Source organism: Flavobacterium qiangtangense, assembly GCF_042658345.1.
GTDB lineage: Bacteria > Bacteroidota > Bacteroidia > Flavobacteriales > Flavobacteriaceae > Flavobacterium > Flavobacterium qiangtangense.
Genome location: NZ_JBHSQB010000009.1, coordinates 1 through 57,671 on the forward strand (window position 1 = coordinate 1; position 57,671 = coordinate 57,671).

50 protein-coding genes (1 of these 50 running past the window's edge) are annotated in these 57,671 nt (G+C 36.3%); 20 read left to right on the top strand and 30 right to left on the bottom strand.

The window, feature by feature from the left end:
* The coding region (locus tag ACFPVY_RS11785; protein ID WP_379792257.1) for a fibronectin type III domain-containing protein at nucleotides 1-6,583 on the bottom strand (6,583 nt) is incomplete at its 3' end.
* A gap of 188 nt (nucleotides 6,584-6,771) precedes the next feature.
* On the opposite strand from ACFPVY_RS11785, the gene hflX reads away from it, so the two are divergent.
* Nucleotides 6,772-8,013 carry a GTPase HflX gene (hflX, locus tag ACFPVY_RS11790; protein WP_379792258.1) on the top strand — a complete coding sequence of 414 codons (1,242 nt, stop codon included), beginning with the start codon at nucleotides 6,772-6,774 and terminating at the stop codon, nucleotides 8,011-8,013.
* Between the two features lie 215 nt (nucleotides 8,014-8,228).
* Here the strand turns inward: hflX and ACFPVY_RS11795 are convergent, their stop codons facing one another.
* From ACFPVY_RS11795 to ACFPVY_RS11820, 6 genes are all read right to left on the bottom strand, one after another.
* Nucleotides 8,229-9,116 (bottom strand): DUF3078 domain-containing protein, encoded by an 888-nt coding sequence (locus ACFPVY_RS11795; protein WP_379792701.1) that lies wholly within the window; start codon nucleotides 9,114-9,116, stop codon nucleotides 8,229-8,231.
* A gap of 151 nt (nucleotides 9,117-9,267) precedes the next feature.
* Nucleotides 9,268-9,777 (bottom strand): DUF2480 family protein, encoded by a 510-nt coding sequence (locus ACFPVY_RS11800; RefSeq protein WP_379792259.1) that lies wholly within the window; start codon nucleotides 9,775-9,777, stop codon nucleotides 9,268-9,270.
* Nucleotides 9,778-9,846: 69 nt separating this feature from the next.
* A complete protein-coding gene (locus ACFPVY_RS11805; RefSeq protein ID WP_379792260.1) occupies nucleotides 9,847-10,170 on the bottom strand; it encodes a DUF59 domain-containing protein in 324 nt (107 codons plus the stop codon).
* Between the two features lie 9 nt (nucleotides 10,171-10,179).
* A complete protein-coding gene (locus ACFPVY_RS11810; RefSeq protein ID WP_379792261.1) occupies nucleotides 10,180-10,605 on the bottom strand; it encodes a SufE family protein in 426 nt (141 codons plus the stop codon).
* A 1-nt stretch (nucleotide 10,606) separates the two neighbouring features.
* Nucleotides 10,607-11,044: a hypothetical protein gene (locus tag ACFPVY_RS11815; protein WP_379792263.1), complete on the bottom strand. Its 438-nt coding sequence runs from the start codon at nucleotides 11,042-11,044 to the stop codon at nucleotides 10,607-10,609.
* Between the two features lie 39 nt (nucleotides 11,045-11,083).
* Nucleotides 11,084-12,304, bottom strand: a complete 1,221-nt coding sequence (locus ACFPVY_RS11820) for an aminotransferase class V-fold PLP-dependent enzyme (protein WP_379792265.1) — start codon at nucleotides 12,302-12,304, stop codon at nucleotides 11,084-11,086.
* A 169-nt stretch (nucleotides 12,305-12,473) separates the two neighbouring features.
* Between ACFPVY_RS11820 and ACFPVY_RS11825 the strand changes: the two genes are divergently transcribed.
* The 4 genes from ACFPVY_RS11825 to ACFPVY_RS11840 all read left to right on the top strand — a co-directional run bounded on the left by ACFPVY_RS11825 (nucleotide 12,474) and on the right by ACFPVY_RS11840 (nucleotide 16,342).
* Entirely contained in the window at nucleotides 12,474-13,346 is an 873-nt protein-coding gene (locus ACFPVY_RS11825; RefSeq protein WP_379792266.1) for a heme/hemin ABC transporter substrate-binding protein, read from the top strand.
* Nucleotides 13,347-13,473: 127 nt separating this feature from the next.
* The gene (locus ACFPVY_RS11830; RefSeq protein WP_379792267.1) at nucleotides 13,474-14,508 is read left to right on the top strand and encodes a FecCD family ABC transporter permease; all 1,035 of its coding nucleotides are present in this window, start codon (nucleotides 13,474-13,476) and stop codon (nucleotides 14,506-14,508) included.
* A gap of 1 nt (nucleotide 14,509) precedes the next feature.
* On the top strand, nucleotides 14,510-15,286 hold the full coding sequence (locus ACFPVY_RS11835) for a heme ABC transporter ATP-binding protein (protein WP_379792268.1): 777 nt from the start codon (nucleotides 14,510-14,512) through the stop codon (nucleotides 15,284-15,286).
* An 18-nt stretch (nucleotides 15,287-15,304) separates the two neighbouring features.
* On the top strand, nucleotides 15,305-16,342 hold the full coding sequence (locus ACFPVY_RS11840; RefSeq protein ID WP_379792269.1) for a hemin-degrading factor: 1,038 nt from the start codon (nucleotides 15,305-15,307) through the stop codon (nucleotides 16,340-16,342).
* A gap of 61 nt (nucleotides 16,343-16,403) precedes the next feature.
* On the opposite strand, the gene ACFPVY_RS11845 is transcribed toward ACFPVY_RS11840, so the two are convergent.
* The 5 genes from ACFPVY_RS11845 to ACFPVY_RS11865 form a co-directional block, all read right to left on the bottom strand.
* Nucleotides 16,404-17,222, bottom strand: a complete 819-nt coding sequence (locus ACFPVY_RS11845; RefSeq protein WP_379792270.1) for an OmpA family protein — start codon at nucleotides 17,220-17,222, stop codon at nucleotides 16,404-16,406.
* Nucleotides 17,222-18,859 (bottom strand): S41 family peptidase, encoded by a 1,638-nt coding sequence (locus tag ACFPVY_RS11850; RefSeq protein ID WP_379792271.1) that lies wholly within the window; start codon nucleotides 18,857-18,859, stop codon nucleotides 17,222-17,224. The genes ACFPVY_RS11845 and ACFPVY_RS11850 overlap by 1 nt, the downstream gene beginning before the upstream one ends.
* A gap of 200 nt (nucleotides 18,860-19,059) precedes the next feature.
* Nucleotides 19,060-19,578 (bottom strand): hypothetical protein, encoded by a 519-nt coding sequence (locus ACFPVY_RS11855; protein WP_379792273.1) that lies wholly within the window; start codon nucleotides 19,576-19,578, stop codon nucleotides 19,060-19,062.
* Between the two features lie 23 nt (nucleotides 19,579-19,601).
* Nucleotides 19,602-20,000: a ribonuclease P protein component gene (gene rnpA / locus ACFPVY_RS11860; protein WP_379792275.1), complete on the bottom strand. Its 399-nt coding sequence runs from the start codon at nucleotides 19,998-20,000 to the stop codon at nucleotides 19,602-19,604.
* Between the two features lie 5 nt (nucleotides 20,001-20,005).
* Nucleotides 20,006-20,413 carry a hypothetical protein gene (locus tag ACFPVY_RS11865; protein ID WP_379792277.1) on the bottom strand — a complete coding sequence of 136 codons (408 nt, stop codon included), beginning with the start codon at nucleotides 20,411-20,413 and terminating at the stop codon, nucleotides 20,006-20,008.
* Between the two features lie 367 nt (nucleotides 20,414-20,780).
* Here ACFPVY_RS11865 and ACFPVY_RS11870 point away from each other — a divergent pair, with 367 nt between their 5' ends.
* Nucleotides 20,781-21,068: a hypothetical protein gene (locus ACFPVY_RS11870; protein WP_379792279.1), complete on the top strand. Its 288-nt coding sequence runs from the start codon at nucleotides 20,781-20,783 to the stop codon at nucleotides 21,066-21,068.
* A gap of 63 nt (nucleotides 21,069-21,131) precedes the next feature.
* Here ACFPVY_RS11870 and ACFPVY_RS11875 read toward each other — a convergent pair whose 3' ends face one another.
* From ACFPVY_RS11875 to ACFPVY_RS11915, 9 genes are all read right to left on the bottom strand, one after another.
* A complete protein-coding gene (locus ACFPVY_RS11875; RefSeq protein ID WP_379792280.1) occupies nucleotides 21,132-22,169 on the bottom strand; it encodes a patatin-like phospholipase family protein in 1,038 nt (345 codons plus the stop codon).
* Nucleotides 22,170-22,215: 46 nt separating this feature from the next.
* Complete coding sequence (locus ACFPVY_RS11880; protein WP_379792281.1) at nucleotides 22,216-22,536, bottom strand: hypothetical protein; 321 nt, start codon at nucleotides 22,534-22,536, stop codon at nucleotides 22,216-22,218.
* Nucleotides 22,537-22,539: 3 nt separating this feature from the next.
* Nucleotides 22,540-23,007, bottom strand: coding sequence for a hypothetical protein (locus ACFPVY_RS11885; RefSeq protein ID WP_379792283.1), 468 nt, complete (start codon nucleotides 23,005-23,007; stop codon nucleotides 22,540-22,542).
* Nucleotides 22,988-23,494: a M15 family metallopeptidase gene (locus ACFPVY_RS11890; RefSeq protein WP_379792285.1), complete on the bottom strand. Its 507-nt coding sequence runs from the start codon at nucleotides 23,492-23,494 to the stop codon at nucleotides 22,988-22,990. Before ACFPVY_RS11890 ends, ACFPVY_RS11885 begins: the two co-directional genes overlap by 20 nt.
* 431 nt (nucleotides 23,495-23,925) lie before the next feature.
* On the bottom strand, nucleotides 23,926-24,282 hold the full coding sequence (locus ACFPVY_RS11895) for a hypothetical protein (protein ID WP_379792286.1): 357 nt from the start codon (nucleotides 24,280-24,282) through the stop codon (nucleotides 23,926-23,928).
* An 11-nt stretch (nucleotides 24,283-24,293) separates the two neighbouring features.
* Nucleotides 24,294-24,584 carry an EndoU domain-containing protein gene (locus ACFPVY_RS11900; protein ID WP_379792287.1) on the bottom strand — a complete coding sequence of 97 codons (291 nt, stop codon included), beginning with the start codon at nucleotides 24,582-24,584 and terminating at the stop codon, nucleotides 24,294-24,296.
* Between the two features lie 438 nt (nucleotides 24,585-25,022).
* A complete protein-coding gene (locus ACFPVY_RS11905; RefSeq protein ID WP_379792288.1) occupies nucleotides 25,023-25,397 on the bottom strand; it encodes a hypothetical protein in 375 nt (124 codons plus the stop codon).
* A 24-nt stretch (nucleotides 25,398-25,421) separates the two neighbouring features.
* Entirely contained in the window at nucleotides 25,422-27,758 is a 2,337-nt protein-coding gene (locus ACFPVY_RS11910) for an EndoU domain-containing protein (RefSeq protein ID WP_379792289.1), read from the bottom strand.
* Between the two features lie 55 nt (nucleotides 27,759-27,813).
* Nucleotides 27,814-31,524, bottom strand: coding sequence for a hypothetical protein (locus ACFPVY_RS11915; protein ID WP_379792291.1), 3,711 nt, complete (start codon nucleotides 31,522-31,524; stop codon nucleotides 27,814-27,816).
* A gap of 399 nt (nucleotides 31,525-31,923) precedes the next feature.
* On the opposite strand from ACFPVY_RS11915, the gene ACFPVY_RS11920 reads away from it, so the two are divergent.
* Complete coding sequence (locus ACFPVY_RS11920; protein ID WP_379792292.1) at nucleotides 31,924-32,619, top strand: S24 family peptidase; 696 nt, start codon at nucleotides 31,924-31,926, stop codon at nucleotides 32,617-32,619.
* 57 nt (nucleotides 32,620-32,676) lie between these two features.
* Here ACFPVY_RS11920 and ACFPVY_RS11925 read toward each other — a convergent pair whose 3' ends face one another.
* The 3 genes from ACFPVY_RS11925 to ACFPVY_RS11935 form a co-directional block, all read right to left on the bottom strand.
* A complete protein-coding gene (locus ACFPVY_RS11925; RefSeq protein ID WP_379792294.1) occupies nucleotides 32,677-34,578 on the bottom strand; it encodes a M1 family metallopeptidase in 1,902 nt (633 codons plus the stop codon).
* Between the two features lie 63 nt (nucleotides 34,579-34,641).
* Nucleotides 34,642-36,240, bottom strand: coding sequence for a S8 family peptidase (locus tag ACFPVY_RS11930; RefSeq protein ID WP_379792295.1), 1,599 nt, complete (start codon nucleotides 36,238-36,240; stop codon nucleotides 34,642-34,644).
* A 129-nt stretch (nucleotides 36,241-36,369) separates the two neighbouring features.
* Nucleotides 36,370-37,227 carry an MBL fold metallo-hydrolase gene (locus ACFPVY_RS11935; RefSeq protein WP_379792297.1) on the bottom strand — a complete coding sequence of 286 codons (858 nt, stop codon included), beginning with the start codon at nucleotides 37,225-37,227 and terminating at the stop codon, nucleotides 36,370-36,372.
* Between the two features lie 202 nt (nucleotides 37,228-37,429).
* Between ACFPVY_RS11935 and ACFPVY_RS11940 the strand changes: the two genes are divergently transcribed.
* The 11 genes from ACFPVY_RS11940 (at nucleotide 37,430) to ACFPVY_RS11990 (ending at nucleotide 48,006) form a co-directional block, all read left to right on the top strand.
* Nucleotides 37,430-38,221 carry a glucose 1-dehydrogenase gene (locus ACFPVY_RS11940; RefSeq protein ID WP_379792298.1) on the top strand — a complete coding sequence of 264 codons (792 nt, stop codon included), beginning with the start codon at nucleotides 37,430-37,432 and terminating at the stop codon, nucleotides 38,219-38,221.
* Nucleotides 38,222-38,396: 175 nt separating this feature from the next.
* Nucleotides 38,397-38,726 carry a HesB/IscA family protein gene (locus ACFPVY_RS11945; protein WP_026703853.1) on the top strand — a complete coding sequence of 110 codons (330 nt, stop codon included), beginning with the start codon at nucleotides 38,397-38,399 and terminating at the stop codon, nucleotides 38,724-38,726.
* A gap of 63 nt (nucleotides 38,727-38,789) precedes the next feature.
* Nucleotides 38,790-40,238, top strand: a complete 1,449-nt coding sequence (gene sufB / locus ACFPVY_RS11950; protein ID WP_379792299.1) for a Fe-S cluster assembly protein SufB — start codon at nucleotides 38,790-38,792, stop codon at nucleotides 40,236-40,238.
* Between the two features lie 18 nt (nucleotides 40,239-40,256).
* Complete coding sequence (locus ACFPVY_RS11955) at nucleotides 40,257-40,463, top strand: DUF2683 family protein (protein WP_379792301.1); 207 nt, start codon at nucleotides 40,257-40,259, stop codon at nucleotides 40,461-40,463.
* Nucleotides 40,454-40,726: a Txe/YoeB family addiction module toxin gene (locus ACFPVY_RS11960; protein WP_379792303.1), complete on the top strand. Its 273-nt coding sequence runs from the start codon at nucleotides 40,454-40,456 to the stop codon at nucleotides 40,724-40,726. The genes ACFPVY_RS11955 and ACFPVY_RS11960 overlap by 10 nt, the downstream gene beginning before the upstream one ends.
* A 14-nt stretch (nucleotides 40,727-40,740) precedes the next feature.
* Nucleotides 40,741-41,487, top strand: a complete 747-nt coding sequence (sufC, locus tag ACFPVY_RS11965; protein ID WP_379792305.1) for a Fe-S cluster assembly ATPase SufC — start codon at nucleotides 40,741-40,743, stop codon at nucleotides 41,485-41,487.
* Nucleotides 41,488-41,562: 75 nt separating this feature from the next.
* Nucleotides 41,563-41,931 (top strand): four helix bundle protein, encoded by a 369-nt coding sequence (locus ACFPVY_RS11970; RefSeq protein WP_379792307.1) that lies wholly within the window; start codon nucleotides 41,563-41,565, stop codon nucleotides 41,929-41,931.
* A 123-nt stretch (nucleotides 41,932-42,054) separates the two neighbouring features.
* Nucleotides 42,055-43,368 (top strand): Fe-S cluster assembly protein SufD, encoded by a 1,314-nt coding sequence (sufD, locus tag ACFPVY_RS11975; RefSeq protein WP_379792309.1) that lies wholly within the window; start codon nucleotides 42,055-42,057, stop codon nucleotides 43,366-43,368.
* A gap of 75 nt (nucleotides 43,369-43,443) precedes the next feature.
* On the top strand, nucleotides 43,444-44,640 hold the full coding sequence (locus tag ACFPVY_RS11980; RefSeq protein ID WP_379792311.1) for a hypothetical protein: 1,197 nt from the start codon (nucleotides 43,444-43,446) through the stop codon (nucleotides 44,638-44,640).
* A 134-nt stretch (nucleotides 44,641-44,774) separates the two neighbouring features.
* Nucleotides 44,775-46,892 carry a TonB-dependent receptor plug domain-containing protein gene (locus tag ACFPVY_RS11985; protein ID WP_379792313.1) on the top strand — a complete coding sequence of 706 codons (2,118 nt, stop codon included), beginning with the start codon at nucleotides 44,775-44,777 and terminating at the stop codon, nucleotides 46,890-46,892.
* A 16-nt stretch (nucleotides 46,893-46,908) separates the two neighbouring features.
* Nucleotides 46,909-48,006, top strand: a complete 1,098-nt coding sequence (locus ACFPVY_RS11990; protein ID WP_379792315.1) for an HmuY family protein — start codon at nucleotides 46,909-46,911, stop codon at nucleotides 48,004-48,006.
* A 63-nt stretch (nucleotides 48,007-48,069) separates the two neighbouring features.
* On the opposite strand, the gene ACFPVY_RS11995 is transcribed toward ACFPVY_RS11990, so the two are convergent.
* The 4 genes from ACFPVY_RS11995 to ACFPVY_RS12010 form a co-directional block, all read right to left on the bottom strand.
* Nucleotides 48,070-48,513 (bottom strand): GNAT family N-acetyltransferase, encoded by a 444-nt coding sequence (locus ACFPVY_RS11995; protein ID WP_379792318.1) that lies wholly within the window; start codon nucleotides 48,511-48,513, stop codon nucleotides 48,070-48,072.
* A 3-nt stretch (nucleotides 48,514-48,516) separates the two neighbouring features.
* Nucleotides 48,517-49,488, bottom strand: coding sequence for a DUF4837 family protein (locus tag ACFPVY_RS12000; RefSeq protein ID WP_379792320.1), 972 nt, complete (start codon nucleotides 49,486-49,488; stop codon nucleotides 48,517-48,519).
* A 42-nt stretch (nucleotides 49,489-49,530) separates the two neighbouring features.
* On the bottom strand, nucleotides 49,531-51,426 hold the full coding sequence (locus ACFPVY_RS12005) for a LysM peptidoglycan-binding domain-containing protein (RefSeq protein WP_379792321.1): 1,896 nt from the start codon (nucleotides 51,424-51,426) through the stop codon (nucleotides 49,531-49,533).
* A 103-nt stretch (nucleotides 51,427-51,529) separates the two neighbouring features.
* A complete protein-coding gene (locus ACFPVY_RS12010) occupies nucleotides 51,530-52,717 on the bottom strand; it encodes a phosphoglycerate kinase (RefSeq protein ID WP_379792322.1) in 1,188 nt (395 codons plus the stop codon).
* Nucleotides 52,718-52,972: 255 nt separating this feature from the next.
* On the opposite strand from ACFPVY_RS12010, the gene ACFPVY_RS12015 reads away from it, so the two are divergent.
* Together ACFPVY_RS12015 and ACFPVY_RS12020 are read left to right on the top strand one after the other, a co-directional pair.
* Complete coding sequence (locus ACFPVY_RS12015; RefSeq protein ID WP_379792324.1) at nucleotides 52,973-54,121, top strand: DNA polymerase III subunit; 1,149 nt, start codon at nucleotides 52,973-52,975, stop codon at nucleotides 54,119-54,121.
* A 5-nt stretch (nucleotides 54,122-54,126) separates the two neighbouring features.
* The gene (locus tag ACFPVY_RS12020) at nucleotides 54,127-54,510 is read left to right on the top strand and encodes a DoxX family protein (protein ID WP_379792325.1); all 384 of its coding nucleotides are present in this window, start codon (nucleotides 54,127-54,129) and stop codon (nucleotides 54,508-54,510) included.
* 119 nt (nucleotides 54,511-54,629) lie between these two features.
* On the opposite strand, the gene ACFPVY_RS12025 is transcribed toward ACFPVY_RS12020, so the two are convergent.
* Entirely contained in the window at nucleotides 54,630-56,915 is a 2,286-nt protein-coding gene (locus ACFPVY_RS12025) for a helix-turn-helix domain-containing protein (protein ID WP_379792326.1), read from the bottom strand.
* Nucleotides 56,916-57,217: 302 nt separating this feature from the next.
* Nucleotides 57,218-57,671: the 3' portion of an OmpH/Skp family outer membrane protein gene (locus tag ACFPVY_RS12030; protein ID WP_379792328.1), read on the bottom strand. It continues 131 nt past the right edge of the window; 454 of the gene's 585 nt are visible here — the last part of the coding sequence; its start codon lies beyond the right edge, outside the window; the stop codon is at nucleotides 57,218-57,220.

Sequence of the window (57,671 nt, forward strand, 5' to 3'; positions counted from 1 at the left end):
GGTTGGTATAGTTTGAAAACTCATACACTATCTTACCGTAGCGGTTGAAGATGCTGATCTTTCTTACCTGAAGACCTGAAAGGTCGAAGTTGTCGTTCTTACCGTCTCCGTTTGGTGAGATACCTTTAGGGATAAGACACGTTGTTCCGTTTGCTTCAAATAATTCGTCCACTCCACAATTAACAGTTGATACAACTTTTGGTACTACGGTAACAAGGTAGTTTCCTGAAGTTGTAACTGTTACTGATGAAGCATTTCCAACGACTGTACCATCTGAATCAGTCCAAGTAAATGTGAAGTCATCTTCTGATAAATTTTCATTTATAATGGTTGCTTCGATAATATAGTTAGATCCTTGGCAAGCTCCTGTTACAGAAACTACTGGGCTTTCGATAATCGAAACTTGGAACTGACTTTCATCTGAACATGTTCCTCCTGTTGAAGCAAAAACATAAACAGTTTGTGTCGTGTTAAGTACCGTTCCTGCTGGAAGCGCTTGACCTCCACCGTTTGGCTGTGTAAAATAACCATTATTTGCAGTTAACGGTAACAATGTAAACGAATCACACATTTCAACATCTGCAATTACATCAGCAACGGGCAATGCATTAACAGTAATTTGAGTTGTAAAACTTCCACCTGTATTACATCCTGAAGGAGCTATCGTGTAAGTTACATCGTGTGTTCCAACAGTTGCTGAAGACAAATCAACTTGTCCTGTTACTGGATCAACAGTAACCGTACTTGATGCGTATGAACCACCTGTCGTAAATCCAGAAGCTGGAATTGGCAGTGGGTTTGATGTTTCTGCAATACAAACTGCTGTATAAGAGAAGTTTGTTACAACCGGTGTGCTCTGGTTAATTGTTACAAGAAACTGACTTTGATCTGAACAAGATGTTCCAGATGAAGTATAGATGTAAACAGTTTGTGTTGTATTAAGTACTGTTCCTACTGGAAGTGCTTGACCACCACCGTTTGGTTCTGTAAAATATCCATTATTTGCACTTAAAGGCAATAATGTATAAGAATCACAAACAGTAACGTCTGTCATTACATCAGCAACTGGAAGAGCATTAATTGTAATTTGAGCTGTAAAGCTTCCTCCTTCATTACATCCTGTTGGAAGTAATGTGTAAGTAACATCGTGTGTTCCAGAAGTAGCAGTAGACAAGTCAATTTCACCTGTTGTTGGATTCACAGTTACATCAGTTGATGCAAAAGTACCTCCTGCTGAGAATCCTGTTACTGGTATTGGCAAAGGATTTGTAGCGTCTGTACAAACTGGTGTTGCATAAGAGAAAGTGGTAACAGATGGTGTACTGCTTCCTAATTGCAATTGGAAAGTCTTAACGAAGAAACAGTTTGATCCTGGATAAGATATTCTAACAAAAATAGTTTGTCCTGGCGTTCCTGCATAAGCTTCTGGAGTTGGAATTGCCGCTGAGCTGTCTCCTAAATCTGCCGCTTCCTGCGTTAAATAATATTCGATAATGATATCTGTTGCTGGATTTGAACCAATGATTGTTGCTGTGTTTGGCGTTAAATCAAAGATTGGGTTTCCAGTTGTAGAACATGATACGATATCAACAGGATCATTAGTTGGTAATGGTTCTGTAGTTCTGATTGTAACTTGACTTTCAACGGTAACAACTTGACCACCACATGTTTCATATGTTGCTTGAGCTACCATTTCAGTTAACTCAGTTACACAAACTTGGATATCTTGTGAATTACTGAAGAATTCTCCGTTTTTAAGCCATTGGAAATCTACGTTAGATGCACCTGTTGGAGAAAAACGATATGCTTCTTCAACTGCAGACCAGTTTCCTGTATTTCTGCCTGCTGGAGAATATGCTAAAGTTCCTGCAGTGTTTTGAATACCTATAACACCTTGACCTCCGTTAGCACCAGTTGGCCAACCGTTACAAGGCTCTCTTCTTTGTACATAAACTTCAATGATGTTTGAAATTTCATAAATTACAATTTGAGAAGTTTGCGGTCCAGTTGCAGCGCCACATTGAAACTGTAGCACGTTAGAGAAATTAACCACCAAAGCTCTACATGGATATGTTCCTAAAACTTGGTAATTGATACTAACTGGTGCAGTTGTATTTGGTGTCGCTGGATTCAAATCTTGGTAAACTCCATAGATTGCATTTTTAATTGGGAATGCAGTATTTGGGATTGTTTGACCGTTAAACTGCCATGGACAAAATCCTGGTGCAGCTTGAGGAGTAAACGTTACCAATCCGTTTGAACCAACTTGCGCAGTGCTATAGTTTTCTCCGAAGAAACAGAAATTGAACGGTAAATTAATAACCGGTGACCAAATATCATCCGTAGAAATATTCATCGGCGTTCCTCCTGTGAAAGGAAATGGCGGATTGTATGCAATTGGTGCAACATCATAAGATGTTGTAGCTCCAATTCCAAAATAGTTAGCAGATAAGTCAACACAATTGTCTTCTTCTGCACATAAAATAATTTCTTGATCAACGATATCAACTCCAACTCCGATAAGATCTACTGAAGCACATCCTGGAGGTGAATAAACTGAAAATGCTGATGGACCTGCCCAGAAGCTAGAATCTGTTGGAGAACAAATTGCTCTAACATAGAATTCATAGAAAACTCCGGTTTGTGGTGTAAACGTGTAACTAGGAGTTCCGTTAACAGTTGCTGTTGGCGTTACTGGAGCGCCTGAACCTGCAACCTGAACTACTACTTCCCATTGTGTTTCAGTACCTACTGGTGTCCAAGTAAGTTCTAAGTTTGAGTTATTCGTGTTACTTGAAGCCAATAAGTTTATTGGAGCAGGACATGTTAGCTGAGAAAGATTAATGTTGTCAACTGCAGCTGGTGGTTGCGCTCCTCCACTTCCGTCATTTCTCCATTCAAAAACAAGTCTCATTGTTTGACCTGCGAATCCTGTAGCTGGGAAAATAAAGTTTGGAGAAAGCCATGGAGCAGAGTTATTAAAGTTAGCTCCAATTTGAACTCTTCCTGGGCCCGCAGTAATTTGTGTTCCTGGTACTGGATTAAAAGTTGTTGGGACAGCCCATACTCTCATATAATCATAGAAAGTTGTAGTAAATCCTTCACCCACTGCTTTCCAATCAAATGAAAGGCTCAAATCACCAACTACTGCCGGCATTTGAATATCTCTATAAGCGTGAACTACTGAAGTTGAACCAAGAGTATAAGCATTTGCAGCATTATTATTAGAAATATATAATGATTGCGTTCCGCCATTGCTGGTTGCAGTTCCCACTATCCATTTGTTAACTTGAGTTCCGTTATTTAATGTCCAAGTGTTTGGACCTTCGAAACCTTCAATAAAGTTTAATTGTGCTGGAATTTGAGTTGTAATCACTTGAACAGGTCCTGTCCAAGTACTTGTTCCGTCAACACCACAATTACTTCTTACCCAAACATAATAAGTTGTCGAAGGCGATAAACCTTGCAAAGTAGCATTTGGAGTAGTCACGTTTACAACTGTTGAAGTTGTCGTTGGTGGTACATTGGTAGTTGAAACATAGTAGTCATATGAAGCTGCTCCGCCTGTTGGAGGAGTCCATGAAATTCCTGCAGTAGTTTGTCCTGCTGTATTTACAATTAATGCTGATGGAGCCGAACATGTAATTACGTTAATGTTTACATTATCAATCGCACCAGGTGGTTGAGTTCCTCCACTTGCGTCATTTCTCCATTCAAAAACAAGTCTCATTGTTTGACCTGCAAATCCTGTAGTTGGAAGTACATAATTTGCTGTTGCGTAAGTCGCAGATGCATTTAGGTTTCCGCCTAATTGAACTCTACCAGCTCCTGCAGCAATTTGTGTTCCTGGAGTTGGGACAAAAGATGTTGGCACAGCCCAAACTCTAATATAATCGAAAGTGCTTTCTCCAACTGCTCTCCAGTCAAATGCTACGTTTAATTCATTAGCTGTAGCTGGTATAGTTAAATCTCTATAAGCATGTACAGTTGATGTTGAAGGCAATGCATAAGCATTTGTAGTTCCGTTAGTATTAGAAATGTATAATGATTGAGTGCCCCCATTGCTGGTTGCAGTACCAATTACCCATTTATTAATCTGATTTCCGTTTAGAATAGTCCAAGCCGGAGTTCCTTCAAAACCGTCAGTATAAGTAAGTGTTCCTGGTATTTGTGTTGTAGATATTGACAACGGACCAGTCCAAGTACTTGTACCATTTGCTCCACAGTCAGTTCTTACCCAAAAATAGTAAGTTGTTGACGGAGTCAATTCTGTTAATGGTGCACTTGTTGTTGCAGCAGTCCCTGTTGGGGCAGTTGTTGCAACTGGTGCCGTATTTGTTGTAGAATAATAATATTGATATGAACCTCCTCCATTTGCAGGTGCAGTCCATCCCACTGTTGCATTATCTTGTCCCACTGTTTGAACAACCGGAGCCGATGGCGCAGAACAAGTAATTACGGTAAGATTAATATTATCGATTGCAGCTGGTGGTTGAGTTCCGCCACTACCGTCATTTCTCCACTCAAAAACAAGTCTCATTGTTTGACCTGCAAAAGTAGTTGCTGGAACTACGAAGTTAACATTCGTGTAATTAGCGCTTGCGTTAAGATTTGCTCCAATTTGAATTCTTCCAGCACCAGCGGTAATTTGTGTACCAATTACTGGAGTAAAACTAGCTGGAACCGCCCAAACTCTAATGTAATCAAAAGTGCTTTCTCCAACGGCTTTCCAGTCAAATGATAAGTTTAATTCTCCTGTTCCTGCCGGAATAGCGATATCTCTATATGCCTGAGCTGTAACCGCAGTAGTTAAAGTATAAGCATTTGCAACACCATTATTGTTTGAAATGTATAATGCTTTTGTACCACCGTTATTTGTGGCAGTTCCAACTGCCCATTTATTTACCTGATTACCATTGTTGAGTGCAAAAGTATTTGTTCCTTCAAAACCTTCAACAAATGGAACAGTCGCAGGAACCTGTAATGTATTGAACAAGAATGGTCCCGCCCAAGCACTATATGTTCCATCCGGACATTGTGCTCTTACATAATATTGATAAGCGTGTGAATCTAATAATACCCCAGGTTGATATGCAGTATTTGTAGTAACATCAACGCCTGCTCCAGTCGGTATTGGAGCACCAGCATCTTGCAACGCAACTTGCCAAACAGATGCTAAATTTCCTGGGTTATCCCAAGTTAAAGTTGCAGCAGTTTGCGTAACGTTTATTGCATTTAAATTTGTTGGTGGCGTACAGTTTACTTTTTGGATTACTAAAGTATATGCAGCTGTTTGCGGAGCAGCATTTGTAGAAATAACAATGATATAAGTCTGTCCAGCAGTTACAGCCAAAGCAGGAATTTCTCTAATTCCAACTGCCGCATTCGCAACACCAGCAATACAGCTTACTCCAACGTTAGAACATCCGTTATAAACAAAAAGTCCTGTAAAAGTTGAAGCTGCATTTCCTGGCGTCATAGAAATATTAATAACTCCAGTTTCAGTTGCAGTATAAGAATAAAACACATCGTTTCCTGTCATGTAATTCGTCGCAGAACCACAGTTTGTACCTTGATTTACATCTGTCGTATCACCATAATTTGTAGTATTGTCAGTTGTACTGTATGGCAAGCCTGTTACCGAAATCGCCGAACTACATGTAAAACCAGGAGCTCCGGTTGTAAATGTAAATGGCCCGACCCATGCACTTGAGGTTCCAGAACCGGTACATAATGCCCTAACGTAATATTTATACTCTGTATTAGGAGTAAAAGCTGTCTGTGTCAATGGACTTCCATAAGCGGTAGTTGTAGCCGCATAAGGAAGTAATCCGTTGTAAGTAATCCCACTGTGAGTAGTTGGAACAGCAGCTGTTCCTGGAAGAATTTCAATTTCCCAAGATGTTGCACCACTAGGGTTTAACCATCCTAAATTAGCTGAATTCTGAGTTACACCGTTTGCATAAAGTCCAGTTGGGTCAAGACATTGCTCCACGATATTTACAGTATCAATTAACCATCTTTCTGAAGAAGGAGAAGGTGTTACCTGCGTGTTTTTTAATACAAATGCAACATAAACTGTTGTTCCTGCTGTTAAACCTAAAGAAACTGTTTTCTCTTCATATTGGTTATAAACAGCATTCAAATCTAGCTCATTCCAAGTCTTTATGGTTGTGAACGATGATGCATTTGTTTGAGAGGTAGTTGAAACTCTGATCTCAAAAATAGACCCTTGGTTACCCGCAGTCTGAAGTCTAGTGAAAAATTTCAGCTGACCGTTGTTAGGAACAACAACTGCTGGCGTTACAAGCCAGTCTTCTGAAGTATTTCCTATTCCAAGGTTATCAACTGTTCCGTTCATTTGAACGGCTCGAGTTCCTTGATGAACTAATGCCGGCGATGTCGTTGGCGCCCAAGATACTTGAGTTCCAACACCATTGTCAAAAATAGCCCACGAACCCGATGTCAATGCCCATGTGCCACCCGATGGGTTGACTGTGCTATTATCAAAACCTTCAGAGAGCTGTGAATAGCCCAAAAAGGATGAAAAACACATTAAAAGCAATAATGTAATTTTTTTCATAAATGAAAATTTTAGGTTGTTTGATAAATATTGTAGGTTTTTAGAACTCCAAATTTAACTAAATTTAAGAATATCATAGCATAAAAATAACTTTTAACTAAATTGTTTCTAAAGTTTAGGCAGTTTCGTAAAGCGTCATCAAAGATTTCCTGCTAAAAAGTGGTAGATTTGTACTATATTTATATTCTATGCTAGAAAAAGAAACTATAAAATTTGAAAAGACGGTTATCGTTGGAATCGTGACGCAAAATCAAAATGAGGAAAAATTAACCGAATATCTTGATGAGCTTGAATTTCTGACGTTTACCGCCGGAGGTGAAGTCGTTAAACGATTTTCACAAAAAATGGAACGTCCGAACCCGAAGACTTTTTTGGGAACCGGAAAAATGGACGAGATCAGTCATTATGTAAAAGAACACGATATAACAACGGTAATTTTTGATGACGAGCTTTCGCCATCGCAGCAAAAAAATATTTCGAAGATTTTAGTGGAGTGCAAAGTCTTAGACAGAACGAACCTCATCCTTGATATTTTTGCGCAAAGAGCCGAAACTTCTTATGCAAGAACGCAGGTGGAATTGGCACAATGTCAATATTTGCTTCCGAGACTTTCTGGAATGTGGACGCACTTGGAACGCCAAAAAGGTGGTATTGGGATGCGTGGTCCTGGAGAAACTGAAATTGAAACAGATAGACGTATTGTTCGTGACCGAATCTCTTTATTGAAAGAAAAAATTAAGGTGATCGACAAACAAATGTCTGTTCAACGCGGAAACCGTGGCGCAATGGTTCGCGTCGCTCTGGTTGGATACACAAACGTTGGGAAATCAACCTTGATGAACGTAATTAGCAAAAGCGAAGTTTTTGTGGAGAACAAATTGTTTGCAACTTTAGATACTACGGTTCGAAAAGTGGTGATCAAAAACCTGCCTTTTTTGTTGTCTGACACTGTTGGATTTATCCGAAAACTACCGACGCAGTTGGTTGATTCGTTTAAAAGCACGCTTGATGAAGTTCGCGAAGCTGATTTACTTTTGCACGTTGTTGATATTTCGCATCCTGATTTTGAGGAACATATCGCTTCGGTAAACCAAATTTTGCAAGATATCAAAAGTGGTGACAAGCCAACGATTATGGTTTTCAATAAAATTGATGCTTACAAACATTTGACGATTGACCATGATGATTTAATTACCGAAAAAACCAGCAAACATTACACTTTAGAAGAATGGAAATCGACGTGGATGTCAAAAATGGGCGAAGATAAAGCGCTATTTATTTCTGCGGTTAACAAAGAAAATTTCGAGGAATTTAGAGAAAAAGTTTATGAAGCCGTAAGAGAAATTCACATTACAAGATTTCCTTATAATAAATTTTTATATCCGGATTATCACGAAGCTCCGGATGAAAAGGAAGTTTCAGAGGAATAAAGTTCTTTTTTGCAATATTGCGACAGGGATTGACGCGGAAAGCTTTTCTTTATTTTTTTTAGAGATGCCTGAGCGAGGAAGCGACCAGCGGAAGCTCCCACAGCCAGAGCAACTCTTAAAAAGTAAAGAAAACTTGTAGCAAAAAGCCCGGCCGTTCGCCATAAAAAAACCTTCATTAAAGCAATGAAGGTTTTTTTATAACTTATTTTCAGGAATTAAAATCCATAATTGGCTCCCACGCCAAATACCTGTCTGATCTGAAATCCTTGATAGGCGTTATCGTCATAAATGGTTTGGAACGAAAGATTTGTGGAAAGATATTTGTTGATCTTCATCACGATATTTAACTGGTAATCTAAATCTACGTTTTGCGGATCTTCTAAATAATTTGAGTATAAATTCAAGATATTTTCAAAAGTCACGTTCGCCATTATATCTAGTTTATAATAAGCTGAAGCATTGAAACCCAACTCATAACGCATTGATTTTCCCTCGTCAACACCAAAGTATTCGGCATCTGGAAGTGTAAAGTTTTTGTCTACAAAAGTGAATTTTGAAGTGGCCGGAGCAAAGTTGAATTTCAAGTTGTCATCACGTTTCCACATCACACCTGGACCAAAAGAGAGGTAAGCCGGCGACAGAAAATTGGTGTATTCTGTTCTGATTTCTACTCCGTCTAGGTCTTTTCCGTATTCATAACCTTTAGAAAATTGGGTTCTGAAATTTAAAAAACCAGAGTAATACCAACGGCTATCTGGCGCGAATTTTTTTCCTAAAAGGGAGTTTAATTCTAAACGGTCATCGGTTTTTTTGGCAAAAGAACTGGTTCTGGTTTTTACGACTCCATAAGACGCGATGACCTTGTTATCCCAGCTGATATCGTCTTTTTTATAGTTGAAATCATAGTTGACGCCGATGGTTCCAGAAATGTTGTTTTCTCCTCCTGCAAGCCAATTGTCAAAAGTGGATTGGTTGAAAAGCAACGAAGCGTTTCCTTTTGTTTTCCAATGTTTTACTGTGTCATTTACAACAGCAGTTGAATCTTGGGCATTTGCAGTAATCATTCCGAAAACGCTTAGCAGAACGGCGGTGATTTTCTTAATCATATTTAACAGTTTTTAACAAATATAATAAAATCACCGTTTTTATAGGTAGAAATCAGGCAAAAACTTTAGAAATTATGGCAAAAGAAAACCGCAGATTCACAGATTTTTTGATTTCATCTGCGAATCTGCGGTAGTATTTTATTTCTATTTATTTGCTCTTTTTATACAACGGAACGGCTGAACAAGCTTCGCCATACATGATGCTTCTTGCAAAAGGTTGCAATTTTTGGGAAGCTAAAACGTAAGCTGACATTGGCACCGGCTTTTTTGAACATCCTTTTATAATGACTGGTTTTCCTTCAAATTTTGAATAATCAACATTTGGTAGGATTTCTTCGTATAAAGAAGTTTCTAAATCTTCTAAAGTGCCGCTCACAATTTTTTTGGCAAATGGCGACAAATGAATGGTTACCAAAATCGAAGCCCAAGCCGGAACTATCGCATCTGTGCTACAAAAAACCGCAACATAAGCATCTTGGTATTGACTCCAGTCGTGGTTTTTTAAATGTTCTCTAAAGTCTTTTTCGCGCAATAAAAATCCTCCAAGAAGCCACTGCGAAATGTCTAATTCCACACGGTTTCCCTTTGGATAATAATCTTCCAAGTCAAAAATCTCGAGAACGCTATTTGCGACTTTATTTATAATTTCACCTTCCATATAATTGCAGATTTTAGATTTCAGATTTCAGTGTGCTTGCAACATAAAATCTGAAATCTGCCAACTTATTTACAGCATTCCTAATTCTAATTTTGCTTCTTCGCTCATCAAGTCTTTGCTCCACGGCGGATCGAATGTTATTTCAACTTCGGTTGCTTTTACATTGTCTAATTTATTGACTTTGTCTTCAACTTCTCTTGGAAGCGTTTCTGCCACAGGGCAGTTTGGCGATGTCAATGTCATCAAGATTTTTACTTCATAATCAGTATTTACCATTACGTCATAAATCAATCCTAATTCATAAATATCAACCGGAATTTCTGGATCATAAATTGTTTTTAAAACTTTTACAATGTCTTCTCCGAGTTGGTTTGTGTCTATTTCTTGTTCCATTTTTATTGTTTAATTTTTAGCATTAAAAGCCAAAGCATACATTTTAATCTGTTTAATCATCGAAACCAATCCGTTCGCGCGCGTTGGCGAAAGGTGTTCTTTCAAGCCAATTTCGTCAATGAATTTTGTGTCAGAATCCAATATATCTGAAGGTGTTTGGTTGGAAAATGTTCTGATTAAAATCGCAATAATTCCTTTGGTCAAAATAGCATCGCTATCGGCGGTAAAAACAATTTTTCCATCGTTTTGTTCGCCGTGGAGCCACACTTTTGACTGGCAACCTTTAATTATATTTTCTTCGACTTTATATTTTTCATCAATTAAGGGCAATGTTTTCCCAAGGTCGATGACATATTGGTAACGTTCGTCCCAATTTTCTTCGTCAAACATAGAAAACTCGTCCTTGATTTCTTCTTGTATTTCCTGAATCGTCATTTTATTTCTTGTCTAAAGCTGAAACTTCAATAATTTTATTAACCAAATCTTTAATTTCCGCTGGCGGATTTCCGTGGTCAAACGTTGAACTTTCGTATGTTTTGTCTTTGTAAATCACTTTTAATTCTGCCATCATCGCTCCGTCATAAGCGCGTTTGTCTGAAGGCGCTTTTAACTCACGAATTTTTGTAACGTCCACTTTTGAAAGTAAAGTCAACAAAGAATTCCAATCGCTTTTTGACAACGATCCTTGAACTGGCAAGCCACCGCGAGTTTTTATCGTAAAAATGGTATCTTGTTTCACAAGCGCTTTTTTATAGCTTCCGCGTGTATTTGCTTCATATTCAAAAGAAATCTTTTCGCTTTCCTTTTTAATCTCAGAGTTTGTGCATCCTTTTGCCATAAAAAGCATCAGAATAAATGTGGTTAAAATTTTCATAGTTTTTGGTTTTTAAGTTTACTGACAAATTACGAATAATTATGACAACATCGTTACTGCTTTTTTCACAGCTTCGACCAACGCATCAATTTCTTCTTTTGTATTATAAAACGAAAACGAAGCACGAATTGTTCCGGGAATACTGAAGAAATTCATAATTGGTTGCGCACAATGGTGTCCGGTTCTGACCGCAATTCCTAATTTGTCAACAATCGTTCCAATGTCATACGGATGAATATTTCCTACGTTGAAAGAAATCACCGAAGTTTTATTGTCCAAAGATTTTGGTCCGTAAATTTTCAAGCCTTCTATTTCAGAAAGTCGTTTTGTTCCGTATTCCAAAAGCTCATGTTCGTATTTTGTAATATTATCGAAACCAACTTCATTTAAATAATCAATGGCTGTTCCAAGAACGATTCCGCCGGCGATATTTGGCGTTCCTGCTTCAAATTTATGAGGAAGTTCTGCGTAAGTTGTTTTCTCAAAAGTCACTTCCTTAATCATTTCGCCACCACCTTGATACGGAGGCAATTTGTTCAACCATTCTTCTTTTCCGTATAAAATCCCGGTTCCGGTTGGCCCGCAGATTTTATGTCCAGAAAATACGTAGAAATCACAATCCAATTCTTGTACATCCGGCTTCACGTGTGGCGTTGCTTGTGCGCCATCGATTAAAACCGCAGTTCCAAATTGGTGCGCTTTTTCAATAATTTTTTTAATCGGATTTATGGTTCCTAAAGCATTTGAGATATGATTTACCGCAATGATTTTTGTTTTTCCCGAAAGCAATTTTTCAAATTCCGAGAAAATCAACTCGCCATTTTCATCCATCGGAATAATGGTCAATTTCGCACCCGTTCTCTCGCAAAGCATTTGCCAAGGAACAATATTCGAATGGTGTTCCAAAGCCGAAACCATCACCTCATCGCCTTCTTTCAACAACGAAGCAAATCCGTTTGAAACCAGATTGATTCCGTGTGTGGTTCCTGCCGTAAAAAGCACTTCATAATTGTGTTTGGCATTGATGTGATTCTGGATTTTCACGCGAGAAATTTCGTAAGCATCTGTTGCCAATTGGCTCAACTTGTGAACGCCACGGTGAATATTGGCATTAATTTCTTCATAATAAGAAGCAATCGCGTCAATAACCACTTTTGGTTTTTGTGAAGTCGCCGCATTATCAAAGTACACCAATGGTTTGCCGTTTACTTTTTGCGAAAGTATCGGAAACTGGGCACGAATTGTTTGAATATCTAACATTGTATAATAGGAAATTGATGCAAATTTACGGTATGTTTCTTTAATAGAAGAAGAATTAAGATAGAATTAAACTTCCCAAACATTTACCATTTTTAACTTTTGTAACTACAAAATTAATCATAGTTTTGCGGTTATTTAGATTTAATTAAAATAATAAACACACAAACCAATGAAAAAAATAAGCATTTTATTAGTTGCAATCGTTTCATTAGCAACGTTTTCTTGTAAAAAAGAAGAAACAAAAGTAGAAGAAACTTCTGTTGAAGCAAAAACGGAAGCACACAAAATCGTTTCTTTAAACGGAGCTGTAACTGAGATTGTTGCCGCTTTAGGCCATGAAAAAGAAATTATCGGAGTTGATGTAACTTCAACTTATCCAGAAAATATAAAAACTACGGCAAAAGATTTAGGCCACGTTCGTTCGATTTCTATCGAGTCAATTATCGCTTTGAAACCAACGGTAATCTTGGCTACAGAAAAAGATTTGAGTCCAGAATTAGCTGAAAAAATCAAAGGTGCTGGAATCGAAGCTCACATTTTTAAGCAAGATTTTACAACCGAAGGTTCAAAAAAATTAATCGCTGACGTTGCCGGGGTTTTAAAACACGCTGATTTCAAGGCTTTGACTGATAAAATCGATGCTGATTTGGCAAAAGTACAGCCAATTGCAAAAGCTCCAAAAGTATTGTTCATTTACGCTCGTGGAAATGTTTGCATGGTTGCCGGAACAAACACACCAATTGAAAAAACAATTGCTTTGGCAGGTGGTCAAAATGCAATTACTGAATTTGAAGATTACAAGCCAATGACTCCAGAATCATTAGTAAAAGCAAACCCTGATGTGTTTTTATTATTTACATCTGGTTTAGAAAGCCTTGGCGGTGTTGACGGATTGCTTAAAATTCAAGGTGTTTCTCAAACAAATGCCGGGAAAAACAAAAAAGTTATCGCTTTAGACGGAGCTTTAATTTCAGGTTTCGGACCAAGAGTTGGCGAAGGAGCTGCAGCTTTAAATGCTGAATTGGTTAAAGCTGTAAAATAATACTATCCTAACAGGTTTTAAAAACCGGGTTAGGTATCAACTTTTCATCAACCATAAAAGTCTGAAAATTAGTTGATTTTATAAATACCTAACAGGTTTTAGAAACCTGTTAGGATATACAAACAAAATGCAAAATAAATTACCGTTATACATTTTCTTAAGCCTTATTTTATTGATTTTACTTGCCGTAACTTCTTTATATATGGGAGTTTATGAATTTGAAAAACATTCTTTCTTTGAGATTTTTATGGCTTTGTGGAATGATGACAATAGCATTCCGGCGAGCGATAAATTTGTATTGATGAATTTAAGAATGCCGAGAATTGTGATGGCGATTTTAGTCGGAAGTGCTTTGGCGGTTTCAGGAACGTGCCTTCAAGGAATGTTCAAGAATCCCCTCGCCTCGCCTGACTTGATCGGAATTACGATGGGAGCTTCGCTTTTTGCAGCAATTTCAATTGTCTTGGGAAGCTACATCAAGCCTTACATTCCAGAAGTTTTTCACTTTTCAATGTTGAGTATTGCAGCTTTTCTAGGCGCTTTATTGACAATGACAATGGTTTACCGAATTTCCACAACCAACGGAAAAACAAACGTAATTGTAATGTTACTTTCCGGAGTTGCAATTACTGCGATGGCTGGCGCGACGACTGGTTTTTTAATTTATCTTTCTAAGGAAGAACAACTTAGAGATTTGACATTTTGGAATTTGGGAAGTCTCGGCGGTGCAACTTGGACAAAAAACGCAATTTTGGCAGTTGTCATATTGATTGCTTTTTTCTTTTTAATTACGAAAGGAAAAGCCTTAAACGCAATGATGCTTGGCGAAAGAGACGCTCAACATTTGGGAATTCCGGTAGAAAAAATTAAAAAAAGAATCGTGGTTTTAACTGCTTTGATGGTGGGAACTTGCGTTGCTTTTTCAGGAACCATCGGCTTTGTCGGTTTGATTGTTCCTTATATTTTAAGATTGATATTCAAATCGAATTATCACATAATTCTGCCGATGTCGGCTATTTTCGGAAGCATTTTATTGCTTTCAGCGGACACGATCAGCAGAACGATTGCCGCTCCATCTGAAATTCCAATTGGGATTTTGACTGCTTTTATGGGAGCGCCAATTTTTATCATCATTTTAATTAGAAGCAAAAAAACGATGTAATATGTTAGAAGCCTGTAAAATTTCGTATTCGCATAAAAAAATTTCCATCTTGGAAAACATCGACGTGACCATAAATTATGGCGAATTGCTGGTAATTGTTGGTCCGAATGGTGCCGGAAAATCGACACTTTTGAGTATGTTGGCCAATGAAATGAAGCACAATGACGAACCAATTGTTTTCAAGAAAAAGACTTTTGAGGCTTGGGACCAAAAGGAATTGCCGCTTCACAAAGCCAAGTTTTCACAGCAAAACAGTTCTGATATTCCGTTGACGGTTATGGATGTTGTGATGATGGGACGTTATCCTTATTTCAACTCGATACCGCATCAATCGGACATCGACGCGGTTCTGAAATCTATGGCAGAAACTGATGTTGTAGCTTTTAAAGACAGAGATTACAACACGCTTTCTGGTGGCGAAAGACAGCGCGTTCATTTGGCCAGAGTCTTGACCCAGCTGGAAAATGACGTGGCGCACAAGCTTGTTTTTATGGACGAACCTTTGAATAACTTAGACGTTTTACACCAGCACAGAATCTTGCATACGGTAAAAAACTTTACGGAAAGAGGAAATACCGCGGTTGTCGTTTTACACGATTTGAATTTGGCCGCGCAATTTGCTGATTCTGTATTGCTTATGCAAAAAGGAAAAATCGTCAATCACGACAAGCCAGAGAAAGTTTTTACCAAAGAAATCATCAGCAAGGTCTATAATTTTCCTTGTACGATTTGCCTTAATCCCGTGAATCAAAACCCTTTAATCATTTTTGGAACATAATATTTTATATAAATACAAATGGATACAATCACAAACAACCTGAAATCACAGTGGGAAAAGCTGAAAGCCGAAAGCCCAAATTTGAGAATCCGTAATGCAGCAGAGAAACTTGGCGTTAGCGAAGCAGAATTAGTAGCGACACAAGTGGGTGAAACAGTAACGAGACTTCGTCCTGAGTTTTCGGCGCTACTTTCTGATATTGAAAAATTAGAGAAAGTAATGGCTTTGACCAGAAATGAAGAGTGCGTTCACGAAAGAAAAGGAATTTACTTGAATCCAGATTTCAGTTCGCCACATGCTGGCTTGTTTGTGGGTGAAGATATCGATTTGCGTATCTTTTTAGGCCATTGGGCCAAAGCTTTTGCGGTTGCTGAGAAATCAGAACACGGAGACAGAAAAAGCCTTCAATTCTTCGGAAAAGACGGTTTGGCGATCCACAAAATTTATTTGACAAAAGACAGCAACGATGCGGCTTTTGACGAATTGGTTGCAAAATACAAATCAGATGATCAATCTATAGACGAAAGTACAGTTGAAGTGCCGTTGAATATTGACGAGAAAGCAGATGCTGATATTGACGTTGCTGGTTTTCAAGCGGCTTGGGAAACATTGAAAGACACGCACGAATTCTTCGGAATGCTTCGTAAATTTGGAGTAACCAGAACTCAAGCTTTGCGTTTGGCTCCGAATGAAAACTACGCTAAAAAAGTAGAAAAAGAAGTTATCGTAAAAATGCTTGAAGGCGCCGCAGAAAGCAAATTACCAATTATGGTTTTTGTTGGAAACAGAGGAAATATCCAGATCCACACCGGAAGAGTTCGTAAAACAATGTGGCATGGCGACTGGTTCAACGTCATGGATCCAGATTTCAATATGCACCTTGATATGTCAAAAATCGCTCAAACGTGGATCGTGAGAAAACCAACAGAAGACGGTGAAGTAACAGCAATCGAGGTTTTCAACGAAATGGGCGAAATCATCGTTCAATTCTTCGGAAAAAGAAAACCAGGAATTCCTGAATTAAAAGAATGGAAAGAACTGGTTGCGACTTTGTAATCGTTTCTTTTTTAAAATAGAAATCCCTGCAAGTTTTTAATTTGCAGGGATTTTTTTATGCTTAAATCTTTGTAATCACCAATTCTACTCTTCGGTCTAAATCGGCACCTTTGCCTAAAGGTTGCGTGTTTCCGTAACCTTTAAAAGTCATTCTTTTTTTGTCTATTTTTTTGAAAGACAAGTATTTAAAAACAGCTTCTGCTCTATTGGATGACAATTTTCTTTTCTTCGTATGCTTGTCAATCGCTTCTTTATGAAAAGGCGGCGTGCAGCAAACGTGTCCTTGAATTTCAAATTCTAAGTTTTTGTAACGATGAAGCGCTCTCGCCATTCGGTCCAATTCTGTTTTGGATTTTAAGGTCAATTTACTGCTTCCTTTTTCGAATAATAATTTATCCAAATAAATGCGATCGCCAACAACGTGGGTTTTATGAATTTCGCTGTAAACTCCCGGAAGTTCTAACTTTTCAATCGGAATTTCCTTGAAGTTCATTACAATATCCACACGGCGGTTTTTAGAACGAACTTCGGTTAAATTGTCAATATCGTCTTCAATTAAAACGCGTCCGCGACCTTCGATTGTAACTATGATTTTACTTTTTACACCGCTTTCCACGATTTTTTCTTTCACGGCATTGGCACGACTTGTTGACAATTTAAAATTGTATTCGTCTTTGCCACGGTCGTCGCAATAGCCATAAATGCTGATGGATTCAATTCTGGCAGAATCTACTTCGGTTACAAATTTTGTAATTTCTTCTACTTTAGCATCAGCGATACCAAATTTTGCGGTTTCAAAATAAACAGAATGCACGACTTCCTCTTGAGCCGAAAGCATTCCGAAAATAAAAAGTGGTAGTATTTTTATAAATCGGAACATTACTTCAACAGAATTTTATTGTATTCTGAAGGATTTGCCAAAAGCGCCGTTGCCTTTTTAATTTCAGAATTATTTTTAGTGTAATATTTGTACAAGCCTTCTTTATACTGGTATCTTCTTATGATTTCATCCAAGATTAATTCCTTGATTTCAGCTTGATGTTTGTTCAATTGCGTTTCATCACTTTTTTGCAAAGCTGTCAGTAATTGCTGCACTTCGCCTTTAATATCTTCGTCAATTTTTTCCTTTTTTGCCGCTTCTAAAGTTTTGGCCAAAGCCTGCTCTGTTTCGGTATCAAAAGAGAATTTTTCTTCCTTTAAAAATTTCTTGAAATCTGCATAATCTGCATCAGAAACCGTTGGGATTTTTTCGCCAAGCGCCGGATTTTTATAGTAATATTTGGTAACGTAGTTAAAGATTCCGTCGTTTTTAACCAATGATTCTGTGATGGCGCTCAATTTGGCTTCGGCCAATTCCAAATCGGGTTGAATACCGCCACCGTCATAAACTGTTCTTCCTTTTCTAGTTTTAAACGCGTTGTAGTTCTTGGCATCGGTTCTAACGGCTTTTCCATCTTTGTCCTTATGCCAATAATCCAAAGCCTGAATACATCTGCCAGAAGGCGTGTAATAACGCGAAATCGTGACTTTAACCTGCGTTCCATAAGTCAAGTCGATTGGGCGTTGTACCAAACCTTTCCCGAAACTTCTCGCGCCAACAACTACTGCTCTGTCCAAATCTTGCAACGCTCCCGCCACAATTTCTGATGCCGAAGCACTTCTTCCATCGACCAAAACTACTAATGGAATTTCTGTATCAACAGGCGTTTTTGTAGTTCTGTATGTATTATTGTGTTTTTCAATATGTGATTTTGTCGTCACAATTGTTTCGCCGGCAGGCACAAAAAGGTTGCAGATATTTACGGCTTCGCCCAAAAGTCCGCCTGGATTTCCTCTTAAATCCAAAACAATTCTTTCGGCACCTTCACTTTTTAATTGTTCCAAGGCCGCTTTTGTTTCTGCAGAAGCTTTTGCATTAAATTGACTTAGAACAATATATCCGGTTTTGTCGTCAATTTTAGAGAAAAACGGAACCGCTTTCACATCCACTTCTTCTAAAACCAACGTAGTGGAATTTGGTTTTCCTTGACGTAAATATTTGATGTCGATTTTGGCGTTTTTGGCACCTTTTAAAAGCGTTGAAGCGTCTTCCTTAAAATCAGACAACATAATATCACCAATTTGTATGATTTCGTCGCCCGCTTTCAATCCCGCTTTGTCTGCCGGATAATTTTTATAAGGTTCTGTGATGATTAATTTTCCGCCTTTTCTGGAAATCATGGCGCCAATTCCGGTGTATTCTCCGGTATTGTTGATTTTAAATTTTACCACATCTTGCTCATTGAAATAAACCGTGTATGGGTCTAATTCCTGCAACATATTTTTAATTGCCTTGTCCATCAAATCACCCGGATTTGTTTCGTCAACATAATTCATATTCACGGTCTTGAACATCATCGTGAAAATTTCAATCTGCTTGGCAATCTCAAAGAAATCATCCTTGAAACTCGCCCCGACATAAAATAATCCTCCAGCAACCACGGGAAGAATGTATCTCTTTTTTAAAAATGCGTACATATTTTTAAATTTTTTTCTGCTTTTTGCAAGGTTTTGTTTGCCTAAATATTTAAATATAATATTGAAACTCCGCTTACAAATAATAAAATATTGAAAGTTGTAAACTTAGTAAAAATCAAGTTATTATCGAGTAATGTTATATTCAGATTCTTAAATTGAAATTTATATTTCAAAACAAAGATTGTATTTACCAGTTTACGTTATTCGAATGACAAGTGCATAGCTTTAGATGACAAACACCAATCAATTATATTTCCTTTCTCATCAAATTCAAATGTAAAAGTCCTTTCGTTTTTTTCAATAAGCTCCTCTATTTGAACAAATATTCGATTATTAAAAGTGTAAGCATTGGAAACTGAGACATAATTATTACTGTTTGAATATTTGTTGATGTGCTTGACCTTTTTAAATTGCGTCTTGTTTAGTCTTTTTAAATCTAATAAATACCCTTGAAAATATTTAGATTTTTGATAAACTTCAATTTTCTTCTCGTTAAATATTTTATCCTTAAGACACTCTGCGGAAATATAAAAAAGAGAATTAAAATCTGTTGAAACTTTTAATTTTTCTTTAAATTGAGAAGTTCCAATAATTTCAGAACAATAAAAATCAAACGCGATTTGTTCGTGAAAAGGGATATCTGATTGCGCGCGACAACTTCCCATCGATACGATGAAAACAAAGGCGATTGTTACTGCTGTCTTTATTTTCAAATTCATAAATTCTTTGCGAAAATCTTTTTTTACTTTGCGTTTAATTCGTTCATCTGCATCTGGAATTTCTCAAAAAGCGCAATCGTCTTTTGATTTATTTCCTCATAAGAAAGTCGGTCCTTTGTTTGGTACAAAAGCATAAACGAATACGGCTCTTGTAAATTTTCTCGAAGCAATTGTTTGTTCAATCGATATGTCTCTCTCAAAACTCTCTTGAAATAATTGCGGTCTACGGCTTTTTTAAAATACTTTTTTGAAACCGAAACGCCCATTTTAAATTCTGGATTTTCTCCAAAGGTACTCTTGGCATAAACTAATCTTAACGGATATTTTGACACCGATTTTCCTTCGCGAAACATCAGGTCAATGGTCGTCTTGCTCTTTAATTTCTCAGATTTTGGATACGTATGTATTTTTTCTAGGCTCAAAATTCTTACGGATAAATATTGTAAACAATCTTCAAATCAGGATAATTTATATAAAACTGAATGCGATTGTCTTGCTTTTTTCTGGTAATAACTTCAATGATACAGCGGTCTCCACTATTATCTACACAATTAAAAGTCATCGTTTTATCGGTATCATTTTCAATCGTGGTTCCATAAACTTCGATGTTGTAAAGCTGGGTTTGTTGGGAATTTACCACGATTCGGTTTTTATCTCCGTCTAAAGTGATAATCAAATTTGTGTCTTTAAAATCAGACCATTTTCCCCATTTTCCTTTGGCGTCTTTTTCCAAAACGCTGTAGCTGGAAGTCTTGAATCTGTATTTTTGCGCAAAAGTTTGTTGCGTTCCAAGGAAAATAAAAAACAGCAAAGCCAATGTTTTTAATGCTTTCATCTTAAAATTTATAAAGGTGTAAAGTTACAAATATATTTCGATTGGAATATTTTGGCAAACCAAAGCTTCCGGAAAAATCAATACCATTAAAAATTATGCCAAGTTTATAACGCAGAAAATTGATTTTTGGTAATTCTTCCTCACATTTTTAGTAAAATTTCTACACAATAATCCACAGAATTCCCCAGAAATTTGCTTTGGAAGAAATTTTAAAAATGACTGAATTTGTTTTCTTTACAGGCAGAAACTTCTTTGTTTATTGGCTTTTACAATGACTTTCTTATTGTCAATTAGCAAAACAAAATCTCTTGGCACTGAAATTGTCTTTTCTATTGGAAAGAATTTAATCAAAAAAATAAATACTGATATGAAAAATTTAATCTTAAGCGCTGTAATGTTGACAGGAATTGTAACATTCGCACAAGAAACACCAAAAAAAGCTACGAAAGCTACAAAACAGACGACGACAAGCACGACTGTTAATCCAGCGACGCAAACTCAAGTTACGAAAACGACTGAAGCAAAAACTGACGCTAATGGCGACAAACAAGTTGAAACTTCAACTACGGTAAAAGCTGCAACGCCAGGAACACCAACACAACCAGTTGCTGCGCCAGGAACGAAAACGACTACAACAACGTCGGTTTCAAAATAAGACACAATCCTAACCAACCAAACAAACCAAGAGAACGCCTTTAGAGAAATCTAAAGGCTTTTTTTATGCGTTTTTGATTAATTTCTTTGCAATTTCATTCAGTTCTGAGCGATTTTGGTCAATATAAGCCAAACCGGCCTGAATCAATTCATAGATATTTTTATCAGAAACATCGTCCATTTCTGAAGAAGCATTTTTTAATTGAGGCATCAATCGGTGGTAATTTTTCTCGTTTCTGGGACCTAACGTTTCATACATTTTTTTGACGTGATAATCAGTTGTTTCCACATTGGCAGAAAGCAAAATATCAATCAGCGGTTGAATCCATTTTACTTTTCCGGCGTTTTGAAATTGCTTGTATGTATATGGTTTTAAGACTTCTCCAGTTCCAACGGATACAATAATCATATCGTTAATATTTGGAAAATCAGGTTTCGAAGGATTATTTAAAACTTTCGAAAATTCAATTTTTCGCGCTTCCGCGTAAGCGCATAATGCGGGATTGTTGGCATAAACGCCACCGTCAATCAAGGTGAATTCTTGACCGTATAATGATTTTATTTGCGTCGGTTCAAAATAAGTCGGCGCCGCAGAAGTCGCTCGGCAGACATCTTTCACATAGAAATTTTCTAGTTCGGAATTAGCAGTGTGGCTAGTAAAAAATTTGGCTCTTCGCTGAAAAATATCATAGGAAGTTATTAAACTTGGCTTGATGAAATCCTTGATTTGCAAGGTTCCAAAAACTTCGTTTAATTGTTTTTCCAAAGACTTTTGCGAAATCTTTTCATTGAAAAGCCCAAACGGATTAATGATGTGTTGCCAAAAAGTAACATTGAAAATAGTTTCTCCACGTTTTGCATATAAATCCAATGCCGTTTCCACCGAATATTTTGCTTTTTTATTATTGTCAGGAAAAAGTAAAATTGAAGCTAAAATACCGCCGGTGCTCGTTCCCGCAATCAAGTCGAAATAATCCCCGATTTTTGCTGTTGGATTATCTAATTTCTGAATTTGTTCTTCAATATATTTTAAGATGACGCAGGTGATAATTCCCCTGATTCCACCGCCATCAAGACTTAAGATTCTAATTTTATTTGCCACTTTTACAATTTAGGTTTTGAAAATTCATGATTTAGGATTGGTACTTTTAAATGCTTAAGATTACCGTTTTAAGCACCGTTTTAAAGATGCTGTTTTTTATATTATTCAGCTTGATTTTTGACAAACCCGCGCCTTGCAACGCTTTTAATGTGACCAAATCCTGCTGACTTTTTAAAAGCCACGCAAATTCTTCTTCGGTTAAAGAGCCAGCGACCAAAAGCAATGACCATCGTTCTAATTTTTCTCTAGATTTTTCTAAGAAATCTTTCACGTCCTTCTGAATTTCTGGCTTAAATTCTTTGTATTTTTCACCTAACAATGTCACCAGATTTTTTCTCAATTCTTCCAATAATTTCTCGATGTCCATGGCTTATTTGTTTAGGTTGATTAATTCTAAAAGGCTGTCTTTCGATTCTTTGTCTTTCTTTATTTCATACTGAATCAGCAAATCTAAAGCTTCCAAAACTTGCTTTTTTGACTCGGTTACAAATGTTGGCGAGAGTGTTTCTTTTTCCTTCCATCTTTTAAAAAAACCTCCAACAAGATTTTTTTCTGGATCAGATAAAACGTTCCACATTGCGAAGGTTATCTCGTTGTTTGGCTTGTTTTTTTCATATTCAGAAAGCTTTTCAATATTGAGCAATAACGCTTCCACCTCAGCCGTATTTTTTGAAAAAGGCGTCGTGGCTTTGTCCATCAATTTTGAAGTTTCTACCTTTAATTCTGTTGTTTTTTGGTAAGAATATTGGTCGAAAACAGCCGTTCTTGTTGACTCACAAGAAACAATTGTCATTGTAAAAAGTACAATTGCAAAGTATTTATTTTTTAGGTTCTTCATCTTTCGTTTCGTTTAAAATTACGTATCCGGTTTTGTCTTTTTTCAATTTCGAAAGCTTTTGCCAGCTATTTAAATACCTCTTTTCAAAATGTGGCATGTCTTTAAAGGTTTTCCAGTTTCCGCCCCATTCCCAGCTGTGTTTTGCAAAAATTTTGACACATTCATACCAATCTGCAATCTTATCATTATCCCAATCTTTTTTGGTATCCCAAGACGCTTCTTTTCCGTCAATGATCAAGCAGATATCCACCGCAAAACCGTAATTGTGGATGGACTGTCCGCCTTTTGCATTGGTAACTTTTTTACCAGAAGCTGTTCTTCCTTTAGCATATAGAAGATTTTGTTCTTCTATTGTTCTTAATCCTTCGGTGATTCTGATTTTGGCTTTGCCAGTTAAAGCCTTGTCACATTCTTCGATAATTAACGTAACCTCTGATCTAACAGACGGATGAAGTTTGTCGATTCGTTGTTGGGTAGGTTTGTCCATATAATTCATCTGTATTTATTGTTGATGCAAATATACAATATTATAATCTTATAATTTGACATTATTTAAGATTATTTTCTAATAATAAATTTCGAGTTGATTTTTATTTATTTAAAAGTAGTGATTTTTATGTATGGCGCACTAAAATCTATTGGTTTAGAATTACTACAAAAAAATACCTTCAGATGAAGATATGATTTGTCATACTGTTAAAGTTACGATGATGGCGGATTTTTAACCGTGAAAATTGGCCTTCCCTTTCTAAAACCACCCTTGAATTATCTCCCAAAGCTCGTCTAAAAATGTTTTTAGATTCTTAGATTTTTCTCTGATGTAGGTGAAAATACTTAAAAGATTTTCAAAGGCTATGACGGCTCCTTTTTTAAGCTTTCATAAAAAAAAGCTACTCGAAAGTAGCTTTTAAACAATCATTAACTGTTTTCTTCAATGAACTTTTTAAAGTCTTTCATAAAAGTAATAAACTCATCGTGGGTTAATTCCAAAGGTTCTACTTCTTGCTTTGCTCTCATGGCGAGCTTGTCAACCAAGAGAACGCCAAGCTCATTGGCAAATACCGTTACGTCTTCATTGCCCCAAACGTATGGGTTTTTAGTTTTTTCTAAAGAACGATTGCTTTCAACTTTATCTATGATTTCCTGGATTTTTTGAGTCGTCCAGCCTGAGTCACTGAATCTAAACAAGACATTAATTCTTTCTTCTTCTGGCATTACACCTAAGATTACAGTACCTGTTGTTTCTATCACTTCTTTATAGAATATATATTTCATTTTTTATTAATTTAAATTATTGGATACGCATTCATTATATTTCCTAAATCATCGACTTCTATTCTAATCTTAAAACCATTAGTTGTAAAATTTTCATACTTATCAAATAAATCTGTAGGACCTTTTTGTAGTTTACCAACCCCTTTCGCTACGGTATTCTCATATACAAAAGCAATTTCTTCTTGTATCCTTTCTAAGCTCCAATTTTTAGGAAATATAGAAGATTCCTCAAATTTGGGAAATTTTTTCCCTTTTAGCGATTTGATAGTCACCTTTGCTTTAAAGGGAATATCGTCAGCCAATTGTGCAACTTTTGATATTCCGGTGGGAAGGTAATTTTATCTACCGTTAAAAACTTGTTTAACCAATGCCCGCCCTGTCCTCGTGTTCCTACATAAATCCACGATTCTATAGGCCTCCAAACTGAATCTAATTTTACTTTAACTTTTAAAATTTCTACATCTCCGCTTAAATGATTTACAAAATTCTCGTCAAATTTATGTAGCCATTTCCTTAAAGCAAATTTGCGTAAATCTTCCAGGGTTTGTAATAGTTCATCCGCCTTTCCCTTTCTTAAACCACCCTTGAATGATTTCCCACAGTTCGTCTAAAAAGGTTTTTAAATTCTTAGATTTCTCTTTGATGTAAGCAAAAATACCCAAAAGATTTTCAAAGGCTATGACGGCTCCTTTTTTAAGCTTAAATAAAAAAGCTACTCGAAAGTAGCTTTTTAATAATAATTAACTGTTTTCCTCTACAAAATTTTTGAAGTCTTGGAGAAGCTTAATTATCTCCTCTGTTGGAATAATATAGAGCGGGTTTTCTGAGTCATCTCCAAATTGATCATAAATATAAAGTCCTTCTTCTATTTCTTGTTCTTTATCTTCAAGGCCGGCGATTGCTAAAAAACCTGACTCATTTGCAATAATGTGCTCTTCTTTTTCTCCGTTTTGTACAGCAATTAGAGCGTCTATATTCATTTGAATGTTTTGAGGTGATTGATCGAAGTTGCCACTATCTATTTGTCCAACGAATACATATGGTTCATCTACTAATACATCTACTCTTAATTTATTTGTTATTGATTCTAGTTTTTTAAATGTGTATTTTAACATAATTTTATTTGTTTTATTTATCAATCAAGTAAAAGGGTAAATTGTTTTTATTTCTCCGTTTTTTATATACATTCCTAATTTTTGCCCGGTAGTACACAACCCTTCAAAATAACCATCTGTAGCATTTATTTCTTTCTTGTTCTTCCAAGCAAAAGCGATTTCTTCCATAATTCGGTCTTTTGTCCAAGAGGATGGAAAGAAGGAGCTGTAACCACCGTTATCCATTTTGTCTATCCATTGCCCGTTTTTATATTTCAATTGTGGTTTGGCTTTGAAAAATGTATCCGGACCGTGAAATAACTTTGGTGGGATTTCTGTATCTTCAATAATCCTAATTAATCTCTTATTTACACCAAACATACTATGCATTCCTTTGGCTGAGAAAAATTTTTGTTTTCCTCTTCTTGTAATTCCAAAATCGCCTTCAAAAATATGTTGAACTATCTCATCGAAATTAGTTTTAGAGATAGCTTTTACAAGATCGTCATATGCCAATTTTTTTAATCCCTCAACATCATCCGCCTTTCCTTTCTTAAACCACCCTTGAATTATCTCCCAAAGCTCGTCTAAAAATGTTTTCAGGTTTTTGGATTTCTCTCTGATGTATGCGAAAATACCTAAAAGATTTTTAAAGGCTATGACGGCTCCCTTTTTAAGCTTGAAAGCCACGCTTTTCAGCGTCTTAAATACTGCCATCAAAGATTCTGCCAGTTTTGAAAAGGCGTCTGCCACTGTTTTTGCGCCTCCGGTAAAAAGTATTTCTAAGATGAGCTGTATGATAAACCCAATGATATAGCCCATATAATAGGCAATTTTATCAAGGTTTGGCATTTCAACGTTTTCATTAGCCCAGCTAAAAAATTTGGCAGGCAATGTTAATGCCAAGATACCGCATTTTTTTATGAATGCAAACTGTGCTTTTAAATTTTCGGCACTAGAAAGATTGTAAAGCGTTTCGAGTTGGTTTTCAATGGTCTCAAAGAACAGGCTGAAATAGCTGGTAAGATTTTGAGCCATATCAATTGCCTTGTCTTTTAACGCAATTAATCCTTGGCAAATAAGGGCAATCATGTCAAAGATTCCTTTAATTGCGTCAACAATGCTATTGATAAGCCCCACAATAAAGGCGTTGTATATCACAAATGAAGTCTCAACGGCTTCCAGTGGTTGCTCTAAAGGGTCTTTCAAGAAATCCTTTACCTTGGAAAGAATATTGAGCTGTTGGTCAATAATTTTTTTAAAGAATTTTGCTTTGCCTAAATTTTGTCTTTGGCTTTTAAGCGCATTTTCTAAAAATGTTATCTTTTTTATAGCTTCTGAATTGGTTTTTGATGCACTCAGCTGCGGGTGAGATTTATTAGCTTCTTGAAGCGCAAGGATATTTTCTATTCCGGGCAAAAAGAGGTTGTGTTCTTTTAGTGGCTTTCCTTGCTCGTCATAATACATCCATCTACTGTCGTCAATTTTAAACACGTTAATGACTTCGGCAATTCCTTCTGATACCGTTTGAATTGTTTCTAAAGCCAGGCCTGAGGAAAGCGTAACTACTTTGTCAAAAACACCCCAAAGCGTTTTTTTAACCAAAAATAAATTGCTTGATTTGTCAATGACGTGCTCTTTGATAATTTCTAAAAGTGAGGAACTGTCAATTTTTGCATCAAAGTAATCTACTATTTTGCTTAGTTTCTTATAAGGAACTCCTGATGTGCTATCCACATTTTCACCTGTCTTGATTCTGACTACTGAGCCAAACATATTTGCTTTGTCATTGGTTTCAATGAATAAAACAATCTCATTAGGGTAAAGACTGTCAATGGCTTGATAAGCGGTTTCTAATAGCGCTCCGTCTGTTGAAACATACACAATCACAGAAAGTTTCTGTTCGTCTAAAAGGTCGTTTAGCAACGTAATTTTTTCTCTTTTTCTTTTTCTTTGAAAAAATGCTTGTGGCACCTCCACATGTTCTAATAAAAAAGACCATTCAATGTCATCAATGTTAACTCGAGTTACCAAGGCGAAAAAAGCTTCGCCAAATTTATAAACAGGAGCTGTAATGCTTGAAATATTTAAATGCACAGTTGCTGTTTCAGATATTTCAGAAACCGTGACAGCATCTGAATTTAAAAGATAATTGCCTTCAATAATATCAATGATTTGTCCCTCTTTAATTATTTTAAAGGAATTAGATTCCTCTTGAATTTCCTCTACCTGTGCATATACTATTTCTGTATAAGATGCTTGTTCCTGACTATTTTCTTCATTTGAAACTATTATTTTTTCGTTAAATGCATAAATGTTTTGTCTGATATCTTTATATGAATAGTTACCGTTATGGAGTAAACCATATTCTATTGCTCTCATAATTAAATTTTTTAAGGATTAAAAAGCCCTGCTTTGCAGCAGGGCTTAAAAAAATTTAAAGTCCCATTTCACGTTTTAAATGTTCAACAGAAATTTGAGCCACAACCTTTCTTGGGTTATCATCTGTGGTTAGCTTGATATACCCGTCATGAATGTCTACGTTTTCAATCATTCTGCCTTGCATTTTTTGAACTTCTTTGGCCATCTTTTGCTGGTTTGAGATTTCTTCCTCATTTTGTCCGCCAATTAAAGCATCCGTTTTGTCAAATACTTTTACAGAGTTTCCTTCAGCATCACGGATGGGTTCTCCATCTGAGTCAAAAAGCAGGTTGTCTTCACATTCATCATCACATGGAAGCGCATTGACCACGTTCAGCCCCATGGTTCCCGCCTGAATAATGGTCAACGATGTTGGAACACGAGTTTCCCATGTTTCTTCCACTTCGCCTGTTGTTTCTCTCAATTCTTTTACGATCGAAACAAATAATGGGTCGTCAAGAGTTGGCACTTGCCCGCCATTCCAGACTTGTCTTGTGGCCATGAACCAGTTAACGGCTTCTTCAAATCCGGGTCTGACGGTTAAAATTACGCGAGCCATACCGCTCTGTAAAAAGGCTCTAAAAATAGGATCGTTCATTTCATCTGGATTGTATAAATCTGACCATTTATTCTTGTCTGCCCAATAAAACGGATAAAAGTTATAGCTCATCAAGTCCCACTCAAAGGCTTGTTCTAAAAATTTCACTTCAGTAGCATACGTATCTAAAGCGGCATCTTGCCTTACTTTTAAATCGGTAATCGTACTGCCAGACAGCATGTTTTTACCCATTTTAGCGTCTCCCAGCATGTAAGCAATGCAGTTTTTTCGCAATACCATGTTTTCAACTTGGCGATAAAACCCAGGATTTGTTTTTGCTTTTTGGTCTCCTGTTGCTTTGGCTTCTTTTAGTTTTGCCTCAAATTCTTTAAGTCTGTTTTCATAAGCCGTAATAATTGAATTAAAAGCTGTCAATCGCCATTGCTCTTTGGCTTTTTCAGTAAGCTTACATTTCACAGTCACTGAAATGTCACCCGCCACGTGATTTCCTAAAGTATAAGATACCGGAACTTCTGTCTCAAAACTTTGGATAGGCCCCGCAATGTTTAAGGTGTGGTTATAAAATCTTAAAAGATAACTACCTGAAAGATTTCCAACGGATAAGGATAAGAGGTTTCCGCTTGCATCATTATCACTATTTGCATTAAAAATTCCGGTAGCGTGGTATGCCTTATATCCTTCAGGAATTTTAACCTTGCCATTTCCGGCACTTGATTCAGTTGTTGATATTTTTGCTGTATTTCCAAGGATGTTGAACGATTCTCCCGCCACGATTTCCTCTAATGGATATGCCTCAATTTCTGCATTAAAAACCGAAGTCCAATGTCTGTAAGTGTCGATGGTTAGCACATTCATGTCTTTTAAGCCCAGCACTCCCGAAACCGTTCTTGGGTCAGTTGGCTTGATCAATTCTTCAGTAAAACCGTTTTTTCTTCCAGAAGTAATCTTGTTATGAAACGCAGAAGGCTCTGGAATCATAAATTCATACATCAATCTTTTTCCATAGTTGATGACCTTGTTTTTATACACTTTGTCCACCCAGCGGTACACTCCAGAAACATGCGTATCTCCCTTTCTGTTATCAAATCCATGCGTATCTTCTTCAGAAAATTCCTCAATGACTTTTGATGTTCTTTCTTCTTTTATTTTTTGGACCACGCGGTCTAAGGCTCTTTCCGTAACGTCTTTCGCATGAGTAATGGCTTGGGAATCTGAATTTTCGGAGGAGGTATTGCTGGCAAAATCGGCATTGATATTGCCAGCGAAGGATTGAGGATTTCCCCAATGCGCGCCCGCCTGCACGCCAACATGCATATCTTTTGCAATTATCGAAGCCACTTCTTGATTCATTTCAAAACGGTCAGTCGTGGAACTATCGGTCAGTTTTTCAATTTCTTGTTCATTGCTTGAAAACGTTGTATTCTCACTTTTTACAGAACGTTTTGTGGTTTTTTCCTTAAATTCTCTCGCCATGATATTTTCAATGTGAGAAACTTCACCTGGAACATAACAGCAAATCTCTTGTTCTACTTTTCTATAATCTGCAATTCCAAGTCTTCTGAAACCAAAGGAAGAAGCGGTTTCCAAAGCTGGTTCGATTTCTGGCAGTGTTGGGTTGTTTTCATTTATAAACGCTTCCAGACTAAAAGTTCCGTTTCCGGTTGCAACAGTTCTGTTAAATAGCAATCCTATTTTTTTTCCAGACACAGTGGCTTTTCCAAAAAAGTTGATGAAAGTATCGTTACTTAAAACGAATTCTCCACTAATAGTGAAGGATTCTGCATTTGAAAAATCTAAATTTTCTAAAAATAATTTGACCTGTAACTTCCCATTTACCCACGAATCTTCAAAGCTCACGCCGGTTACTTGTGAATTATCATCAAATATTACTCGGTACGATGCCTCAATAACGTCAGTGCCAGCTGGGACATCATTTAACAGCAAGGTCAGTGGTGATTTTCCAATAATACTTTGACCTGCAATCGAAAAGATTTTGCCCATATAAGTAGTGTTGACTACTTGCGTTACTGGCGTGAGAATTCCGCCATTATTAACAATTGTCTGACCACTTGTTGATTGGCTTATCACCACTTGAGATTGCTGGCTGATTTCCCCGTCAAGAATTGCGATTGCTTGACTCGCAGAATTTTTACCACTTGAATGCGCAATGTTCAAAAATGATTGTGTAGCGTCAGAAATTTTTTCGTGGTTTATGATGTAATCTAATTCCCGCTCAGGCTTAAATTCAAAAGCTGGAACCTCGACGTCAATATATTCGACGTATGTTTTTTCAATCCCGGTTTCCTTATCTATGTACTTTTGCGTTACAGTTTTGGCATTTTTATAAAGTAAATTAAGTTTGTTTTGGTATTCAGAAACGGCATCGTCATAACTAGTCTTTTGTTGCAAATCGTAATTCTCTTTGGCATTCTTTATCTCTTCACTAATTAAACGCAATTCTTCGATTGCTTCGCTTGCTAAATGAACGTTTAATTGTTTGTCTAATTCTTTAGAGTTAACTGGAACTTTGCGACGAGAGATATCTATACCAATAGTATCTTTTTGATTACTTTCTAAAAATAGATTTGGAATAATAATTCTGGCTTGCGCCAATTCTCGTAAAGTGCTGTCATCAAAATCTTTCAAGTTTTGATATTCTGAAACAAATTTTTCTGCAACAAGAATGGATAGTATGGTTTCGCGAATATAAGACGACCTTGATGTGATGATTTGGTAAAAAAGGTTATCCCAAAGCTCAATTCTATCAAAATAAAATTCGAAACTTTGTGTAATCTCGTTTAGTTTTGAAACAACATCATTGTTTGTCAGCTTACTTCTGTTAGCGGTTAGCCAAGTTGCAAATGCGCAAAATGCTTTACCCGTCAAATATTCTCTTGTTTTGAAAGCCTTGTCTTCAAAACTTGATGCTAAGTTGTTCCTTAAATCTGCTTTATTTTCAGAACTGTCTTTCATCAAGACAGACATAAAGTGGCTCGTTTTAAGTTCAGCGTCATCAAGCGTGACAAATTTACTTTTTACATCCGCATCTTCGACCAATTCTGGCGCTCGCATTGTAACAAATCGAAACAATGTGTTTTTTGGGTTTCGTGATTTTGAAGGCTTTTGCTCTTCGTTCTTATTTGTGTCTCTAATAATTTGACTCATCATAATTTTAAATTTTTAGTTATTTTAAAAAAGTGGTAGTCGATAATTTTCTAAATTTAGTATTCCGTTTTCCGGATAACGGATGATATTTTTAGTGAATTATTTTCTTAACTACAATGCAAATTAAAAGATTATTTTCGTTTATCACAAATAAATTATTGGATTATTTTCAATTAATTTATAATCTATTGACTAATAGCAATTACCCGCCGTTAACTTAAATAATTTGGAAACTTTTACTCTTATAAATACTTATAATTAAGTAACTTAATCATAAAAATATTAGTTTGTGCCACGAATCAAGATTGTCAAATTTGAGTGTTTATAAGTGTTTTTTCGTATATAGTAATTTTATAAAGATTTTTTTCCTATCTTTGGCAGCACAATTAATAATTTAATCTTATGGTCTCAGAAAGAGTAGGGCAATACATCGCTAAAAAAGGAGTAAGCTATTATGCGTTTGAAAATAGTATTGGCGCAAGCCGTGGCAGTATTTCTAAAGCTGTTAAGGAAGGAAAAAGCATTGGTTCTCAAGTTTTAGAAAATATTCTTGCAGTTTATACTGATTTGAATCCCACTTGGCTTATGACCGGAGTGGGAGAAATTTTTACTGAAAATATTGAAATTCAGAATAAAAAGATTGAAGCATTCCGATTAAAGACTGACCGTGAGATTGAAAACCAACAGATTCCACTTTATGATATTGAAGCTATTGCGGGATTAGTTCCATTATTTCAAGATAGTAAATCGCAAGACCCGATTGATCATATTTCAATTCCGCATTTGCCAAAGTGTGACGGCGCGGTTTATGTGACCGGAGACAGTATGTATCCGCTTTTAAAAAGTGGTGATATTGTTTTGTATAAAGAAATCCACGATGTGGCCAATGAGATTTTTTGGGGCGAAATGTATCTCATAGGTATTGATATGAGCGGCGAAGAATATGTCACGGTGAAATACATCCAGAAATCTGAAATTTCAGGCTGTGTGAGGCTTGTAAGTCAAAACAAACACCACCAAGACAAAGATGTTGAGATTTCAAAAATTAAGGCATTGGCACTCGTTAAAGCGAGTATTAGAATCAACTCAATGAATTAATATAATGCAATAAAAAAGGCGAACATCACTGCTCGCCTTTTTATTATTTATGCTATTTTAATTTTTCAATATCGTGCTATTTGCAGGAACTGGTTTTGGATACACATTGTTTTCCTTATTTGTATCCGCCATCAGGTTTTCTGGATCAATTTCGATCTTACTGATTTGAGACATCGGTCTTTCCACCGTAAATTTAAACGCCGGATATGCCCAATCCCATCCTTTGATGAAAATTCTGGTTACGCCAGGATATTCGTTATCTTTTACGCCGTGCATCATTCGAAGTGGCGCATAATACAACTCTTTTGAACCGTCAGTGTAAGTAATCATCACATCAACAGGCATTGGCATTTGACCAACTCTTTCTAAAACGACCTCAGTTTTTGCGCCTTGATCTCTCAATTCCTTAACACCATAATCAATGGTGTTTGTGGTTTGAGTCCAATCTACCAAATACCAATCAAGGTTAATTCCTGAAACTTTTTCAGCAGTTCTTTTGATATCATTTGGCGTTGGATGCTTGAATTTGAAATCATTATAATATTTTTTTAAGGTCTTTTTCAAGTTTTCTTGACCAATAATATATCCCAATTGCGAAAGGAATATTTCTCCTTTGCTGTATGAAGAAATGCTGTAAACCATATTTTGGTCAAAACGATCGGCGTGTGTTGACATCGGTTGCTCTTTGCCTGTCTGAACCATATAAAAGTAATTTTTATAAGCGCCTTCAAACGGATCTTTTTCGTCTTTGTTCGGCAATACTTTTGCCATGGCCAAATCAGAAATGTAAGACGTGAAACCTTCGTCCATCCATCCATGTTTTAATTCATTTGTGGCCAAAATATGTTGGAACCAAGAATGCGCCATTTCGTGAGCGGTAACTCCCACAAGGCTTCCGTAGCTTCTTTCACCTGTGATTAATGTGCACATTGCATATTCCATTCCGCCATCGCCACCTTGAATAACTGAATATTGTTTGTAAGGATAATTTCCAACATTTTCATTGAAAAAAGCCATCAATTCAGCGGTTTTTGGTTGCATTTTTTTCCAGCTTTCATTGAATTTTTTATTGTCTTTGTACAAGAAATGCAACTCAACATTATTTGGTCCTTTGTAAACATCGTGAATATAATTTTTGTCTGCAGCCCAAGTAAAATCGTGCACATTTGGCGCGTTAAAATGCCAAGTCAACGTTTTTTCTTTTCTTGGTATTTTTACCTCAACACCTTTGTCTTGGTAGCCATATCCAATTTCATTTTTGTTTTGAAGATATCCAGAACCTCCTAAAATATATTTTTTGTCAATCGTGATTTTTACGTCAAAATTTCCCCAAACACCGTGAAATTCTCTCCCGATATAAGGATCAGCGTGCCATCCTTCAAAATCATATTCGGCCATTTTTGGGTACCATTGTGTCATTGAAAGCGCAACGCCTTCGGCACTATTTCTTCCTGAACGACGAATTTGTTCTGGCACTTGACCGTCAAAATTTAAGGTAAATGTCGTTTTCCCTTTCGGAGCTATTGGTTTTGCCAAATCTACTTCCAAAATAGTTCCGGCAACTGTTGTTGTTACAGCGGTTCCATCTTGCATAAAATTAGAAATATTCAAATAACCAATTTGGTTTGGCTTTAAAATACTGATTCTACTTTCTGGTTTTTTGTTTTGTTCTGGCTTAAAACTTTTTACCATTCTTTTATCAGGATCAACGATAGATTGCAATCTGGCATCCATTTCGCTTCCTGGCTGAAAAGCGTTGTTGTATAAATGAAAGAACACTTTTTTTAGCGTGTCAGGCGAATTATTGGTGTACACTAACTCTTGCGTTCCCTTGTATTGGTAGGTTTTTACGTCCATATTCACGTCCATTTTATAATCAACGTGTTGTTGCCAATAACCATTTTGCGCCATCGCATTTCCTGCGAATAGAATAACAGCGAGGAGGAAAATCTGTTTCATAGGATTATATAAAAATAAAAAATGGAAGGGGCTTTCCCTTCCATTTAGAGGTATTTTGGTAAATTATTTCTTTTTAGCCATGTTTTCAGCCATGATCAATGCGTTGTAAGCGTTTACCATTTTTCCTGATTTTGAAGCTTTTGTGAAAGGACGTTTGTTTCCTTTATCTCCGCCTAAAACTACTTCGATGTTTGTTGGGATTCCAGAATCCATCAAAATTTGTTTTACTTGAGGAGCGGTTAAGCTTGGATAGTAAGAACGAACCAAAGCAGCAACTCCGGCAACGTTTGGTGAAGCCATTGAAGTTCCTTGCAAGAATTTATATTGATTGTCTGGAATTGTTGCGTAAATCTGAACACCAGGACCAAAAACGTCAACGTCTTGAGTTCCGTAGTTAGAAAAACTTGCTACCAAATCAGTTCCATATTTTGGACCTAAAGCACCAATTTTAATTACGTTATTTGAAATTTCTCCAGAAGCATCTCTGTCATTTGGAAAACGGTCAGCTGTATCTAAATCTGTAGCTTCGTTTCCTGCAGCAAGAACGATCAAAACGTCTTTGCTAGCCGCGTATTTCAAGGCATCATAAACCCATTCTTTGTGCGGAGAATATCCTTTTCCAAAGCTTCCGTTGATTACTTTTGCTCCGTTATCAACAGCGTAACGAATTCCAAGAGCGATATCTTTATCATACTCATCTCCATCTGGAACAGCGCGAACAGCCATGATTTCCACGTTATTTGCAACTCCGTCTCCACCTAGATTGTTTCCTCTAACTTGAGCAATAATTCCGGCAACGTGCGTTCCGTGAAGCGCTCCGTCTTTAACTGGTCCGATAACATTATTGTTACCATATTTTGTATCTGTCAAATCTTCAGGATTGTCTCCAAGCACTTTTCTTCCGTTGAATTCAAGGTTTAAATTGTATTCAAACTGATTGTCAAAATGTTCTTTTGCTTCCTTAATTTGCTCGTCGAATTTATCTTTTGGAGCATTTGTCAAAATTTGGATAAATCTTGGCTTAACTTGGTTGATCAAAGGATTTGTAGAAGTCAAAGTTTTTAAATCTTCAACCGTATAATTGTCTTTTTTCAATTCAGCTCTAATCGCTTTGTCAGCGTTGTAAACAAAATCAATTTGCTGTTTTTGAGCCGTTGCTTCTTGAACTTCTTTGTCAAATTCAGCCTTTGCTTTTTTGTAAGTTTCTGAACCATCATCACCTTTTTTCACGATTCTGGTCATCTCAAGATTTTCTCCGTTGATGTCTCCTAAAAAGTTCCAACCGTGAACGTCATCGATGTAACCATTTTTGTCATCATCGATTCCGTTTCCAGGAATTTCTTTTGAATTTGTCCAAATTACAGATTTCAAATCCTCGTGCTCAATATCAACTCCAGAGTCAACAACGCCCACGATAACTTTAGTACCTTTTTTGTTTTTTAACAATTCTGCATACGCCTTATCAACGCTCATTCCAGGAATTGTGTCCTTTAAAATGTCTAAATGACTCCATCTTTTTAAATCATTTTCAGCAATTGGACCATTTTTTAGTGCAATAGTTTCAATGCTTGTAACTGGGGTCATTGCACTTTTCGAAGCGCCACAGCTTGCTAAAACCAATGATGATAAAAGCGTCAGCGACGATAATTTAAGTATATTCATTGTTTAAAAATTTATTTCATTTAATTGGTCAAAAATAGTATCTCTTTGTTACAAACTTATTAATAATTAACTTTATTTTAGAGTAAAGCCTTATAATTCTGTAAGTAAAAATTTAAATTATTATTTATTTTAAAGAATTTCCTCACAAGTAAAAACTTCTTTTAAGCGAACTCCTCTTTCGGTATTTTCAACTGTGATGATTTGATTGTGCGCGTCGTGTTCTAAAAATAGGTAATAATTGTTTTCAGCCGCTTCGGTCAAAAATTTCGCTTTTTCTGGCAAAGTCAAAAGCGGACGCGTGTCATAACCCATCACATAAGGCAACGGCAAATGTCCCGCAGTTGGCAATAAATCTGCCATGAAACAAATGGTTTTGTCGTGGTATTGAATCTTTGGAATCATCATTTTTTCGGTATGTCCGTCAGCGAAAAAGATATCAAAACCCAATTCAGAGTTTTTCAGCAAATCGCCTTCCGGTCTTTTTATGAACTCTAATTGGCCGCTTTCTTGCATCGGAATAATATTTTCAGTCAAAAAGGAAGCTTTTTCCCTCGGGTTTGGTTTTGTGGCCCAATCCCAATGGTTGTCATTTGTCCAGAATTTTGCATTCTTAAAAGCAACTTCGTAACCAGTTTTGTCTTTGTTCCAAATCACACTTCCGCCACAATGGTCAAAATGCAAATGCGTCATAAAAACATCTGTAATATCATCTCGGTGGAAACCATATTTTGCCAACGATTTATCGATAGAATCATTTCCCCAAAGCGAATAATATCCAAAAAATTTCTCAGATTGTTTGTCGCCCATTCCTGTATCGACTAAAATTAAGCGATTTCCGTCTTCAATCAAAAGGCATCTCGCTGCAATATCGATAAGGTTATTTTCATCAGCCGGATTGGTTTTGTGCCAAATGGTTTTGGGAACAACGCCAAACATCGCGCCTCCGTCAAGTTTAAAATTTCCAGCTTCAATTGGATATAATTTCATTGTTAGAATTTTAAAATTATTGTAAAGATAGGATTTTACGCTTTTAAGGCGAAAATTTCTGTCCAATTAACAATTTTGGAATTACTCCGAAGAAGAAATTATCATTGCTTCAAAAAGAAACATAAAATCAAGTTAATTAACACTCGCTTAACCGAAGCAATTTAATATCATTCGTAATTTTAAGGTATTAAAAATTTAAATCATGAGTACTTTCAAGGGAAAAACAATACTAATTACCGGAGCCGCAATGGGTTTAGGACTTGCAACAAGTAAAGTTGTAGCACAAAAAGGAGCGAATCTTTCAATTGTGGATTACAACGAAGAAGCTTTAGAAAAAGCAAAAAAAGAAATTGAATCAATCGCTCAAGGCGTAAAAGTTTTAACGGTTGTGGCCGATGTTTCGAATGAAGAAGCAGTGAAAAATTACGTAGCAAAAACAGTCGCAGAATTTGGAACCATCGATGGATTTTACAACAACGCCGGAATTGAAGGAAAGCAAGCGCCGTTGGTTGATTATGATGTAAATGTCTTTAAAAAAGTAATCGACATAAATTTAATGGGCGTTTATTATGGCTTGAAACACGTAATTCCGGTGATGCAGAAAAACGGTAGCGGAAAAATCGTAAACGTGGCTTCCGTTGGAGGAATTCGTGGTGTTGTCAACCAAATGCCTTACGTAGCCAGCAAACATGCCGTTTCCGGAATGACAAAAAACGCAGCAATCGAATATGGAAAAGACGGAATCTACACAAATGCCATCGCGCCCGGAGCGATTTTAACGCCGATGGTTGCCGAAGCTTTCAAGCAAGTAAATCCATCAGACCCAAAAGCCGCCGAAGCAGAATACGCACAAAGAAATCCGACGAGAAAATTAGGCGATCCAGAAAATGTGGGGAATTTAGTTGCCTTTTTATTAAGCGATGAATGCCAATATGTAAACGGACAAACGATTGCCATCGACGGAGGTGAATCTAATTTATACGGAAATTCATAATAATTTAATTAGTTGATTTTGAAACGGATGATAGTGTAAACTGTCATCCGTTTTTTGTTTAAAATGTGCTATAAACAAATTCTATCGAGTTATCCGTTATAATAATGTTAGCGATTATGTAAAAAACTAAATATGACGTATCTTTGCAAATTAATTAGACTAAATATAAATCACTATGATAAAGGTATCTGATTCAGCAAGTAAAAAAATCGTCAATATGATGGAAGAAGACGGCTTTGATGCTACCAAAGATTACGTTCGAGTGGGCGTGAAAAGCGGTGGATGTTCTGGCTTGTCATATGAATTGAAATTTGATAAAGAATTAGGCGAAAACGATAAAGTTTTTGAAGATAATAATGTAAAAATTGCCGTTGAAAAAAAATCATTCTTGTATTTGGCAGGAACGATCTTGGAATTTTCAGGAGGTTTAAACGGAAAAGGATTTGTTTTCAATAATCCAAACGCAAGCAGAACTTGTGGATGTGGAGAGAGTTTCTCTCTATAAAATTTAAATTATTTCAACCCTAACAGGGTTTAAAACCCTGTTAGGGTTAATAAAAAATAAAAAATGTCAAAATACACCGAAGACGATTTAAAAATCGAGCTCGAAAATAAAGAATACGAATACGGATTTTATACTGATATTGAATCGGAGACGTTTCCTATTGGTTTAAATGAAGACATTGTTCGTGCCATTTCTTTGAAAAAAGAAGAACCACAATGGATGACCGATTGGAGAATCGAAGCTTTCCGAGCTTGGAAAGAAATGATTGAACCAGAATGGGCAAATGTTCACTATGTGAAACCTGATTTTCAGGCGATTGCCTATTATTCGGCTCCAAAATCGGTTGACCCAAACAAGACACTTGATGATGTTGACCCAGACCTTTTGGAAATGTACAAAAAGTTAGGGATTTCTATCGACGAGCAGAAAATGATGAACAATGTCGCAATGGATATTGTCGTCGATTCAGTTTCTGTTGCAACAACTTTCAAGAAGACTTTGGCGGAAAAAGGAATTATTTTCTGTCCGATTTCAGAAGCAATCAAAGAGCATCCAGAATTAGTGAAAAAATATTTGGGAACAGTCGTACCGCAGAAAGACAATTTTTATGCGGCATTGAATTCAGCTGTTTTCTCTGATGGAAGTTTCTGTTATATTCCAAAAGGCGTTCGTTGTCCGATGGAACTTTCAACCTATTTCCGAATCAATCAAGCAGGAACAGGGCAATTCGAAAGAACGCTTGTTATTGCTGACGAAGGAAGTTATGTTTCGTATTTGGAAGGTTGTACAGCTCCAAGTCGTGACGAAAACCAATTGCACGCTGCGGTTGTGGAATTAATTGCAATGGATGATGCTGAAATCAAATATTCAACGGTTCAAAACTGGTTTCCAGGAAATAAAGAAGGAAAAGGCGGAGTGTATAACTTTGTGACAAAGAGAGGTTTGTGTGAGAAAAATGCAAAAATTTCTTGGACACAAGTAGAAACCGGTTCTGCTGTAACGTGGAAATATCCTTCTTGTGTTTTGAAAGGAGATAATTCGGTTGGGGAATTTTATTCAATTGCTGTAACCAATAATTATCAGCAAGCCGATACAGGAACTAAGATGATTCACTTGGGAAAAAACACAAAATCAACGATTATTTCTAAAGGAATTTCTGCTGGAAAATCGCAAAACAGCTATCGTGGATTGGTGCAAATCAGTTCAAGAGCTGACAATGCAAGAAACTTTTCGCAGTGTGATTCACTTTTGATGGGAAATAATTGTGGAGCACATACTTTTCCCTACATCGAATCAAAAAATCCTTCCGCAAAAATAGAACATGAAGCTACGACAAGTAAAATTGGCGAAGACCAAGTTTTCTATTGCAACCAAAGAGGAATTCCGACTGAAAAAGCCATTGCATTGATTGTGAACGGTTTCAGTAAGGAAGTTTTGAATAAACTGCCGATGGAATTTGCAGTTGAAGCCCAAAAACTTTTGGAGATTTCTTTGGAAGGAAGTGTTGGATAAATAATTAAAATATTAATTATGGACATTGTTTTAAAAAACGTAAAGAAAAAAGATTTGCCGGTTTTGAAATCATTGGCCAAATCGTTAGGTTTTGAAATTGCTGAAAAGGTTGAGAAACCTTATAATCCAGAGTTTGTGAAAGAGATTTTGGAGGCACAACAAAGCATTAAAGATGGTAAAGGAGTCAGAATGACGATGGACGAATTGAGAGAATTATGCAAATAGAATTTTCAGAAAAAGCTAAAAAAGATTTGGATTTTTGGATTAAATCAGGAAATAAAGCAATCGTAAATAAAATTTATTCTTTAATCGAAGACATTCAAATACACCCTTTTGAAGGAATTGGCAAACCAGAACCTTTGAAATATAAATTATCTGGAGTTTGGTCGAGAAGAATTAATCAAGAACATCGTATCATTTACCAAGTTACAGAAGAAAACACCATAGAAATATTAGATATTTTGTCTTTAAAAGGGCATTACGAATAAAACAAAAAATATAAATGTTAAGTATAAAAAATTTACACGCTGGAATTGAAGATAAAGATATCTTGAAAGGAATCAATCTTGAAGTGAAAGCTGGCGAAGTTCACGCAATTATGGGACCAAATGGTTCTGGAAAAAGTACACTTTCTGCAGTAATTGCAGGAAATGAGCATTATGAAGTAACTGAAGGTTCTGTAGAATTGGACGGCGAAGATTTAGCTGATTTGGCTCCGGAAGAAAGAGCACACAAAGGCGTTTTCCTTTCGTTCCAATATCCGGTTGAAATTCCAGGAGTTTCGGTAACGAACTTTATGAAAACCGCCATCAACGAATCTAGAAAAGCAAAAGGTCAGGAAGAAATGCCAGCTAATGAAATGCTGAAATTAATCCGTGAGAAATCTGAATTATTGGAAATCGACCGTAAATTCTTGTCTCGTTCCTTAAACGAAGGTTTTTCGGGTGGAGAGAAAAAGAGAAACGAAATTTTCCAGATGGCGATGTTGGAACCGAAGCTTGCCATTTTGGACGAAACCGATTCAGGTCTTGATATTGATGCTTTGAGAATCGTTGCCAATGGTGTGAATAAATTAAAAAGCGAAAACAACGCCATCATCGTAATCACGCACTACCAAAGACTTTTGGATTATATCGTTCCGGATTTCGTACATGTTTTATACAACGGAAAAATCGTAAAATCAGGTGGAAAAGAATTGGCTTACGAACTGGAAGAAAAAGGTTACGACTGGATCAAAGCGGAGAATTAATTCGTCGAAAGTTGTAAAGTCGCAAGTCAAAAGTCTGTCTTGTGCAAATTAATTAAACGCCATAAAATTTATAGATTGGGAAAATTTAATTCATTTGAAGAAATTAATTCCTGGCAAAAAGCTAGAATTTTCAATAAGAAAATTTATGTGATTACTGAAAATCAAACTTTTAAAAAAGATTTTGATTTAGCCAGACAAATCCGAAGAGCTTCTGTCTCAATATCATCAAATATTGCAGAAGGTTTTGAAAGAAATACGGACAAGGAATTTATCTATTTTCTCTATTTTGCAAAAGCTTCCGCAGGAGAAGTTCGTTCCCAATTATATCTGGCATTTGATTTGGAATATATTACAAAACAAGAATTTGAGCAACTTCTAGAATCTGTTACCGAAATTTCAAGATTATTGAGTGGCTTTATTAAATATTTAAGTCCAAAGTTATAAAGTCTAAAGTCATAAAGTCCGGTTACGGTTACTTATAGACTTTTCGACATTAAGCTTTTGACAAACATAGTCGGTTACGAAAATGTCTTTCGACTTTTGACTTTCGACTTTAAGACAAAACTTATGTTAAAAGAAAAATTAATATCGTCTTTTATGGCTTTTGAAGAGCAAGTGGATGTCGATGCCGACTTGCACGATGTTCGTACAGAAGCATTTAAGAATTTTGAAAACAAAGGCTTCCCGACAAAAAAAGACGAAGCTTGGAAATATACTTCGCTGAATGCCATCTTAAAAAATGACTTTAGCGTATTCCCAAAAAATGAAAATACAGTTCAATATTCGGATGTAAAAAAATATTATTTACACGAAATTGATACGTACAAGGTTGTTTTTGTGGATGGTGTTTTCAGTTCGTTTTTGTCTTCTACAACACACGACGGATTGGATGTTTGCTTGATGTCATCGGCATTGACAAAGCCCAAATACAAAATGGTGATTGATGAATATTTCAATAAAATTGCCAACAAGGATGAGAGCCTGACTTCCTTAAACACCGCTTTCGCGTATGAAGGAGCTTACATCAACATCCCAAGAAATAAAGTGGCTGACAAGCCAATCGAAATTATCAATTTTTCGACAGGAAGCGAAAGTGCACTTTTGGTTCAACCAAGAAACTTGATTATCGTTGGAGAAAACGCTCACGTTCAAATCATCGAAAGACATCAATCTCTGAATGAAAATCCGGTTCTGACTAATTCAGTTACGGAGATTTTTGCTCAAAAAAGAGCGATTGTAGATTATTATAAGATTCAAAACGACAATTTGGAAGCTTCCTTGATTGACAATACCTACATCGCCCAAAAAGAACAAAGTCACGCTTCGGTGCATACTTTTTCTTTCGGAGGTAATTTGACCAGAAACAACTTGAATTTTTACCACCAAGGTGAACACATCGATTCTACGTTGAAAGGAATCACGATTATTGAAGGAAAACAGCACGTTGACCATTATACTTTGGTACAACACGCAACGCCAAATTGCGAAAGCCACCAGAATTACAAAACGATTTTGGACGACAAGTCAACAGGCGTTTTCAACGGTAAGATTTACGTAGAAAAAGAAGCACAGAAAACGAATGCTTTCCAGCAGAACAACAATATTTTGTTGAGCGATAAAGCTTCGGTTAATGCAAAACCACAGTTGGAAATTTTTGCTGATGACGTGAAATGTTCACACGGTTGTACAATCGGACAATTGGATGAAAAGGCAATGTTCTATATGCAATCCCGCGGAATTCCTGAAAAGGAAGCCAAAGCATTGCTGATGTATGCCTTTACGAACGAAGTCATCGAAAGCATCAAAATCCCAGTCCTGAAAGCGAGAATTACCAAAATTATCGCCATGAAATTAGGAGTAAATATTGGATTTGATTTATAAGGAAAATATTTTTATACAGCATTTAGGCTACCATTTCGGTAGCCTTTTTTGATTATATTTGAAAAAATATCATCCATGAAAAATCTATTTTATCTTCTAATTTTAGCATTTCAATTTTGTTTCAGCCAGACTTCCAACGATAGAGTTACTCCTATTCCAGTCAAAATTTTTGGCAGTAATTATAAAGATTTTGTGGTAATTGAAAAAAATGTGTTTGCGATTACTAACGGCGACAGCTTGGTTACTTGGAATTTAGATAATAACGACTTCCAATTTATAAAAAAAGATATTGCAACAATTGTTAAAACGAGTAAGAACAATATAATCGTTGGAACAAAAAAAGGTTTGATTTTACAAAAGAACGGCGATGTTTATGAGAAGATTCTCAACATAAAAAGGCCTTTTTATAAATTGCTTATTGATAAAAATGATGCTGTGTTGACAATTTCGGATAGAGGAATACATCACAAAAACAAGAAAAATTATCCTTATAACAGCAAAATTTCACATCCATATTTTGGTGATTATGAAAGCTTTAATTCGTTTGCAATTCCTGATGTTGCCTATCTTGACCACAAAAACTTATTATGGCTAACTTACGATAACGGAGAATTTGGACAAACTATTTTGTTTTTCGACTTAAATACACGCAAATTCTTCGAGGGAGAACACCTTTTTTTAGAAAGTAATTTTAACGAATCTCAATATAATGAAAAATTACAGAAAGAATATCCTGATAAAATAAAAAAAGTCAGCGAAGATTTTTTGTTTAAATTTCCGTACAACCTTCCAATTTATCGTCCAATCAAAGGAATCTGCCAGGATGAGCAATCTAACTTCTATTTTTCTCAAAGTTTAATGCATTTTTTATTAAGTGGAGGCATTTCAAAATATGTTGAGGTTGAAAACGATTTTTATAAAAACATTGATTTATCGAATGTTTTAGAACGTAAAAAAAATAGTAGCGAAAGCAGTTTGAATTTTATGGATGTTACAGAATATCTTGGTCCGATTCAATATAATCAATATGATGGAAAAATATATTATTACACAGATAATGGCTTTTTTAAAATCCTTCAAAATGATACGGGATTGTCTAAAGAATTTATATTCAAACCGACTATAGTTTGGAAATTTGGCTTAAAAGGTTCTGTCGGCTATCAAATGAACATTAAAAAGTTTGAATTCATTTCAGAAAAAGAAATGATTTTTCTTACTTCTTTTAACGGCATCGGCTATTATAATGGTAAATCAATAAAATATTTTCAATAAACGTCCAAAACTTTTACGAGAATCAAAATTTAAAACCTTTTTTAAGGTTTATTTAGAATTAATAAAAATAATTTGCGTAAACCAAAAACGCACCTTACTTTTGCAATTTAGAATTAATCTAAAGTCAAATAGTAATGCAAATTCAAACCAAGGCTTTTTTATCCTTATCGGTTCTTTTTACAATAAACACTTTTTCGCAAGAGAAAGTTCTTGATACCACAAAAGCCACAAACATTGAAGAAGTGGTTGTTACTGGGCAGTTTGAGCCTCAGTCATTAAAAAAATCGGTTCACCAAGTTAGGATTATTTCTAAGGCTGACATACAGAATTTGGCGGCCAACAATCTTGGTGATGTTTTAAATCAATACTTAAACATTACGGTTAGACCAAGCGGCAGTAACGGAAAATCTACAGTTTCCATGTTTGGCTTAGATGCACAATATTTTAAAATTTTAATTGACAACGTGCCTTTGGTAAACGAAGGCGGTGTTGGAAATAATATTGATTTGTCTCAAATTAATCTTAATGACGTTGAGCAAATCGAAATTATCGAAGGTTCGATGGGTGTTACTCACGGAGCTAACGCTGTAAGCGGAATATTAAATATTATCACCAAAAAATCTTCAACAAACAAATGGGACATCAATGCTTTTGTTCAAGAGGAAACTGTTGGTAAAGAATATGCTTTATTTGATGAGGGAAAACACATTCAGGGCTTGAGAGTTTCTCATTCAATCACAGACGAATGGTATGCCGCAATTGGAGCTACTAGAACCGATTTTAAAGGTTTTCTAAACAATCGAAATGGAAAAGATTATACCGTAAACGATTTTACAAGAGGTTACAGCTGGTTACCAAAAGAGCAATTGAACACAAATGCAACTATTGGCTACAAAAAGAACGGATTTAGAGCATTTTATAGATTCGAATTTCTTGATGAAAACATAGATTTTTACAACAGCACAGTTCAATCTGGATATTCCACTGCACTCGGCGCTTTCAGATATTCAGAAGATATGCGATACTTGACAAATAGATTTTATCATAACTTAAATGTTGTGGGAAAAATATTTTCAGACATGAATTATAATGTTTCTATATCTCACCAAAAGCAACAGCGTCAAATAGAGGAATTTAACTATAGAATTCAGAGCGACGAAGAATATAATTTGGATAAGTTTAAAGATCAATCGATGGAAGTTTTGTATTCCACCGGAACCTTAGACGTTTTAAAAACAGACAAAATCAATCTTCAACTTGGTTATGAAGCCGTTAACAACCAAGGTTTTTCTTTAATCGAAGGTGAAAACAACACTACAAAAATCATCAGAGAACGTTTAGAAAACTATGATTTCTTTGCTGTTTCTGAATTAAAATTTTCAGAAAATTTCTCGCTTCGTCCTGGAGTTAGATATTCATTTCAGTCAAGATTTGATGATCAATATGCCGTTTCTTTAGGCGCAAGACGATTGCTTAAACAAGGTTTTGAACTTAGAGGATCAATCGGAAGGTCTTTCAGAACGCCAACTTTCGAAGAACTTTTTACAGAAATGGTTTTCTCTGGTCACAATTACATCGGAAACGAAGATCTTGTTCCAGAAACGAGTATGTCTTATGAAGCAAGTATCAAGAAAAGCACAACTTTTGATTCAAGTGCGGCTTTGATAAACACAGTGATTGTTAGTTACATGGATATCAAAGATAGAATTGACATGGCTCTCGTAGGTTTAGACCAAGGTGGTGCTCAAATAAACCAGTATATCAATGTCAGCAAATATAATATGTGGAATGTAAGTTCTTCAAACCAATTCAGATTAAACAATTGGAATGTAAATTTGGGTGTTGCTTTCGTTGGAGTTTCGCAACTTATTGACAATGGGCAATTTAAAACTACAGACGAATATCTTTATTCAGTAAATGTAAACACGAGCATTTCTTACACTTTACCAAAATGGCAAACGGTTTTCGCCGCTTATTACAAATATACAGGAAAACAACAGCAATATGTGGTGGGCGAATCAGGATACATTCTTTCTGAAATCGATCCTTACAGCTTGTTAGACTTAACGGTCAGAAAAACTTTCTTTAACAGACAACTTGAAGCTACAATTGGTGCTAGAAATCTTTTTGACATCAAAAACATTAATCAATCCAGAGTCAACGAAGGCGGAGGTCACTCAGTAGATTCTCAATTGCTTTTAGCTTACGGAACATCTTATTTTTTAAAACTTGCATACAACCTTAATTTTTAATTTAAATACAAATACAATGAAAAAAACGTTTTTATTCCTATCAATGGCAATGCTAACTTTGGCATCTTGTTCAAGTGATGATAATGCAAATACTGTTACTCCCGTAGCTCCAGAAGTTCCTGGTGAAGGTGGTGTTCTTGAAGCTTCAACTGGTGGTCCAAATCAAGGAAACCAAGTTTATGTTGATTTAAGCACAGGTCAAAAAACTAATGTAAGAAGAGATTCTTGGGATTTTGGTTTTTACGGAGGTTCTGATTTTAGAGTAATCTTAAACGGATCTATCAAAATGGCTGTTAAACAATTGGCTACATCAAACATTGATGAAGTTCAAACAGAAGATGCTTCTGTAAATATTGGATTTTCAACTGTTTCAACTTTAGGTTACGCAGATAATCCAACTGGCGTTTTAACTGGAGCTGGAAACGGTGAAGGAACAGCGATTGCTGAAATTTCTGCAAACGATGCTGATAACAAAGTTTACTTGGTAAACATGGGATTCAAAGTGGGTACTGCTACTCCAAACCCAGGTTCTGAAGCTTCAACAGGAAACGCAAGAGGATGGAAAAAAGTAAGAATCTTAAGAAACGGAACAACTGGTTACAAAATTCAAGTTGCTGCTTTAAACGCTACAACACACCAAGAATTTACAGTGAACAAAGATTCAAACTTCAACTTCACTTTCTTTAGCTTAGATACAAATGCAGTAGTTGCTGCTGAACCAGCGAAAGACAAATGGGATTTGAACTTTACAACTTTCACTAACTATTTTGCTTACCAAGGAGGTTTTATCACTTACTATTTTGCTGATTTCGTTACATCAAACTCAAAAGGTGGTACTCAAGTTTATGAAGTTTTGAACACTACTGCATCTTACGATACTTTTACAATTGATTCAGTTACTGACACAAATTTCTGGGCTTCAACTACCGATCAAAGAGTTATCGGATCTGCTTGGAGAAATGGTGGTGGTCCATCAACTAGCCCAAGTGTAAAAGACGATCGCTTTTATGTAGTTAAAGATGCTGCAGGAAACATCTACAAATTGAAATTCTTAGCATTAACAAATGATGCAGGAGAAAGAGGTTACCCAGTATTCGAATTTGAATTACTATAATAATTTCCCTAAAATTATTTATAAAAGAAAACCGAGTCGCAAGGCTCGGTTTTCTTGTTTTTACTATTTCTGCATCTCAATATGCGGAATCCCGTCTTCAAGATATTCTTCGCTGGTTTGAATAAAACCGTGGCTTTCATAAAATTTCTTTAAATATAATTGTGCCGAAATCGTGATCTGGCTTTCGCCAAAATGACTCAGAACCGCGCCAATTGCCTCTTTAATCAAATCGTGTCCCCATTTTTTATCACGAAAATTTTCCTTCACAATCACTCTTCCAATCGAAGCTTGGTCAAAATAATCGCCAGATTTAAACAACCGGCAATAGGCCACCGTTTCTCCGTTAAATTCACCAATTACGTGCAAAGCTTTCTTGTCTTTACCGTCAATGTCTTGATAAACGCAATTTTGCTCCACGACAAAGACTTCACTTCTCAATTGCAACACCGAATATAGTTCAGATAGAGATAACGCCTCAAAAGGCTTAATTTTCCAGATTAACGACATTTGTTATTTTAAAAATTTGATAGTTTTGATAATTGCTTCCAATTCGTGCATCACATCACGTTGTGGCGCTGACGGAGCGTAACAAAATCCTTCGATGACCAAGATTCGGTTATTTTTTTCGTCAATGATTGAATAATTGGCGAAAGGTCCGGCCATCGTGTCGTTTTTCAGTTCCCAATTTCCTTTGGTTTGGAAACCTTTTTTTCCGTCAAGCGTAATATTTTGAAGATAAGGCGAAAAAGAATCTTCCGTCACCATTTGAGAATTTTCAGTGGTTCCGTGAATGTACAAGCTTCCGATAGAATCGCGCATTCTCACGATATGATTGATCGCTTCCTCATTTCTTTTGATGCAATGCAACGGAATTTCATAGACTAAAATACTTGAATTGCCGCTTTGAATTTCTTTCTTCAGCCAAACAAATTTATCTTTCTCAAGTACTTTCTTGAAGGTCTTTGGCACATCAATCGAAACATTAAATTTGCTTTGAATTGTTTTTCCGTCTAAAAGTGATTTCCGAATGTTTTTCTGGCTTTCTTCCACTTCAGTTTGTTGCATCATCGCAATAATATCCGAAGCATTTTGTTCCAAATGGTTTAAAATTAACGAAGTTGTATTGCCAGAAATTCGCACCAAATTCTGCGGTACCGCATATTGGTTTTCTGAAATATCGAAACTATTTTTAGATTCTTTTTTGACGTAAATGATGTTCCTGCTTTTTGACATCGCTCCGTCAAAAGCGTGAAGCGGATATTGGTTTATGGTAAAAAGCGGTTCTTCCAAGGAAAGTCCGTCAACGGGCGTTGCGAATTTTTTTCTGATGGAATCCCCTATTTCGCCGATCCAAAGCTTGTCATCGATAAAAACAGAAATAGAATTGGGTTCTCCGGTAGATTTTTTCTCGGAAACAGTGTCTTCTTTTTGACTGCAGGAAAAGGATAAAATTGCTAAAAATAAGAGCAACAGCTTTTTCATCGTTACAAATTTTTCAAATGGAAAAGCCAAAATCCAAGGGAATTATCCTTGGATTTTAAGCTTCATTCCTGGTTTGATATTTTCATTGCTAATATCATTCCATTCTTTGATATTTTCGACAGTAACTCCTGATTTTTTTGCGATGCTGAAAAGCGAGTCGCCTTTTTTAACCAAGTATTGTCTAACGCTTGCTGCAGTTGCAATTTGTTGTTCTGCTTTTTCAGCCTTTGTTTCGATCGCAGCATTTTCGCCTCTGATCAATTTTAAACGGCTTCCAAACAAAACTCTTGTTTCTTCAAGATTGTTCCATTCTTTAATTTGGTCAACTGTCACGCCATATTTTTTAGCGATAGTCCCCAAATTATCTCCTTTTTCAACGATGTAATATTCTGAATCTTTTACCGCATCATTTTCTGGAAGAACGATTTCTTTTGAATTTCTTGTGGTTTTTTCTACCGAAGCAATTGCTGTTTCAGTAGTATCTTTTTTAACTGCTTTTGGAGTTTTCTTTACAACTGTTGTTGCAACTCTTTCATTAGTTACGATTTTCAATTTCGCGCCAAGCATCACATTGTTGCTTCTCAAGCGGTTCCATTTCTTAACCTCGGCAACTGAAACTCCATATTTTTGAGAAATTTCTCCGATGTTATCGCCTTTTCTAACCGTATGATATTTTGTTTTAGTAACAACTTTGCTTCCTTTTACCACTTCTTCCGAATAATCTACATAAGGACTTCTCTCTGAAGAAGATGCCACCGCAGTTTCAACCTGAGCTGTAGCCGCTGGAGTTGCTTTTCTAGTAAAATAAGGTCTTTCTCTTTTTGCATCTTCAATCGCAGCATACGCATAAATCTTGTCTTCGTTTGAAGCATAAACCGCCACTTTTTCTAATGGCAATCTCAAAAAGTGATTTTCTCCTTTGATATTTGGAACTACATCCAGTTTATAACCCGGATTCAATAATTTAATTTGTGATTCTGGAATGTCCAACAGATCAGAAATTTGCTTAAAAGTCATCTCTCTTTTTACAGCAACCGTGTCTGTTGCAATGTAGCTGATTGCTGCTCTTTTTGGCTCAATTCCGTGTTCTTTGTGATATTCATAAATGTACATCGTTGCCAAGAAAGCCGGAACATAACCTGCAGTTTCCTTTGGAAGATGTTTTCTGATATTCCAATAATTTTGTTGTCCGCCAGAACGTCTGATTGCTTTTGAAACGTTTCCTGGTCCTGAATTATAAGAAGCTAAAACCAAATCCCAGTCTCCAAAAATTTTGTACATATTTGAAAGATATTGGCAAGCCGCTTCAGTCGCTTTCAACGGATCGCTTCTTTCGTCAACATAAGAAGAAACGTCTAATTTGTATTGTTTTCCGGTTGCGAACATAAACTGCCAAAGGCCTGTTGCGCCAACTCTTGATTTTGCGTGTGGATTCAAGGCTGATTCCACTACGGCCAAATATTTAATTTCTAACGGAACATTATATTTGGCAAGAGATGCTTCAAACATCGGGAAGTAATATTCTGAAATGGCCATCAATCTTTCATAAGATTTCTTTCTGTTTTTCAAGTAAGATTTGATGATGTTTTCCAATCCTTCATTGTATTCAATGTTGAAAGGAGATTTTGCGTCCATTTCCTTCAATCTGGCTTTTAACAAGTCTGTTGACAAATCATAATCCACTTTAACATCGGGATCTACCGAAGCCAAATCGCTTTGCATTTCTGCAAACAATTCTTGATTTGACAATTCTTTCATCCATTCTTGATCCACGCAATTCGCAATTTCGTGCGTTACAAAAGTGCTTTTGATAGAATCTAAAACGGATAATTTTGGGGTAATCTGTGCTGTTGGGATTTCTTGCGCAAGGTCATCTTGAGCAAGAAGATTTAAGGAAAAAAAGGGAACTAAAAGAAGTGCTATTTTTGTTTTATTCATAATCGAAAATTAATAACTTATTATATTTCAAATAATTATGCGTATTGCAAACTTAACGGTTTATAACTTACTTTAAAAAGATTTAGTATAAAAAAATTATATTTTAACTTAATATCGCGTCAATTCCTGGCAAAGATTTTCCTTCTAACATTTCAAGCATTGCCCCGCCACCAGTGGAAACGTAGCTCATTTTTGGCTCTAATCCGAATTGTTTTACTGCGGCAACAGAATCGCCTCCTCCAACAAGTGAAAAAGCACCTTTTTCTGTAGCTTCTGCAATAAATTCTCCAAGAGCGATGGTTCCTTTTGCAAATTTTTCCATCTCAAAAACACCAAGCGGACCATTCCACAAAATTGTTTTTGATTCTAAAATTACTTTTTTGAAACGCTCTAAAGATTCAGGACCAGCGTCAAGACCTTGCCATCCATCAGGAATTTCATTCACGTTAACCACTTGTGTTTCTGCATTGTTTGAAAAATCATTCGCCGCAACAACATCAATCGGAATATGAACTTGAACATTTTTAGCTTTTGCTTTTTCTAAAATTTCTAAAGCCAAGTCTAATTTATCGTCTTCACAAATTGACTCACCGATTTTTCCGCCTTGCGCTTTGATGAACGTAAAAGTCATGCCACCGCCGATAATCAAGTGATCCACTTTGTCTAAAATATTTTCAATAACCGTGATTTTTGAAGAAACTTTTGAACCTCCCAAAACTGCCGTCACCGGTTTTTCAGAATCTTTCAAAACTTTATTCAAGCTTTCAATTTCTTTAGCTAAAAGCGTACCAAAACATTTTTCATTTGGGAAAAACTGAGCAATAATTGTTGTGGAAGCGTGCGCTCTGTGAGCTGTTCCAAAAGCGTCGTTTACATAAATGTCTCCAAGTGAAGCCAATTTTTTTGCGAAATCAACATCGCCAGCTTCTTCTTCAGCATAAAAACGAAGGTTTTCTAAAAGCAAAATTTCGCCTGGTTTCAAGTTTTTAGCAGCTTCTTCAGCAACAGAACCAACGCAGTCTTCAGCGAATTTTACTTCCTTGCCAAGAACTTCAGAAGTCTTGTCAAGAATATGTTTTAACGAATACTTTTCTTCTTTGCCTTTTGGTCTTCCAAGGTGTGACATTAAAATCACGCTACCGCCGTCAGCAAGAATCTTATCAATTGTTGGCTTTGCCGCTTCAATTCGAGTTGCATCGGTTACTTTGAAATTTTCGTCTAATGGTACGTTAAAATCTACTCTAATTAATGCTTTTTTATTGTTGAAATTGAAGTCGTTCAAAGTTTTCATTTGGTATATTTTTATGTTTTAATTTTTTGTGGAATGACAAATATAGTTTTTTTCGGTTAAAGTCATAAGCATAATTGGTTGAAAACAGCCCAACTAATTTTACGAAAACGATTGAGTTATGCAAACTTTATATTCCTTTTATGAATTAATCTCGGAAATATCGTCTTAAAATTATGGTATTAGTATTTTTTTCGTTATATTAGAGCGTTGCTTCTGACTTTGCAACTCTCACCAAATTTCCTTTATATTTGTCCCATGCAATTTTCAGAAATTTTAGGACAAGAACATATCAAAAACCACCTTACAAAAAGCGCTGATTCAGGAAGAATTCCGCATGCCCAATTGTTTGTGGGCCCTGAAGGCTCGGGAACTTTGCCCATGGCTTTGGCGTATGCCCAATATGTTTTATGTAAAAATTTCGGAGGAGAAAATTCGGGAGAAAACGAAGCCTGCAACCTGAAATTCAATAATATTTCGCATCCAGATTTGCATTTTATTTACCCAACCGTTTCGACCGAAGGCGTAAAGACAAAACCTAAAAGCCTTGATTTCATTACAGATTGGCGTGCGTTTTTACTAGAAAATCCCTACGGAGGTTTATTCGATTGGTACAAATACCTTGGCGTTCAAAATAAACAGGGATTGATTCGTGTGGAAGATGCACAGGAAGTTTTAAAATCGCTGGCGCTGAAATCTTATGAAGGCGGTTACAAAATCATGATCGTTTGGATGGCCGACAAGATGAATATCGAAGCGTCGAATAAGCTTTTGAAAATTTTGGAAGAACCGCCAGAAAAAACACTTTTCATTTTAATTTCTGACGACGAAGAATCAATTATCCAAACGATTCGCTCTCGTTGCCAAGTTTTGCATTTCAACGGAATTCCGGAAGAAATAATCGCAGAAACTTTGGTTTCACGTGAAAATATCGACCCGCGCGAAGCAAAAAAATTGGCACACCAAGCGCAAGGAAATTTCAGCAAAGCGTTGCATTTATTGCACGAAGACAGTGAAGAACAGCCTTTTGAAGAATGGTTTGTGCTTTGGGTTCGTGCTGCTTTTCGCGCCAAAGGAAATGCTTCGGCTATAAACGACTTGATTTCCTGGAGCGAACAAATTGCAGGTTTGGGACGTGAAGCGCAAAAGAAATTTTTGCATTTTTGCATTGAAATGTTCCGCCAGGCTTTGTTGCTTAATTATCAGTCGTCTAGCTTGGTTTACATGGAACCAAAAGTGGAGAAATTTAAGCTTGAAAATTTTGCACCATTCGTTAACGGAAATAATATCAATGACATTTTCAAGGAACTTTCTGACGCCGTTTACCACATAGAAAGAAATGGAAACGCCAAGATAATCCTTACCGATTTATCTATAAAATTGACTCGATTAATCCATAAAAAATAATAAAAATGAACAACGCAGCTTCTATTTTAATTTTGATTTTTTTGGCCGTAACATTCCTGCAATCAGGATATGACAAAGTAATTGACTGGCAAGGAAACGTGGGCTGGTTGAAAGGCCACTTCGAAAAAACATTCATCAAAAATCAAGTACCGCAATCACTGATGCTGATTTTGGTTTTAGAAATTATCGCAGGGATTTTGTGTCTTGCGGGAGTTATTCAATTATTGCTGAACGATGTGAGAACCTTTGGATTTTATGGCGCCATATTCTCCTCTATCACGTTGATTTTCTTGTTATTCGGACAAAGAATTGCAAAGGATTATGACGGAGCTAGAACGATAGCCATCTATTTTGTTCCAGCGGTTTTGGGCGTTTATTTATTGCAGTAATATTCTGAATTTGAACACAGATTTCACGGATTTTACAGATTTTAATTAGAAAATATTTAGCTAGAATTTGTGAAATCTGTGTTGAAAATAACTCCATGATTTACCTAGAAAATTGTACTTTATTCTGAAGTATTTAAACTCGCCTTATAAAATTTCAATTCGTCCCAAGTAAATTTATCGCCATACTTTTCCTTTAACGGATTTAGCGATTCTTCTTTGTAACCTTTGAAAATCACAGCAATTTCAAGGATTCTTTCGTTTGGAAGCAAGTCAGAAATTGAAACTTTCTCCGCTTCAATTAATTTAGCAATATGTCCGGAAATAGTTTGCGCGGTTAATTTTCTAATTTCGGCAATTTCTTTGATCGTATTTTTCTGAAGCCAAAGTTCATAGGTTTCTTCCACCGTAGATTTTTTTGGCTCCTTCTTTTCTTTTTTCTTCGGAAGGTATCTTTCTACTTCGTAATTCTCTTCGATTAAAGTGGAATTGGTCTTTTTAAATTCTTCTTTTATAAACTCCAACTTCTTGAATTTATACAATTTAATTTCCGCCGAATCTAGATTTTCCTTGCAGATTTCTTTTCCCGAAACTACGATTTCAATCAGCAGTTTCGCCTTCATCAATCGCAAAATGGACTTGGTGTGCATTTCTTCCAAAGCATATAATTCCTGGAAAAACTGCTTTGCTTTTTTCATTCGCTTTACTTCTTCCAATTTCCAAAGAATCTCAAATTCAAGCGAATCCATTGTTTTGAAAAAATAGTAGTAAGCAGCGTTAATTCGTTCCAAAATAAAGGAAACATCAACTGTTTCATCGTGGAACAATTTATCAAGCTGGCGCATAAATTTCGAAGCCGGTTCTACGATTTCACCGATAATTTGCGCTTGACGTTTCGCCCAATTCGTGTGTTTTGATTTCTCAGACTTTTCGGCGTCTTCGTTATAGCTGTATTGATGGTTTCGCCATTCTTGCGATAAATCTCTCCAGTCAAAGCTGTTTCTCAAATAGTTATGCACAAAACGCATGGTTTCTTTTTGCAAAGACTGTGATAGCAAGTCTTCAGAAGCTTTGTTGTTTGAATAAGACATCACATCTTGATCGTTCGAAATACCGTTCATTCGTAATGGAGAAAGCAAAATAAGGCCGTTTAACGAACGAAGTCTCGAAAGCGCAACATAAGCTTGTCCGGGCATAAAAACCTGCGAAACATCGACCGCAGCTTTGTCAAAAGTCAATCCTTGGCTTTTGTGAACCGTAATTGCCCAAGCCAATTTCAGCGGATAATGCGTGAAAGTTCCCAAAACTTCCTCGTCAACTTCCTTTGTATTTGGATCCACGAAATATCTAATGTTCTTCCACTCATAACGTTCGACTTCGATAGTTTTATTTTCTTCTGGAAAATTTACCAAAATTTCACGTTCAGAAAGCGACTTGATGATTCCCATTTTTCCGTTGAAATAATTTTTCTCTGGCGACATATCGTTTTTGACGAACATTACCTGTGCTCCTATTTTCAACTGCAATTTCTCTTCCACCGGAAAAATTTTCTCTGGAAAATCACCAACAATTTCGGGCTGAAACGTAATCAATTTTCCTTCCAAATCTTGCAACGATTGCGCGTTCATCGAATCGGCTTTGTGATTGTGCGTCGTCAACGTGATATAACCTTTGTTTTTCTTGAGGTCGAAATCAGGTTTTACAAATTCGTTTAAGGCTTTAATATCTTCAGGATCAATTTGGTTGTTTCTGAGATTATTTAAGATATTGATAAACTTGTCATCCGTTTGGCGGAAAATTTTTGAGAGTTCAATGTATAGTGGCGGATATTGCTGGATGACGTGCGAATGGAAAAAGAATTTTCCGTTGTAATATTTTCGCAACGTATCCCATTCTTCATTGCGAATTACGGGTGGCAATTGCAATAAATCTCCAATAAACAAAACTTGAACGCCACCAAAAGGCTGGTCGTTTTTCTTTCGTATGCTTCTCATTGTGAAATCAATAGCATCTAGCAAATCGGCGCGAAGCATACTTACTTCGTCGATAATCAGCAGTTCCATATTTTGGATTACGGCTTTTTTGATTCCGTTCATTCTGAAATGGCGGACTAAAGTGCTTTTGGTTTCAAATTTTACGCTGTCAGAAAACTGCGGGTCTGTAGTATTAAAATCGGGAATAAATCCGGCGAACGGAAGCTGAAACATGGAGTGAATCGTGACGCCGCCGGCATTTAAAGCGGCGATTCCTGTGGGCGCGACAACGACTGTGTTTTTGTGTGTGGATTGTATTATTTCACGCAGTAAAGTGGTTTTACCAGTTCCTGCTTTTCCGGTGAGGAAAATGGAGCGCTGGGTTTGATTGATGAACTTTAAAGTGTATGATGCTGCTTGTGAAATTTCTTGCATTTGGCTTTTATTTTTGTGCAAGTTAGAAAAGATTTTATTTTAACGCAAAGAACGTCAAGGTTTTCGGAAAGTTAGAAAAGATCGAAGTTTTATTTACAACTTTGGTATGGACAAACTGCGTCAATAGCCCCGATTGAACCGGAAAGCCTTTTACTCAAAAAGTTATTTTTTCTCTGACCGGCGAAGCGACCGGAGGAAGCTCTTGCCGGTAAGTAAGAAAAAAAACTTTTTTGAGTAAAAGCTTGCAGGGAAAAGCGGGAATAGCTTCTCAAAAAAAAAGCCCTCACAAGGAGGGCAATTTATTATTTTTTAGCTTCTTCTTTTGGTTTAGCTTCTTCTTTATCTTCTGTTTTTGCAGGAGCTTTATAATTGTCATTCAATTCTTTAACGATTTTTTCTGTAATGTCTAAACCGTCTTTTGCGTAAAGAACTGTTGCGGCGTCGCCTGTTCCATAGATGTATGTGTAGCCGTTTTTCTTACCGTAATCTTTGATGAAGTTTCTCACTTTTGTTACGATCGAATCTCTTTCAACAGCGCCTTCTTGCTGTAATTGCTGGCCCATTGCTTGTTGAGCGTATTGCAATTGTTGCTCTTTCTTTTGTAATTCAGCACCTTTTCTTTGCGCCCATTCCTGGCCGTTTGCTTGTGCGTTTCTTTGGAAATTTTGAGCTTCTTCTTGGAATTTTTTAACTTCTAATTCCAATTCTCTTCCCATTACCTCGCTTTTATCTTTGAACTTCGCTTGAAGATCTTTT

Coding starts and splice junctions, on each gene's coding strand:
- ACFPVY_RS11910 (WP_379792289.1), bottom strand. CDS start 27,758: ATGAGAGCAATAGAATATGGTTTACTCCATAACGGTAACTATTCATAT.
- ACFPVY_RS12000 (WP_379792320.1), bottom strand. CDS start 49,488: ATGAAAAAGCTGTTGCTCTTATTTTTAGCAATTTTATCCTTTTCCTGC.
- ACFPVY_RS11890 (WP_379792285.1), bottom strand. CDS start 23,494: ATGGACAAACCTACCCAACAACGAATCGACAAACTTCATCCGTCTGTT.
- ACFPVY_RS11820 (WP_379792265.1), bottom strand. CDS start 12,304: ATGTTAGATATTCAAACAATTCGTGCCCAGTTTCCGATACTTTCGCAA.
- ACFPVY_RS11930 (WP_379792295.1), bottom strand. CDS start 36,240: ATGAATATACTTAAATTATCGTCGCTGACGCTTTTATCATCATTGGTT.
- ACFPVY_RS11990 (WP_379792315.1), top strand. CDS start 46,909: ATGAAAAAAACGTTTTTATTCCTATCAATGGCAATGCTAACTTTGGCA.
- ACFPVY_RS11915 (WP_379792291.1), bottom strand. CDS start 31,524: ATGATGAGTCAAATTATTAGAGACACAAATAAGAACGAAGAGCAAAAG.
- ACFPVY_RS12010 (WP_379792322.1), bottom strand. CDS start 52,717: ATGAAAACTTTGAACGACTTCAATTTCAACAATAAAAAAGCATTAATT.
- ACFPVY_RS11980 (WP_379792311.1), top strand. CDS start 43,444: ATGAAAAATCTATTTTATCTTCTAATTTTAGCATTTCAATTTTGTTTC.
- ACFPVY_RS11810 (WP_379792261.1), bottom strand. CDS start 10,605: ATGACGATTCAGGAAATACAAGAAGAAATCAAGGACGAGTTTTCTATG.
- sufB (WP_379792299.1), top strand. CDS start 38,790: ATGTCAAAATACACCGAAGACGATTTAAAAATCGAGCTCGAAAATAAA.
- ACFPVY_RS11985 (WP_379792313.1), top strand. CDS start 44,775: ATGCAAATTCAAACCAAGGCTTTTTTATCCTTATCGGTTCTTTTTACA.
- ACFPVY_RS11815 (WP_379792263.1), bottom strand. CDS start 11,044: ATGAAAATTTTAACCACATTTATTCTGATGCTTTTTATGGCAAAAGGA.
- ACFPVY_RS12005 (WP_379792321.1), bottom strand. CDS start 51,426: ATGAATAAAACAAAAATAGCACTTCTTTTAGTTCCCTTTTTTTCCTTA.
- ACFPVY_RS11835 (WP_379792268.1), top strand. CDS start 14,510: ATGTTAGAAGCCTGTAAAATTTCGTATTCGCATAAAAAAATTTCCATC.
- ACFPVY_RS11845 (WP_379792270.1), bottom strand. CDS start 17,222: ATGTTCCGATTTATAAAAATACTACCACTTTTTATTTTCGGAATGCTT.
- sufC (WP_379792305.1), top strand. CDS start 40,741: ATGTTAAGTATAAAAAATTTACACGCTGGAATTGAAGATAAAGATATC.
- ACFPVY_RS11995 (WP_379792318.1), bottom strand. CDS start 48,513: ATGTCGTTAATCTGGAAAATTAAGCCTTTTGAGGCGTTATCTCTATCT.
- ACFPVY_RS11945 (WP_026703853.1), top strand. CDS start 38,397: ATGATAAAGGTATCTGATTCAGCAAGTAAAAAAATCGTCAATATGATG.
- ACFPVY_RS11840 (WP_379792269.1), top strand. CDS start 15,305: ATGGATACAATCACAAACAACCTGAAATCACAGTGGGAAAAGCTGAAA.
- ACFPVY_RS11955 (WP_379792301.1), top strand. CDS start 40,257: ATGGACATTGTTTTAAAAAACGTAAAGAAAAAAGATTTGCCGGTTTTG.
- ACFPVY_RS11870 (WP_379792279.1), top strand. CDS start 20,781: ATGAAAAATTTAATCTTAAGCGCTGTAATGTTGACAGGAATTGTAACA.
- ACFPVY_RS11940 (WP_379792298.1), top strand. CDS start 37,430: ATGAGTACTTTCAAGGGAAAAACAATACTAATTACCGGAGCCGCAATG.
- ACFPVY_RS11885 (WP_379792283.1), bottom strand. CDS start 23,007: ATGAAGAACCTAAAAAATAAATACTTTGCAATTGTACTTTTTACAATG.
- ACFPVY_RS11935 (WP_379792297.1), bottom strand. CDS start 37,227: ATGAAATTATATCCAATTGAAGCTGGAAATTTTAAACTTGACGGAGGC.
- ACFPVY_RS12015 (WP_379792324.1), top strand. CDS start 52,973: ATGCAATTTTCAGAAATTTTAGGACAAGAACATATCAAAAACCACCTT.
- ACFPVY_RS12025 (WP_379792326.1), bottom strand. CDS start 56,915: ATGCAAGAAATTTCACAAGCAGCATCATACACTTTAAAGTTCATCAAT.
- ACFPVY_RS11925 (WP_379792294.1), bottom strand. CDS start 34,578: ATGAAACAGATTTTCCTCCTCGCTGTTATTCTATTCGCAGGAAATGCG.
- ACFPVY_RS11825 (WP_379792266.1), top strand. CDS start 12,474: ATGAAAAAAATAAGCATTTTATTAGTTGCAATCGTTTCATTAGCAACG.
- ACFPVY_RS11960 (WP_379792303.1), top strand. CDS start 40,454: ATGCAAATAGAATTTTCAGAAAAAGCTAAAAAAGATTTGGATTTTTGG.
- sufD (WP_379792309.1), top strand. CDS start 42,055: ATGTTAAAAGAAAAATTAATATCGTCTTTTATGGCTTTTGAAGAGCAA.
- ACFPVY_RS11855 (WP_379792273.1), bottom strand. CDS start 19,578: ATGAATTTGAAAATAAAGACAGCAGTAACAATCGCCTTTGTTTTCATC.
- ACFPVY_RS11850 (WP_379792271.1), bottom strand. CDS start 18,859: ATGTACGCATTTTTAAAAAAGAGATACATTCTTCCCGTGGTTGCTGGA.
- ACFPVY_RS11830 (WP_379792267.1), top strand. CDS start 13,474: ATGCAAAATAAATTACCGTTATACATTTTCTTAAGCCTTATTTTATTG.
- ACFPVY_RS11895 (WP_379792286.1), bottom strand. CDS start 24,282: ATGAAATATATATTCTATAAAGAAGTGATAGAAACAACAGGTACTGTA.
- ACFPVY_RS11800 (WP_379792259.1), bottom strand. CDS start 9,777: ATGGAAGGTGAAATTATAAATAAAGTCGCAAATAGCGTTCTCGAGATT.
- ACFPVY_RS11865 (WP_379792277.1), bottom strand. CDS start 20,413: ATGAAAGCATTAAAAACATTGGCTTTGCTGTTTTTTATTTTCCTTGGA.
- ACFPVY_RS11920 (WP_379792292.1), top strand. CDS start 31,924: ATGGTCTCAGAAAGAGTAGGGCAATACATCGCTAAAAAAGGAGTAAGC.
- hflX (WP_379792258.1), top strand. CDS start 6,772: ATGCTAGAAAAAGAAACTATAAAATTTGAAAAGACGGTTATCGTTGGA.
- ACFPVY_RS11805 (WP_379792260.1), bottom strand. CDS start 10,170: ATGGAACAAGAAATAGACACAAACCAACTCGGAGAAGACATTGTAAAA.
- ACFPVY_RS11880 (WP_379792281.1), bottom strand. CDS start 22,536: ATGGACATCGAGAAATTATTGGAAGAATTGAGAAAAAATCTGGTGACA.
- ACFPVY_RS12020 (WP_379792325.1), top strand. CDS start 54,127: ATGAACAACGCAGCTTCTATTTTAATTTTGATTTTTTTGGCCGTAACA.
- ACFPVY_RS11905 (WP_379792288.1), bottom strand. CDS start 25,397: ATGTTAAAATACACATTTAAAAAACTAGAATCAATAACAAATAAATTA.